Raw genomic sequence first — 51,876 nt, forward strand, 5'->3', positions numbered from 1 at the left:
GTAGAGTTGCGGGCCGGATGGGCCGCTGTGTTTGTCTTCCATGGTGTGCTCCACGCGCTTAGGTCACGCCGCGTATTGCGCGCGGCGTGAAGGGCTGCAGGAAAAATCCTGCATGGGTAGGCGGAATGTTCTGTATCCGTTTTCTACGTTTGCCCACTTGGGCCCGACGCCGCGCCGTGGGCGGGGCGGTGAAGTCGTATAAAGATCGGCGTGGCGGGGACACGCGGGGGCGTGCGTACCGTATGATCGGGAGTAACCATGGTCAACTCTTTCCTAGTTGGTTGTGGCCAGCGGATCGTTTGGGGTCCAGCCCAGGCGATCCGCGCAACTTCACTCATGTCGGGTGTGCCGAACTCATCAAAGGCGGATGGGCACACCCGACCCGAACACCATCGCACAGTTGCAGCGTGATATCTGTCAGTGCACGCAGATACGTTGTGACGGTAAAGCTGATGCGTGAGGTGACGTGTTCGCACGCACCACCCTCCGCCAGCCGGATGGAATCTGGAGCGGTGCGCAGGCAAGCCGTTGACCTGACTGCCAGCGCCATCCCCGAAAGCACTATTTGCCACTAGCGGCCGCTGAGCTGTTGTGGCCATGCAACGAGAGCGTTCGCGTTAGATACCTTCAACAATACGAACGTCACGCTCGGCTGTTCCAACAAGATGTTGCACTGCCGCCTGATACTCGGCACTGCGATATGCAACGTCAGCCGCTTTGAAACTATCGAATTCGACGATGGCTACGCGCTGGAGCAGCCCAGATTCATAGCAGGAAGCTGGCAAGCCCGCCGCCAGAACCCGCCCGCCATGCGCTTGGATTACCGGCATCGCGGCGGCCGCATATCTGTCGATGCCAGCCGGATCCGAAACTGACCGGAATGTCATGATCCAATATCCACTAGCCATTGTTCATCTCCGCTTGGCGAGATATCGCCTTGCACTCATTGATGGAAACAAAGCCAGCGCGGCAATCGTCCGCCGCACCGGCTGTACGCAAACACGTGGCTAGGCAATCGAGAGCTCGACATCGATGTTTCCGCGCGTAGCGTTCGAGTACGGGCACGCCTGGTGCGCCGCATCCACTAGCTGCTTCTTTTGTGCGCTATCGAGTCCCGGCAGGCTGATGGCGAGCTTGACCGCGATACCGTAGGACGCACCGCCTCCCGTCGAGCCGAGCGCGACTTGAGCGTCGATGGCCACATCATCCGGCACTTTCAGGTTCAGCTTCGATGATACCGCCCGCATCGCGCCGATGAAGCAGGCCGAATAGCCGATAGCAAATAGCTGCTCTGGGTTGGTTCCAGGTTTACCCGAGCCAGGCGAGCTAAGCACAACGTCGAGTGCACCGTCGCTGGTTTTTCCTGCGCCTTCGCGGCCACCGGTGGTATGCGCTTTCGCGGTGTACATTACTTTTTCAAGTTTCTGAATCATGGTGATTCCTTCAAATTGGTTGGGAGATAATGGGTTCGTTTCTTAGGAACTTTGAAAGGCGACGCCGTTTCGTTGCCGTATGGCATACGGTGCGTGTTCGATAGGCTGTCAAAAACGCTTGCGACACCATGCAACGACTTGCTCGATATACATCGCAATGATGGGTTCATTGGACAAAATAACCATTATCGCGGCGAGAATCACAGCAACAGCGATGGACCGATCGGGTGTCACTGGTGATCTCTCTTTTGTCGCGACCCGTTTCGCTTCGGAGGAATCGCAATGCCATTCGTTTTTCCGAACCAGGAGAATTGCCGCCACTGCCGCCACTGCGATCATGGATTCATCGACGAAAGGCGCATTTAGGCTTACCAGCACAGCCACTAAACCCAATACGAAGGTGACGAGCGTTCCACGCCAATACGGCACGTCGGGCTTCGTATAACTTCCTGTGCGGCACGCGTACCCGAGCATGTCGCTCTCAAAGTCATAACTATGCGTCGTTGAACTTGGCGGGAATGACATGTTCGTTGCCTTACGTGAGATGAATGTGTGTCGAATGCCTCCAGTCATTGACTGACGCAGCCGTGTAGCGCTCGCGCAGCCAAGCGGCGTACCTCTTCCTGACCTGCTGAACGCTCTTTTGCTCAGACTTGGGACGGGTAATCTGCCCGCCCCAACACATCGCTAGTGGCCTGCGCTCTGACCACCGTCGATATGGAGGATTTCACCGGTTACGAACGGCGCCGTATCGAGATAAATCGCGGCTTCGGCGATGTCCGAAATTTCGCCCATGCGACCGACTGGATGCAGGCCACCCAATGCTTCGTGCGTTTCGGGTGCGTGCATCGGCGTCTTGATGATGCCGGGCGCGACCGCGTTTACGCGGATCCCGCGCCTGGCGTACTCGATGGCCAGCGACTTGGTCGCGGCGTTCAGGCCACCCTTGGTTAGCGCAGCCAGCACCGACGGCACGCCGTCGATCGCATTGTCAACAAGACTTGCCGTGACATTGATCACGTGACCACTGCGCTGCTTTTCCATCTCGGCGATGGCGAGCTGGGTGATGTTGTAGAAACCGTCGAGATTGACCGACAAAACGTTGCCGTAATCTTCTTTTGTATAGGCGGTAAAGGGCTTGGCAACAAAGATGCCAGCGTTATTGACCAGCGTATCAATGCGACCGAAGCGCGACAGAGCCTCGGCGATGATGCGTTCTGCGACAGTTCGCTCGGCGATATCGCCGGGCACGACGGTCACGTCGGGATAGCTGGATGGCTTGATGGAACGCGAGTTGGCGACGACCCGGTAATTGCGGTCTACAAATGCCTTCACGAGACCTGCGCCGATACCTTGCGATGCACCGGTAATGACGACGACTTTCTGTTGATTGTGCATGCTCTTTCTCACTCGTAGATGAAGGGAACATTCGGCGTGGTGCAGGTGGACCTGCATTGCCGACGTGTTCAATTTACGAGTGCACTGCGACTAAGCGAATCCCTGCTATTCGGTAAACACTTTTGCGCGCCGCGTTATAGTCGCCTTGGTTGGCGGTGTCGCTACGTCCTTGGCCAGGGCCGCGAAGCGGGAGCGCAGGCGCGGGAGTGCAAAGTCGACAAACGCGCGCACCTTTGGCACGGCGAGGCGCCCATACGGCGAAATGATATGCACAGGCATGGGCAGCGGCTCTGCATCGGCCAACACGACTTGAAGCAAACCCTGCTTTATTTCCGGTGCCACGTGATAAGCAAGCAGACGGCTCACACCGTGGCCTTCAACCGTCGACGCAATGGCGGCCCGCACGCTATTGATGACCAGTCGAGGGGTGAAGGAAATGGATCGAGACACTGACGATCCTTCCACCGGTGGGAAACTCCATGAGGCCATGCCCATGTGGTCCATGGCGATAATCTGATGTTTACTCAGGTCGGCAGGCTCGACGATGCGCGGATGCGCCGCCAAATAACGCGGCGATGCCACGACCACTCTGCGTACTTCGCCGATCCTGTGCGCCACGAGTGTGGAGTCAGACAGGTGGTTGAGACGCAAGGCCAGGTCCATGCCCTCGTCGATCAAGTTTACCTGTCGATCCAGCAGGTACACCCTCACGTTGACGGTGGGATATTCGTCCATGAAGGCATCAACGATCGGCCGCAGTATCTCCTCGCCGGCGAATACCGTGGCGGAAATAGTCAGCGTGCCGCGCGGAACAGAGCGCTCACCGGCCGCGCTGCGCTCAGCCTCTTCCAGCTCCATCAGCAGCTTCCGGCAGGCGACGGCGTAGCGTTCCCCTGCCTCGCTTAACTTGATCGAACGCGTGGTCCGGTGCAGCAATGGCGCCCCCACTCGCGCCTCAAGAAACGCAATGGCGCGACTTACCGCGGCTATGGAACGGCCAGTCTTCCGACCGGCTCCAGTAAGACTCCCTTCGTCCAGCGTCGCGACGAAGACTTTCATGGCGTCCAAACGATCCATTGAAGTTGCCTCACCCACTCGCGCTGGAACAAGGGATAGCTATAGCTAAAGTATCCATGCAAGTCCACGACGCATGGTCGCCACCGCCCCCGCTCAACTCACTATGCGCGCAGGTCAGCCTAGTGACCAGGAAGCCCGTCGGATGGACGATGCTCGCTTGGACTTCGCATCGAACCTTTTACTGACTTGGCGTGACGTGGAGCGCAGCTTCTGACTTTGTGTAGAGGATCGAGCGCTGCGCAGAGGCTTACTCCACTGAACGCAACTCGCGTATGCCTTTGCCAAGCCGCCGGCGCAACAGCGTGCGTAGCGTCACGCCGTCGCCGTAACCCACCCGTTCTGCGATCTGATCGACGCTGTGCTTAGTGGTCTTGAGCAAATGAACGGCGCGCTCGATCCGTAGATCCTGAATAAATTCGAGCGGTGTCTTGCCTAATACGCTATCGAGACGTCGCGATAAGGTGCGCTTGCTGGCCCCCAGCGCTTCGGCAATCGAATCGAGTGTGAGCGGTGAGTCGAGGCGTTCACGCACCCAACGATCAAAGTGCTCGACCAGCGGATCGGAATGGACGAGCTGATCGGAAATCACGAAGCCGGTTTGAGATAGTCGCGAATCGAATACAAGATACTTGGCCACCAGGGCCGCAAGCTCGGGGCTGTTGCCGCGAATCAGCCAGAGCGCAAGATCGAGATGACTGAGCGCAGCACCGGCCGTCACCATGGCGCCACTTGGAACCACAATGCGGTGCGCATTCAAGCGCACATCCGGATAACGCTGTCGGAATATCGGTGAGAGCCACCAGGTTGTCGTAGCCTCGCTTCCCGCCAGCAAACCACTTTCAGCCAATACGAACGTTCCCGTACAGGCTGCCGCAAGACGGGCACCCGTGCTGTGCCAAGAACGCAGGGCGCCGAAAGCATCCATGACATCTTCTCGGCCAAGCGCTGGCAGGAGCGTCTCGGCCGTCATTTCGGCAATGGCAGGCACGATGACGCAATCGGGGTTGGGCGTGTCTGTAATTTTTCGTACAGGGACCTGCAGTCCTAGCCCCGTATGCACTTCGGGCCGCACTCCCACCAACGAGACGTCAAACCCTGGTGTAGAGATTCCGTTCCACTGCGCAAGTCGGTTCGCCATCGCGAGCGCATCGAGCACCGTCGTAAGACCGGTGTCGAACACGCCTTCGAGCGCAAGTACCGAAATTCGCATGGCTCAATCGATATCAAATATGTCAATCGTGCCAGTATCGGCACGGGTACCCCCTTTGTAAAGTCTCCTCCACTGCAGAGCTCCTTGCTCAAAAACGCAACGCGCCAAGACCCTAAGTCACATGGTCTTCCACACTGATAGAACGCTGGAGAAGAAAAATGATTAAACATGCTTTGTTCGTGCGGCTTGAGGCCAAGCCGGGCAAGGAGAAGGCGGTTGCGGACTTTCTTGCCGCGGGCGCTGCCATGGCAGATCAAGAAGCGACAACCCCCATCTGGTTTGCCCTGCAGCTGACGCCTACGACCTTCGGCATATTCGATGCCTTTGCGGATGAAGCAGGCCGCCAAGCCCACCTTAATGGCGATATCGCCAAGGCGCTCATGGCAAAGGCTGACGAGTTGCTCGCCAGCCCCTTCACTGTCGAGGCGATCGACGTCATTGCGATGAAGAACAAACCGGCTTAACTGCTTTGCGGCAGTAAAGCAGCGCTCGAAAACAACGTGCGGCGCCTGCACGCCGGAATGTGCTGCGCGTTATCGCCGACGGCAAGACATTCCCATCGAATTGGCATCGGTTGACGCGCGAGGACAACACGAAAGGATGGTGGCGCCGAGAGAAGCCCTGGCTCTCGCGTGCTCAGCTTTTCGCCAGATCACTGTTAGCTCTACCCGATCGAGACTCGCCCGTCACCACGTTGGTGTCGGCGAACGACGGCACATTGAAATGATTCTGGAGATTCCGATGTACTCAATACGAAATAAACTTGCTATTGCCCTCATGCTTGCCATGAGTGTCACCCTGGTTCACGCAGAGCCTGCCACGGGCGCGAAGGACATTGTCATTGTTCATGGTGCGTTGACGGATGGCTCCGGCTGGCGTGCCGTCTACGACATCCTGACCAAAGATGGCTTTCACGTAACGATCGTGCAGGAGCCACTGACGAGCCTCGCCCAGGACGTTGCGGCCACAACGCGCATCGTCGATCAGCAGAACGGCCCTGTTGTCCTGGTCGGCCACAGCTATGGCGGCTCTGTCATCACCGAGGCCGGCACCGACCCGAAGGTCAGCATGCTCGTCTACGTGTCTGCACTCCAACCCGATGCGGGGGAAGCCAGCGGTCAATTGATGTCGAAATTCGCCGCGCCCAACCATGCCATGGCAGCAACGCCGGACAACTATTTCTACATCCCTGCGGATAAATTCCGGGCCACCTATGCGCAGGATGTTTCGGCATCGGAGGCTCAATTCCTGGCGAGCTCCGAGGTGCAGCTTGCGCAAAAAGCGATGGCTGCGCCTCTTACTGCGGCGGCATGGAAAACAAAGCCCAGCTACGCCATCCTGACCACTCAGGACCATGTGATCAGCCCGGAGCTTCAGCGTTGGATGTATCAGCGTTCGGGCTCCAAGGTCACGGAAATTGCTGCGAGTCACGCTGTCTTTATCTCTCAGCCGACCAAAGTGGCGCACGTGATTGAGAAAGCCGCCAACAGCGTCACGTGATCGCTGATTGTGAAAATGGGGCGTGTTCGCTTTGAGGCGACGACTCACGTAACCGGCAACGGCACGCCCCACCTTGCATGTACGTATTGTGGCCGCCAGATTGAAACCGTCACGTCCACCTGGTCATCGGATGTATCGATGAATGCGCGCGCCGTGCGGCGCGCGGATCACCAAGGCGCCCCATCGCTGCGTGGCGTACGCAAGGACATAGTCCTCATCCGCCACGTGCAAACAGCATCACGAAGCCCCATCGGATATCGCCCCCATGCTCTTACTGATCCTTGCGTACTTCGGTGGTGTACTGACGATCCTCAGTCCATGCATCCTGCCGGTGCTTCCTTTCGTATTCGCGCGGGCAGACCGTCCGTTCACGCGCAATGGCCTCCCCATGCTGTTGGGCATGGCACTGACTTTCGCCGCGGTGGCCACCTTGGCGGCTGTGGGTGGCGGCTGGGCGGTCCACGCCAATCAGTTCGGCCGCTATATCGCGCTGGCGGTACTCGCGGTGCTGGGCCTTACGTTGGTTTCCGAACGCTTCGCCGAATGGATTAGCCGTCCATTCGTAGCACTCGGCGCCACGCTCACACAGCGTAGTGGCGATGGCGATTCGGTGTTTTCCGCCGCGGGCTTGGGTGTCGCCACCGGACTGCTATGGGCGCCATGCGCGGGTCCTATCCTGGGTCTTCTGCTGACGGGGGCGGCGCTTAAAGGGGCAAGCGTCCAAACCACCTTGTTGCTGCTCATCTACGGAGCTGGCGCTGCGACGTCACTCGCTCTTGCACTCGCTATCGGTGGGCGAGTCTTTGCCTTGATGAAGCGCTCGCTCGGCGCCGGCGAATGGGTCCGCCGTGCGCTTGGCGTGTTGGTGTTGGCCGGCGTCGCCACCATCGCGTTGGGCGTGGATACCGGATTGCTGACTCGCGTGTCACTGGCTAGCACCAGTGGCATCGAACAGAAGCTGCTCGACAGCGTGCGTCCCACCCTTCCCGCACAACCAACCATCAAGGCTGGCACACCGCTACCGGTGGAGGGCGACATGCCCTCACTCGATGGCGCCACCGCGTGGCTCAACAGCCCTCCCCTTACGACGCAGTCGCTGCGCGGCAAGGTGGTATTGATCGACTTCTGGACGTATTCCTGCATTAACTGTATTCGCGCGCTGCCCTATGTGCGTGGCTGGGCCGACAAATACAAAGATCACGGCCTGGTGGTCATTGGTGTGCACTCGCCCGAGTTTGCCTTCGAGAAAGATCCGAGCAACGTCACTAAGGCGGTGAAGGATATGGGCGTGGACTACCCGGTCGCGCTCGACGACGATTACGTCATTTGGAAAGCCTTCAATAACGAGTACTGGCCTGCCCATTACTTCATTGACGCGCAGGGACACGTGCGTCATCACCACTTCGGCGAGGGCGACTATCAGCACAGCGAAGACGTGATCCGTCAACTGCTCGCCGAAGGCGGGCAGAAAGACCTACCTGGCGGCTATGTGCAACCGAACGCGCAAGGTGCGGAAGCCGCCGCTTCGGACGATGCCACGACCTCGCCGGAGACCTACGTGGGATACACAAAAGCTCAAAACTTCGCAGGCGGCGATATAGCCGAGAACATTTCGTTCAACTATCACGCGCCTGCGGCGCTGCCGACCAACCAGTGGACGCTTGACGGTCAATGGACCGTAGGGAGCGAGTACGCGCATCTGGACAACCCCAACGGCCGTATCGTTTACCGCTTCCACGGCCGCGACCTTCACCTCGTACTCGGCCCAGCGCCCGATGGTGAACCTGTGCGTTTCCGCGTGTTGATTGACGGCAAAGCTCCTGGCGCAGATCACGGCACGGACATCGATGCACAGGGCAATGGCACCGTTACCGGGCAGCGCCTCTACCAGTTGGTGCGCCAGTCAAACGGGAACAGTGACCGCACCTTTGAAATCATCTTCCTCGACCCGGGAGTTTTGGCGTACTCCTTTACTTTCGGTTGATTTCGGCGATGGCGGCAATAGAGGGCCTTACGTCATGTGCGCGAGACGTCGCCGCCTCCAGCGCTGCCTGCTCTTCTACCGTTCGACGCTCGTCGCGGTAGTTCGGGCTATTGCTCTTCTTCAAGGTATTTTCGATTTCGGCGATGCGTTGCATTGGGCGGCTAAAACCAGGGTCGAAAGCCGCTAGCGAGGCGCGGCTATGTCAAGGAGACGATCCTTGGTTCCGACAATCCTTTCCAAGGCCGGATACTGTTCTCCACCGTGATACGCGAGAGTGAGCGTCGCGGCGGCACCGTCATTTTCAACTGCGAACTCAATGGAAGGGTGCGCTCCTTTGGCGTTGCGGATCGCGTGTTGTAGCTGATCGATCGAAAAGGGTTTTCCGTTGACGGAAACCATTTTCATACCCGACGCAAAGCCTGCCTTATCCGCGATGCCACCGATGAGCACATCGGTGATGACGCCATCCGACCGCACTTTCATGGCGATCGAATTTTCGAAATCCTTTTTCCCCGAAAGTGCGGTCCACGCATTCGGTGCGTCGCGGTAGACCAAACGATATCCACCGTGGGTAAAGCCTTCCAGCGGCGCCCCTGGAGTGAGCTCGTGGAGACGTTGTTGAAAAAAAGACGCCCAGTCGTGCGGATAAACGGTGTTGAGTGCGTTGACAAGGTTGTCGCGGGTGAAAGGACGCGTCGTGGGCCCGGAGTCGGTGCTCTGACCGTAAAAAAGTGCAAGGAAGTCATCGAGCGATTTCTTGCCTGCGGTTCCGTTGCGAATGGTGGTGTCGACGTCCAGCCACATCAGCGCGCCTTCACCGTAAAAATCGTAGCCGCCAAGCCGCCAGCTTTCGTAGGCGGAGCTGTCGGCGGCCCAGAGGATCGGCGCCATGGTTGCCGTGTCTTGCAGGTCGCGCCAGGTTTTTCCAGGGCGGCGGTCGAAATGGGCGGCCTTCTCACTCCATTGATCGAGATATTGTTGTTGCGTCCAGATGCCGGATCGAACGGTGAGGACGCCGGCAAGGTAATCGGTCAGCCCCTCGTAAATCCAAAGATCGGTGCCGATGATGGGCATCTGATAGTTGGCGGCCATCAGGCTCTGGGGGCGCCGATATTTTCCATTCCAGCTATGCACGAAGTCGTGCACGATGTAATCCCCATACAGCGTGAGTGACCGTTCGCTGGTCAGGAAATTGGCCGGTCTGCGATCGTCGAGCGATTGATGATGATCGAACGCGTCGCCGGCGATCTGATCAGACAGCGTGACCAGCATGTGGAACGAATCGTAGTGTCGACTGTGAAAGAGCACCCCGGCCTGACGAACCACTTCGCTGAATTTGTCGATGTGTGCTTGATCGATCTGGAGTGATGCCGGCGTGTCGGCTACCAAGTCGAGATAGTGCTTGGGCGTGATCTCTGGCGCCAAGGGAATTTCTCGAAAGTAGCATCCGGAAATGACCGGCGAATCGACGAGCTGCTCAAGCGAGACTGTGTGGAAGGTGACGGCATTTGAAGGCTCGGAAGGGGCCTTTGCCTGGTTGGATTGCAGGGCCGAAGCGAAGTGCCAATTCGGCGGCAGAACAATCGTCGGAGTGACCTCAATCGAAGCGACCTGCGTGGATGGCCCGTGATACGGATACATGAGAACCGTATTCCAATTGAGCGCCGCGATGTTTGCGTCGGTGGATCCCGGGGTTGTTGCATCGGCCGCGGTCATGAAGTCGAAGCTCACCTCAATGGAACTGGCGCCCTTCGGAACCACGATGTGATAAAGGTAAAGGTCCACCGGGTCGCGTTCCCAGCGAATCGGCGTGGCGGCTGCGGAACCCATGTGGTGAGCGGTAATAAACAAGCCCGCTTGTTGATCGATAGGGCCGGCCAGGTGAACGCTCGGAAGCCATTGAGGATAGGCGAGCGTCATCGGCCCAGGCTTGGCTGGAATGATCTCCGTCGTGTGGAGGAGTTTGCGCGGTGCATCGCGCACGTCGACCTTGAGAAGAATCGGAAGCTCCGCGCTTGAGGCAACGCTGCACATCGTGCCCATGGCCAATGCCAGCATTGCGGTGAGGGAGTAAGAAGCGATGCGTTGCATGTGTACGGGCCCGATAGAGGTCGAGATCAAACGATTCGCTGCGGGCCCATCAAAGGCACGATCCATTCAATCCCGCAGAGGACGTGGGACGCGGCGGTGAAACTCACTTTCGCGGCGCGCGCTTGACGCTACCTTGCTGCTGCAAGAGGGAGATCGCTCCTGCGATCGCGCGATGGAAGGGTTCGGCGGAATTCGCAGCGCGCGCCAGCACATAAGCACCCTGGAGAACGGCCAGAATGGTCGAGGCGGTATCTTCCGGATTCAGCTCCGCGCGAAATTCTCCCGCGCTTTGGCCTTCCACAATGAGCGCGGCCAGTTCCTGCGTCAGCTTCGCGAACATCTCCTGCACGGGCTGCCTGAGTTGCGGGTCGGCAATGATCTCTGGGTCTTGCGTCAACCTTCCAACGCGACAACCTCGCAGCGCCTCCCGCTCGCGATGGAGGTAGGCAATGATGCGATCGAGCGCGGAGCAAGGCTGCGTGAATTCCTGCTGGGCCGACGCATACAGTTGCTCGGCGCTGCGCGCGATGGCGGCTGAAGCGAGCGCGGCTTTGTTTTCGAAGTGGTGGTACATGCTGCCTTGCCCGGCGGCCGCTTTTTCCTGGATGGCTTTGGGGCTCATACCCACATAGCCGCGCTCCCATAACAGTGCCTGGGCGCTCTCGATCAGACGTTCTCTGGTATCCATACCCGCACTGTACCTACTAGTAGGTACAATTTGCAACACGGCGAAACGCCGTCATGGGCAGCCGGGCAGGCTCCACCTGCCCGGCCTCCTAATGTCGGCCGTTCGTTTATCGAACCGTGGCAATACCGAAGCGACTTGGAAACACCTTAACCAACCTTGCGCCAGACCGAGATCGGCACATCGCCATTAGGGCGCGGCTTCACCCGATAGCTAAGCACGCCGTCCTTGAGCTCGTACTGCCTATGTTGGTCTTGCCCTTCCCAATTGGGGAAGGATGCGCCCTGGATGTGGAACACCAGAACGTGGTGCTCCTGGTCGATACGGAGCATGCCGTAATGGGTGCTTGAGCCCTTCACGGCCGATGCGTATTCATCGGGCGTCCCCTTCGCTTTGTCCCCCATGCGAAAGGCTGGGCGCTCCGATTTGAAGATCTGCAATGAGTAATGGCCCATGTTGTCGACCATCAGCAGCCCTTTGGGCTGGGCGCCGAAGTCAGGGGCGCGCGAGCCATCAGGGTGTTGGACGTCGGCGGCGACCAGGGTCCAGGTGCCAGCCAGCGACGATATGGACATGGACATGTCGCGGGCCGAGCCGGCGATAGCAGTGGAACTCCAGAGTGCACATGCCCCGAGGAGCATGGCCATGATGCGACCGGTGTTTGCTTTACGAACGTTCATGCGGTGAGTCCCGAAGTTGGAGGGCGCGCGGGCCAATGGCCTGCGAGGGTTATTGGATGCTAGGCTTCGAACACACTTAAGAAAATCTGATAATTCGAAATCAACTCATCGTAAAAACGAAAGTAATGTCGCTACCGAACCTCGATATGGACGCCCTGCGAACCCTGCTTGCGATCCTGCAATGCGGCAGCCTGGGGCGCGCGGCGGAAAAGGTAGGCCGCTCGCAATCGGCGGCAAGCCAGCAGATCAAGAAACTGGAAACCCAGCTGGGCCAACCCTTGTTCCGCAAGCAGGGGCGAACCATGGTGCTCACGGATACGGGCGAGGTGGTGCACTCCTACGCGCGCCGCATCCTTGAGCTCAATGACGAAGCGGCCCGCAGTGTGGCCGGCATCTCGGTGCAAGGCGTCGTGCGCTTTGGCCTGTCCGGCGATTTTGCTGAGACATGGTTGCCCGCGACATTGGGGCAGTTCAAAAAGGCCCACCCCGCGGTTCGCGTGGATGTCGAAGTGGAGCGCAACGGGCGCTTGCTGGAACGTCTGGATCAGGGTGAATTCGACCTTGTTCTGGCCATGGGTTATGGCAGTCGTTTGGACGCCCGGCGTGTGGCCACGTTACCCATGACGTGGATCGGGCCGGTAGGGACGGAAGTAATCGTGAAACCCGACACCCCGCTCGACCTGGCGCTGTACAACTCGCCCTGTTTCTTCCGCCGCGCAGGCCTCGAGGCGCTCGACAAGACCGCCATCCCTTGGCGAGTGGCTTACGCCACGGCCAGTTTGCAGAGCTTGTGGGCGGGGGTGGCGGCCGGTCTCGGTATCACGCTGAGAACCACGGCGGGTATACCGCGGTCGCTCATGCGGCTGGATGAAAGGCACGGCCTTCCGCCCCTTCCCGAGGTTGAGCTGTGCTTGCACGCGGGGCAGGACACGGCGAATCCCGCGGTAAGCCAGCTTGAGCGCATGGTGATCGATCATGCTATTGGAAATCTGGGGTTGTAATAGAGCGCCAGCGCGTCGCCACGGATGTCGGGCCATTCGACTGGCCAGATCATGACGATTACTCGCTCGCCCAAAGAGATGGTTGACTAGGAAACCAATTCGGTATAGTTTACTAGTCAACCAAAAGCGGGCTGACCGGATGTCCAACATTTCAGATCTCACGACACACATGGGTTACTGGCTGCGCTTAGCCTCTAACGCCGTGTCGCAGGAATTCGCACGCAAAGTCACCGCTGAGGGCGTCACTGTGGCGGAATGGGCGTGCATGCGATCGATGTACGACGAGGATGCCATGTCGCCATCGGCGTTGGCCGAGAAGATGGGCATGACCAAGAGCGCCATCAGCAAGCTGGCTGACCGCCTGGTTGAAAAGAGCCTCATTGAACGCACCAGCAATCCAGACGACAAGCGCGGGCAGTCGCTTCGCCTCACCAAAGAAGGACGCCGGAAGATTCCTCGCCTGGCCAAGCTGGCCGACCAGAACGACGCCGAGAACTTCGCGGTTTTGACAGCGAAAGAGCGCGCATCGCTCGATCGCATTTTGCGAGCGTTTGCCGAAAGGCACGGCTTGACTGGTACACCCATCGATTGACGTCGAAAAAACGACCGACGCATCCTAAGGAGTCTGCCCATGAACGAAGAACAGGTTTCTTCTGCCCAAACATGCCTGCATGGCGCCCACGACGGCGCCCTCACTTTCCCTCAAATTCTCGGGCTTCTCCACACTGCTGGCTTCGAGGGCTATGCGGTCGACTATCGACGAAACGTCCAGACGTACTACCTCCCCGATGGGGACAGCGTGACGCTGGAGATGCCCAGCGAAAGCGGCGCCGTTGCGGCAGCGTTCGAAGCCGCCCAGATCGAGGCGCTGGTACGTTGGGCGCAGAAGAACGGCCCGGACTATAGCTACAAAGGTTTCTGCGAACGCGTGCGGGCAGCGGGGTGTGCGGGCTACCTCGTTTCGATACTCGGTCGACGCGCGGTCTACTTCGGGCGCACCGCTGAAACACATATCGAGCTATTCCCCAGCTGACGCGTGGCTCGCTGCTCATCGTTGCGAAATGCGATGCATATTGGCGCTTTCACGCTTAGTTCTTGATCGCCTTCTAACGATGGCCGACACGGGCGCTCCATAAGGTGTACTAGGACGACTTGCCCATGCTGGCGAACATCACAACGGCGGCGACGGCCATGATCAACATCGCAAGCCACCCGAGCCACCGTGTCCACCCTTTCACGCAAAATTCGCCCATGGCGTCTTTGTTGTTGGACAACAGGAGCATCAATACCATGATGGGCACGGCGGCAACGCCATTGATGACGGCGGTCCAATACAGCGCCTTGATGGGATCGATCGCCGTCATGTTGAGACCGGCACCGATGATCATGGCCACGATCAGCACACCGTAGAATGCCTTGGCTTTCATCGGCGTGCGTTCCAACCCATAAGGCTTATGCAGCGCCCCGGCAACGGCATAGGCGGTCGCACCCGCGAGCACCGGCAACGCGAGCAGGCCGGTTCCGATGATGCCGGCCGCAAACAGCCAGAACGCGAAACGCCCAGCGATCGGCCGCAAGGCCTCGGCAGCCTCGGCCGACGACTGAATATCCAGCTTGCCATGGGCATGCAACGTGACCGCGGCGGTAAGGATGATGAAGAACGCCACGATGTTGGAAAACATCATGCCAATAACGGTGTCTACCTGGATGCGCTGCAAGGCATCGTCGCCTTGATGGGGGCTGCTCTTTAGCGCCTTGCGCTCACTACTGGCACGTATCTCTTCCACCTCTTGTGCCGCCTGCCAGCTAAACAGGTAGGGGCTGATCGTGGTGCCGAACACCGCCACCACCGCCATGGCGTAGTCGCCAGTCCACTGGATCCTGGGGATGAGGGTGCCTTTGAGTACATCGCCCCACGGCACTTTGACGACAAACACGGTTGCCACATAGGCAAACAGGCTGATGGTCAACACTTTGAGGTAGGGTGAATACCTGGAAAACGGCACGAACACTTGTAGCAGCAGCGAAACCAAGGCAAAGGCCAGGGCATAGATAATGGCCGGCCCTCCAATCAGCAGCTTCAGTGCCGCGCCCATCGCACCAATATCGGCCCCCAGGTTGATCACATTGGCGATGATCAACAAACACGCGAGCCCACACACCAAGGGGTTGGAATAGTGTTTTTGCAGGTTATCGAACAAGCCAAAGCCGGAGACTCGCCCGATGCGCGCGGCCACCACCTGCACCGCGATCATCAAGGGCATGGTCAGGAAAATCGTCCACAACGTGGCGTATCCAAACTTGGCACCGACCTGCGCGTAGGTGGCAATGCCACTGGGGTCGTCGTCCGCCGCCCCCGTGATGAGGCCTGCGCTCAGTCGCTGCAAGAACGTCTGCGACGGTGAATATTTCGGAGCAGCGATAGGCCTTGCCATGGACGGACGCTATGGCCGAGGGGCGGACGGAAGCGTGAAGGCCGTTGCGTCAGCATCCCTGATTTGCGCCGACGATTCAGGGAAAGGGGCGGATTTCTATGGGGAAATCTTCGAATGCAGCGATCGCATGCAAGTTGGGGGTTATCTGCGGATTCCGGTGCAACTGGTCACTGATTCCGGTTTGGGGCTGGACAGGTCGCTGGTTGTGACGAGTGCTGAGTGATGCGCTACATGGCTGCCCGATCCTGTTGTTAGTCACCAGGTGCTGATGAGATGTATGGCTTATCAAGTCATGTCCGAATGTGGACGACTCCACGGTTCGGGCCGAATGTGTGGAAAGGGGATCGAAGGCATCTTCTTGCCCAGAAAGCGGCAAAGCGCTTCCCAGCCCTCGCATATGTCGATACATAGAAGCCGATGGGATTTCAACCGGAAGTGGTCCTTCACGGCTGCGGATTCCGGTAATCACTGACTACGCATCCGGAAATGGATGGCCACCGTGCCGTCATTGGCTGAACATCGTGCTGGTGTTGACCCGCCCGTTTGTCAGTACCAGCGGGCGGGTCAACACCGATCACGCTTGGCGAGGCTAGCTATACGCCATCCCCGAAGTGGGTACCAGTTCCCCGACTTGAGGTGAGGATTGCGCTTCGCTTCGCGACGCATCACGTCTCGTTGAAGTCGTCCGTTTCGCTATCCACGTCAACGGTGGCCGCCAACTGGTATGTGGAGGATGCCTGCATAAACGCAGCCCAGAACCTGGGTTCAAGGCACATATCTCCGCCCTTATAGAAATCCTCTCTCAACAGGATCCGATGCACCTGCGGCAGTCGCCAACAAGGCACCCGGGGATATAGGTGATGTTCGTTGTGGTAGTTGGATCCGGCCTGGAGTAGTGTCCAGAAGGCCGAGCTGTTTGTCCTGGAATCGTAACCTAACCCTAAACCAGTGCCCGCATGCATCTGATAGGGCGAGAGGCCACCAATGAAGATGATCCCGACCATGGGCACTGCCACGTATTGGAGGAACACATATGTGTGCGCCCAGGCCAACACCGCGAAGCAGGTAACCACAACGATTTGGCATCCCACATTAAACAGCGCGAACATCTGCATCTCGGAGCGGCTAAACGGCGGCTTGTATTTGAAGCCAAGGTCTCGGCCAGCGGCCATGGCGAGGGTATAACGCAGGTAATTTCTGTTGGCTGCTAGCCGGGCGAAGAATAGCCGCTGGAAGAAGGTACGGAACCTACTGAAGGTCTTGCAATCAGGATCTGACGGTTGGTTCGTATACCGATGATGCTCCCAATGTGAGGCGAAAAATCCAACCGCGAACGCACCTGGCACAAGGGAGCTGATCATGACGCCCAAGGCTCCGCTTACGTGTCGGTTTGGGTGTAGCGTGAAGTGAAAGCCTTCATGCCCCGCCACAGCCAGCATGAACCCGCCGTACCCAGCGACAACCATGCACGGTAACGAAAGCACGATTTTGAGCACCATCGGAATGCTGGTCTCGAACAGCAATCCAATCATGTAGCAAGGAATCAGAGACAGCGACAGGCCGTAGACCACATACAGCAGTGTTTGCCATGCGCTAGGCCGGTAAAAGTTCTCTGGGATGATAGGTTTGACAATTGTCATCACAATTCCTTTCCGCGTGGAACGTCCATCGACCTAACGCCCCATCGGATCGAGGTCAAATAGCTTCAGCCAATTTCTTCGCCGCGACTTCGGCCGCGCTCGGGTGGACAGCACTGCTAATCCAGCCGCACTTAGCGAAGAACCCATTGATCCACTGCATTGGGTCGGTTTCACCGTCAACCGCGGTACTTAGCGATTGCGGGAAAGCGTGGTGATTGTGGTGCAGCGTTGTTCCCATGCTAAGCATGGCGAGGGATGGGATATTCGTTGCAAGGCCCTTGGTCGCGAACTTGCGGGATCCAACGCAATGGCAGAACCCGTTGATCACAAGCTCGGTGAAGGCATACCCAACGAATACGCGAAACGCCCCGAAGTATGCGAACCCCTTGAGGCCGGCCTGCCACCCACCCAACGCGTAGCCCACTGCAAAAGGCACCACCAAACCCAGATACGAGACGACTACGAAGTGTTTGTCGAAGAATCGCAGGACGGGATCCTTGAGGAGCGAGCCTGCGTAGAAGGTCTTGGAAGTCGAACGGCGTGCATACTTCCAGCCCACAGACGCCCAGAGGAGTCCCACCGTATAGACGCGCCACTTACTTTCCCCAAACTGCCACGGCGTATGTGGATCTCGATCCGGCACGTCGACATGCCTGTGGTGTCGCTTATGGTTCGCGACCCACTGAATCAGGGAGTCCTGGCACAGAATGGTTCCGAATACCGCGAGGACGACTCGGAAGGGGGCTTTTGCCTGGAATGCCCCGTGCGTGAAATACATGTGATAGGCCGTGTTGACCCCGATAGCGTTCGCGATGAACGCGATAGGCACTACGTAAGCCAGGTTCCAAGGGGAGGCGAACATGAAACGAACAGCGAGTACGGTGCCCCAGATGACGACAACCGTCGTCACGATGAAATACGCGATGCGACGGCCGTATGCGCCGCGGCTCATTACCAGGATTTCGCCGGGATCAGCGAAGTTCATTGTCTCGTCCTTCCATGATTGGCAGTGGCGGGCGCCGTTGTTTTATCGTTTAAGCAGAGGCTGCAGTCAGAAACTCAACGGCACGCTCGACTACCGCATCATTGCGCACGATGCGGCGATGGCCGAACCCCTTCGTTGAGTAGAGTTCCGTCTTGCACGGGCTTTCCTTACGGAGAAGTTCAGCATTCCAATACGGGATCTCCTGATCGTCTTCGTCGTGAATGAGCAGCGTTGGTCTATTGAGACTGGCCAGCATCGCGCTGATAGAAAGCTTGTCCCAATAGAGTTTTCCCGGGTGCTCGGCTTCCAGGAGGGCACGCATGCGGGCTACGACGGCTTCCGGGATGCCCAGTAGCGTACCGAATGCCTCAGTAACCCAGATGGCGTTCGAGAAGCAGCCGATGAGAACCATCTTCGGTGCCTGCACGTCGAAATCGTGAGAGGCGTAAACGACATTGCCCGCTCCGAACGAGTGGCCTAGGATTCCCCATAGCGGTCCAAATTGATTGGCAATGGCTTTCACTGTGGAGGCGTACTCCACCATATCGGTGCGGTTCCCTGTGGATGCCCCATGAGCAGGTGCATCAAACGCGACAACGCGATAGTCACGCGCGATGAGCGGCGCCACAAACGCACCCAGTTGGCCACCCCTTCCACCCCAGGCATGGCAAAGGAGAATGAGCTTCTCACCAGCCCCCCATTCGTACACCGCCACATCTTTGCCAGCCACCATCAATCTGTGCGTCACGGCTTTTTCAATCAGCGACTGCTCTTTAGCCGATGGCCTATGCTTTGGTGGCGTCAGGAACAGCTTCAGCGCCAACTTGGCCGCAGCCTCGCTGGACACAGCGCGCACCACACGCAACGCCAATTTGACCGCCAACAAGGAGGCATTCTTCTGATATCCGACCCGGGCAGGAGCGGGTGGCTGCTGAATGGTTTCGTTACTCATATCGCCTCGATAGTGGCGTGGTGTTGTAGGGCGTAGCCTGTGGGTGTTCTGGGAACGTTCCCTATCGCGTCAACCAGAGGCGATGGAATCTTCCGTGGCCTATGGGATTCCGCGTCGATAAAGACCCCAACCTGGTGTGCAGTGATGGCTTTGACATCACGGTCAGCGAAACGAAATGTGAAATCGACGCGCCACTTCACGAGGCTAAGTAGTGCGATGCTAAGCTGTCCGACAATCACGTCAGTGTACGTGATGGGTCGGAGGTAATTGATATGCGCTTCTGCGATAACGGAAAGGTTCTCTCGTAGCTCATGGCCAAAGGATGCGAACGCGTCGCGCATCATGTCGACGCGCATATCCTCCATCCAGCGAAGCGCCACGGTGTTGCTAAGGAACCCCGTGAAGTCAACTTCGTATGGCTTTGGCCGGAAGATCCGTGAAACGCAAATCGTGTCGCTGGCACTCATCCCTGGCAAACTCTGGCAAGCCTGGCCTGAGCGGCGGGCTTCTTGCGCAAGGAGATCTGCAGAAGATCCACGAGACCGGAACTGAACCCGCGCTCTGCCGCATCGAAGTAGCGGTCATAGTGCATGAATAGATCCTCGCCATAGCGCTCAACGACGACGGTACGGTTTTCGATCAACCTGGCCTTCCACTCACGAAGTGTGCGTGCGTAATCCTTACCAATACGCCTAAGTTCAGTCGCTTCATAGATGCCGTTACAGGACATCAGGACGTCATCGACGCTCGGTAGCACCGAGCCCTTGAATACATCTTCAAGCAGGAAGCGCACATCACGGACTTCGCTCAAGTCGCGGGGCAGCCGGTTAGTGATGATCGTCTGAAGCCCGAGGCTAGCGTTGTCGACAGAGATGTCGGAGCACCACTGGAAGAACTTGCGATAAATCGTCCGGTGCTCATTTCGTGTGCGGTCTTCCATAGAGGCGAAATGCTCGAAGGCGCCAACAGACATCACTGCATCGAACTTCTCAGTGGGCACCGGATAATCGGCCCACGAACGAAGCTCAACCGCGATGTCTTCGCGGGCTCCCTGGGTGATGTAGTTGAACTGATCCGTGCTCAGAGTCAATCCGACGGCCGACGCGGCGCCACGCTGGTCGAGGGCGTAGCGGATCAATCCGCCCCAGCCGCATCCCACATCCATGACGCGGTGGGTCGCGCCGACGTTAGCGAAAGTAGCGATGCGGGCCAGCTTCTGTTGCTGGGCATGCTCAAGGTTAGTGGCTCCGTCCCAGACGCCGCAGCTGTAAGCCATATGTGCCTTGTCGAGAAAAAGCTCGTAGAAGGCGTTATCCACGTCGTAGTGGTAGGAGATATCCGATTGCGTGGCCATGGATTAGTGCCCCGCTTCCAGTTCTGAGGACTTCAGCTTCTTGTTGAAGCGGCGTAGATCGTGCGATGTCGTGAAGGTCTCGCCGAAGGCGGAAGACAGGTTCATGAGAATCGCGTCCTCAACCTTCGATTCCCAGGAGCGATCGAAGCAGATCTCATCGTTCAGCCAGATTTCCACCCATTCCGGATCGGGCATGCGGCCGTTGACCGTGTCGTTCGGATAGAGCGATCGATTGACGTGCAGATTTGTCGGGTGCATTGCGCGGTTCAAACGCGCGTTGGTCATCAGGACGCCGATCTTTGAGAAAGCACGGTAGGCGTCATCGCCCTGACGCGATATGGCTCGCCGCATATAGTCGTAGTAGACGCGTGCGTGACGGGCTTCGTCATTCGCCAGCACCGTGTAAATGTGCTTGATGACGGGTTCAGTGTGATATGCGGACGCACACCGGTACCAATGATTCAGGCGAATTTCACCGCAAAAATGAAGCGCCAAGCTTTCGAGCGCAGGTGCCGGCTCAAACTCAAACCGGACCGCCGCAAGCTCCTCCTCCGTCGGGGAGAACTCCGGCGCGAAGCGGCGCAGGTACTCGAGAAGCGTGAGGCTGTGCTTCTGCTCCTCGAAAAACCAGATCGACATGAACGCTGAAAAATCCACATCGTGCTGATTATCCCGCAGAAACATCTCTGCCGTTGGCATCGCCGACCACTCGGCAATGGCGTTCATCTTGATACCGTGCAACTGCCTTTCAGTTAGCTTGCTGCGGTCGAACTGGTTCCACGGAATGTCGGTATCCAAACTCCAACGAGCCCGCTCCAGACGATGGAAAATTTCCGGAAATAGCATGATGTTCCTCAAGATGGATTAGACAGCCACCGAGTCGGGCACGAGAATGCCCTCGCGGTCGAACAGGGCATAGATCTCGCTGATGCAGGAGCCACACCCGCCATTGCAGCCGGTGTACTGATCAATGGCCTGCTCAAATGGGAGCGCTTTCGCTTTCTGAGCGAGCACGATGTCGTCGAGCGACTTGTTTGAGCATATGCAATACATTGCAGCAATCCTCCTATTCTCCCTTTCGGGGCACGGCAAAGCAGCCGTGACGGACAAGTGTCACGGCTAGGGTTCTACGCTGCGCTCAAACCGATTGGGTTAGTAACCCGGACTGCATGGAGCTCAAGGCATCCCGCCGTCCCATCTCGAATGCGCGTGTGACATCTGTTTTAGCCGTGCAGTCCCACGTCGAAACGGGCACCTTCGCGCTCGGCTGCAAGTACGTCCTGCCGCCCAAGGTGAACAACGTTGGCAAGCCCGGGTAATGGCGCGTCAATAGCACCAGCGTTCTGCGACGCTGCTCAAGCGTTTGCTCTTCCACGGGCACACTGTCTACGAAACCACCGTCTAAGGCGAAAACTCCATTGACTCGTCGCGCCGGCATGAGTGGCGGCGCCGTAGCAGACGCCACTAGCAACGTCTGGGCGGCGTCCATCGATGTGTCGGCGCAGATCGTGAGGAAATCCTGGCGCAGCCCTAGCCGCCTGGGCAGCTTCGGGTGCAAGCTCTTGGACCAATACTTTTCTACAAGGTATGCAAGCGTTCCCGCGAGCACGCTGCCACCAACGCCAAGCAACTTGGTTGGCCGCGTCACCGCAACCGTAAGGGTTGTCGTGGAAGTGCGGAACTTGGAGAACGATTCAACGTTGAGGAAGGAAGCAATCCACGCAGGATAGATCGTCGTGTGCGCAAACCGTAGCTTGGGCCGCCGGGAAAAGTCGAAGATGCTCCGGTTGCCGGCATATGCCGCGATGCATGTGTCCAGCGCATGTTGCGCGCCATGCGTCAAAAGTGATGCAGCTACCGCCGCACCACCACTGGTTCCAACGAATCTTTGCGGTCGCTCGAAGCCTAATTCGAACAGCTGGGTTAGAAGTCCCCCCTGCCACCAGCAACGATTGCCGCCGCCAGCAAAGACCAAGGTCTCCACCTGATCAAATTTGTAGTTGGCTATACCTGCCACTGCGGACATCGTATCCATCCAATCGATCCGTCATTCCTTCAACTCTACGCGCCTGCTTTTGCATACGCCACTGTATGGTGCGCCGCATTGCGTGACGCGTTGCGCATGAAGGTGCCTAACCAGGAAATCGCCAGCAGCCGCTGGATCTTTGCGTCGCTGCAGGACTTGCAGGCATTGTCATGCAGGATCATCCGCGCATGGTCATCGTTGATTGCCGCTATGCGGTGCGTGCTGGCGTCTATCGCGCCACTGATGGCCTTCCTTATCGGTGCTTCGGTTGTCCCTGCCGCCCTAACGAGCGGCGATGGCGGCGAACAGGAGATAGGTTGCGTCATGCACGCCTGTGCCCGCGTCGTTGAACCTATGCCAGGCAACGATCGTGGTAAATCAGAAGAGTCCTAGCGGCTCGATTAGCAATCAGCCATGCCCTCGGTTCCCATTAACCGCGAGCTCTCCTGGGTTCGTAGTGAACATTGCCGGCACAAGGAAAGGTCATGCCGGCACCGCACTATGGATTAGATCTTTGATTGCTTTCGCATCGAATCACCCTTCAGCTCGATCCTATGAGCGTTATGTACGATGCGATCGAGAATGGCATCCGCAATCGTTGGCTCACCGATGTAAACGTGCCATTCGGTGACAGGCATTTGAGCGGTGATAACCACCGAAAGCATTCCAACGCGATCGTCGATGATTTCCAGCAGATCCTGACGTCCCCGCGCCGTCATTTTAGACACGCCCCAGTCATCCAAGATCAGCATGCGCGTTTTCTGCAACTGCGCGCGGAATCGCGGCAAGCTGCCATCCTCGCGTGCAATGTCCATGTCCTCGAGCAATCGGGGAAGTCGTCGGTACGCGACCGTCATACCGTGACGGGTTGCCTGGAGACCCAATGCACAGGCTAGCCATGTTTTTCCAGCACCGGTTGGACCCGTAATAATGATATTTTGTCCGCGCTGTATCCAATCGCCGGTGAGAAGTGACGCTATTTGGCGTTTATCAATGCCGCGGCTAGACCGGTAATCGATATCTTCCGGCGCAGCGCTTACTTTAAGGCGCGCCTGTTTTAGCAAGCGATCAATGCGACGGGTATCTCGCGCCTGGCATTCAATTTCTATAAGCATCCCCAGACGATCTTCGAAGGTGAGTTCGTGCAGCGCCGGACGATCACGCTGATGTTCCAAGGCTTCTGCCATGGCATTCAGGCGCAACATACGCAGCTGACTTAGGGTTTGTTGAATTAGCATGTCGAATCCTCCGATGTTTCGGCGTAATACGCTGAACCGCGCACGTTGTTATGCAGGGGCAGATCGCCCTGCAACGCATCATCGCGTCGAAGGCGGTGTCGTCGCGTACGCAATAACGAGCGCACACTCTTGACCGTGAGCGAGCCGATCTCCATGGCACGTGTCGCAGCCGCCTCGACCTCCTCCGGACCGTAGCTACGAACGAGTTTGCGAAGACCGTCGCATGCCGGCAACCCTAAGGCTGGAACGACGCGGTCAAATTGCGCGCGAACGATGGCTTCCGTGCTAGGTCCTATCTGCATGGCCCATGTAATGAAGTTGTCGGGAGTACGGGTGGCATAGGCCCGATGTGCCTCGGGCTGATGCTCCGGGATGGTAGTAAGACCACCCACGACGTCGCTATGTACATGGCTCGCGATGCGAATGCGGTTATGAAAAATCTCAACGGTGTTCGCCGTCGATCTCGCCCACGTGCTCGCCCACCAGGCGATGTGGTACGGAGTACCAATGGCCATGTACGAGGATGTGGTATCCATTATCCACCCGCATCAGACCGGTCCACTCACCCAGTTCGTAGGGATGCGTAGGGAGCGGCAGCATCGCTGAGCGCTCCATGTCTTCGTATCGGGAAGCGCGGCAACCCGGTAACCATTTAAAGGACCGATGGTTGAGTTCTTTGACGAGTACCGCAACGGCCGTATTAAGCTCGTCGAGCGAAAAGAAATTCTGGTGACGCAATCGAGCCAAGATCCAGCGCTGCACGATCAACACACCACCTTCAACCTTCGCTTTATCTCGGGGCTTATAGGTGCGCGTCGGCAGCAGCGCTGTCCCATAGCGTTCCGCCATCTCACGATAGGTGGGGTTGGTGATGAAATCCCGGCCAGGGCGGGATATCGCGGACTTCAAGTTGTCAGGCACTAATAGCCGCGGAACGCCACCGAAGAACGCAAACATGTTGATATGGCAGGCGATCCAATAAGGAAGACTTTGCTGCGGGACGCACCGCGCGTAAGTCAAATTGGAGGCCCCGAGCACACCAACGAATAATTCGACGGCGATCCACTCACCGGTTTTTATGTCTGTATAACCGGGTTTGCGGCCGGAGAAGTCAACAAACGCCTTTTCACCTGAAACATGAGTTTGCCGCATGATGCGATCGATCGTCTTTCGATAGCTACGGTAGTGCTCCGTGAATTGCGAATACGACAGTGCATTGGAAGGGTCTGCCAAGCTGTACTCCTCCCATAGGAGTTGTAGCGTGACGCTTGGATTCTGCAGTTCGTTATGAACCCATGCGAAATCCGGCATGCGCCGTCGAACCATGCGCCGAGGAATCTTGTTGAATCTGCGGTCGAGTTCATCGTCAGGCAGATCTTTCAGATCAGCCCAGAGGTACTTTTTCTCTATAGTGATCAGCCGATATCGCGTCACGGTGGTCCGAGACGCCGCTATCGACTGCGCAATGTCGCTGCTGTTCAGCTGCGTTGTAAGAATCAACTGAACGATCTGGGGTAGCTTAGTCATGGCAACACGCTCCCGTAGCCGGTCACTCAAGGACCGGTGCTTGGTTTCTGGAAGACATACACGCCCGTTGCCGCGAGCAGGCGGCTTGACAGGGCGCGGGGGAGAGGGCCAGACTAAATCACGCTACGTGGTACGTGTGATTCAATCTGGCTGATGCAATCTGACAGGGCTCGAAAGGTGATGACTTTCGGGCCTTTGTCGTTCTTGCGCCTCAAAAAATCACGTTAGTCGGTGTGGGATTAGGTCATGGGGCCTCTGACGTCATTTATGGCTTGGATGATTTAGCTACTTTACGGGCCGGCAACACGGCGCCTCGCCGCATCGAAGCGAGCCACATAGCCACATCCTTGACCAAGGCGTACTTTCCACGTCGATTTGGCAAAGCGAATACCGGTACTGGCAATTGGCGACGGGACAGCGCCTTCCTAAGCTTCCATCGAGGCGTAGCCCAATACCTGACGTAGCTCATCCTGGCCGATCATGGGTCCGTAACGTGAGAGCAAGTCACGCTCAAGCGCGGCTGCCAAGGAGGCGTTATGTTCGCCAGCTCTTCAGATGGGTCACGGACAGTCATAACCGCAGCGTAGTTAGCCAAGCCGCCATCGGCTAGAAGGGAACTTGGCCCTCCATGGTTACTCTATATTTTTGGTCATGCCATATCCTAAAGCGCTGAAATATATAAAGGATTACAGTCCGGCACGGCTACAAACACTAACGTGTTTGATGGAGTCTGAGAGCCCGCATGCGGTCCACGATGCGATCGATGTGCTGGCAGGCAGTCTTTGGTTCGAGACGCTACGTCATGATCTGCAGCAGACAACCGCTTATGGAGTGGGTAAGCGAGTTCAGCCGCACACGTACCAGTCGCGAGTACAGGGACGTTGGCCGCAGCACCACAATCTATGGGCGAAGTACGCACGGGCTCTGCATTTGCCCGGCGCCGATACCGTCATGGCCGCTAACCAAGTGGTTCCCAAATCAGGGGACATACTGACTGGGGCTGTGTGGACGGTCTTGGATACGAGCAAGCCGATGGGTGACAGTGGTGACGAGTTGCTGCGTGGCCTGCACCATGGTGTACAGCGGGCAGTCTTCAAGCCTGGTCCGTTGGAGTATGGACATTATGTCCGACGGTCCGCTCTCAACTTGCCGTTGAAGCTCCTGGAAAGTCGCCCCGACTTGGATGCTGTGGCTGCCACCGTTGTGCTGCTTCGGGAAGCTTATGAGCGTGGAAATCGCTCACGCGCCTTTGACATTGGGCGATCGCTCCATGCCACGCTATTGATGGTCGCAAGCTGCATGCCACTTTGCGACATCGCAACGGAGCTTATGGCGTTTTTATCTGGCAGATATTTCCTCTGGCGTCCGACGACGAAGTGGCATTCGATCTGGATGCCACTGAGTTTTATGCGCAGACGCGGTGCTTCAATCGCGTGCTGCTGAGCCTAGAAGACGATGGACAAATCAAAGCGGTCAACGCTGGCTCAGAGTGGCGCAAAGTCCTGTCATTCAAATTTGGCTTAGATCTTTTCTACGGATTGGGACCGCGCTTTAAGCTCGTCAAAGATCCCAAGTTAACGAGCGCCGCATCGAGACAGCTTGTAGGCGAGAACCGTATCGGACGCCATTGGGCCCTTCCTTCGCTACAAAGTGGCCGAGTCCAGCGACTGATTCCGGATGAGATTGCGGCCCAGATGGCATCCATAGGCTGACGGCAATGCTGTCCAGAACCAGCGCGGGTGCCAGCATTAACCGGAATACGTGACCAGCTCAAACCGGCACGGTGTTCATTCGTAACCAGCACCCGCAGTTATCTGCAATCTTTGGATAGATCGGGCTAAGAGGCCGACACCTTTGGCTGCGTTTTTTTGGCAGCGGCCTTGGTTGGCTTGCAAGACGTCGAACCCACCGCGCAATGTGCTTTGCTTTGACTACAGCAATTGTCAGTCAAATAACCGATCAGACCGTTCATCGCTTCGATCACCGGGGTGTAATAGATAAAGCGCCCATCCTGTTCACTGGTTACCAGGCCTGCGTGAGAGAGCTCTTTGAGGTGGAAAGAGAGCGTCGCGTTGGCAAGCCCCAGTTTTTCTGCGATCACGCTGGCGGCAAGACCCTCTGGGGCGTGCTCAATCAGCAGCCGATACACCGCCAATCGCGATTCTTGCGCGAGCGCTGAAAGGATCATGATGGCTTGTTTGGTCTGCATGATGGTGATTGAACTATTCGGATAAAAAATGTGAGGAGGCGCAAGCGCAGTGTAATACGTTGAATTGACCTTTCGCGCTCTCCACTTACGCCGTTCGCGTCTCGTACCAACCCTTGCTGACGGTGACGATACGGACCACCGAAAGCATCACCGGCACTTCAATCAGGACGCCCACGACGGTTGCCAATGCAGCGCCGGAATGCACGCCGAACAAACCGACAGCGGTGGCCACGGCCAATTCAAAGAAGTTGCTTGCACCAATCAGCGCCGAAGGGGCTGCCACACAGTGTGGGACTCGAAACATCCAATTGAGCACGTACGCCAACCCGGCATTGAAATACACCTGCATCAGGATCGGCACGGCCAATATCGCGATCACGAGTGGTTGAGCAAGAATCTGCTGACCTTGAAAACCGAAGAGCACCACCAGCGTCATCAGCAATGCCGTCAGGGAGATGGGGCCAAGGCGACCCAAAAGGTGTTGAAGCGCTTTTTGACCGCCGCGCGATAACACCACGTGGCGGAGTGCCACGCTGATCAATACCGGCACGACGATGTAGAGCATGACCGACAACATCAGCGTATTCCACGGCACCACGATGGCAGAGATTCCCAGCAGCAAGCCGACCAGCGGCGCAAAGGCAACGACCATGATGGCGTCGTTGACCGCTACTTGGCTCAGGGTGAAATGGGGCTCGCCGTTGCACAGATTGCTCCAGACGAAAACCATCGCCGTGCATGGTGCGGCGGCCAATAGAATCAGCCCGGCCACATACGAATCAAGTTGAGCGGCTGGCAGGTAAACGGCAAAAACATGCCGCACAAAAATCCAGCCCAATAGCGCCATCGAAAATGGTTTGACCGCCCAATTGATAAACAGCGTTACTCCAATGCCTTTCCACTGGCGACGGACATGTCCCATCGCGCCGAAGTCGATCTTCAGCAGCATGGGAATAATCATTAGCCAGATCAGCACGGCCACCGGCAAATTGACCTGAGCCACCTGCATGTGACCGATGGCTTCGAACGTACCGGGCAACAGATGACCGAGCAGCGTACCGGCCACAATGCACAACAGCACCCACAAGGTGAGGTAGTGCTCAAAAAAGCCGATTTCCGTGGGCTTTGACGCAAGCTGTGCCACTTCGGTACCTGCCGTGCTCATGTGAGGTCTCCTTCCTTATCGTCATCGTCGCCCATCGCACCGATGTGATCGAGCGCGTGTTGCAGTTCATCGCGTGTCATGGACTCGACCGGCAGATTCAGCAGCGCCATCAAGCGGTAGGTGATCAACGCATGCGCGTGCTGAAACGCTTGGCTGATGGCGATAGCGTTGCCCTGCACCGCCGCCGGATCGGAGAGGCCCCAGTGCGTGCGCACGAAATCCCCGAAGAGAACAGGGCATGGCTCTTTCGCCGCGCTGTCGCATACCGTGATCACGATATCGAGCGGCGGCACCCCTTCATCGACGAATCGATCCCAGGATTTGCTCGACAGGTCTTCCGTGGAGATACCTGCCCTGGCGAGCTCATCCAGGGCATAGGGATTCACCCGTCCCGCGGGCTGACTGCCCGCGCTGAACGCCTCAAACCGCCCGTTGCCCAGATGATTGAGCGTGGCTTCGGAGAGGATGCTGCGGGCGGAGTTGCCCGTACAAATGAAGAGAACACGACAGGGGTGCATGGAATCGTGGGTCCGAGGATGGATGTCAGGGTTTCCATTCTATATTTCCATAATGATAGAATTATGGAAGCGATGCAACCGGACCCAGGCCGCCTTATGTCCCTCCCCGATCTGCCGCACGTGAGCACTGAATTACTCGATAGCCCCAGCGCGGAAAAGCTGTCGCTGCCATCGAGTTCCACCCATGCGCCACGCATCCTGATCCTGTACGGCTCGTTGCGGCCCCAGTCCTTCAGCCGAAAACTGGCGCTTGAGGCTGAGCGCATTCTTCGACACTTCGGTGCGGAGACGCGTGTGTTCGACCCACACGAACTGCCGATGCTCGACAGCGTGCCAGCCAGCCATGCCAAGGTGCAGGAGTTGCGCGCGCTGTCGTTGTGGTCGGAAGGCCAGGTCTGGGTCAGCCCTGAACGCCATGGCTCCGTCACTGGCGTGTTCAAAAACCAGATCGACTGGTTGCCGCTTGAAGAAGGCAATGTTCGGCCCACGCAAGGGCGAACGCTGGCTGTGATGCAGGTCAGTGGCGGTTCGCAATCCTTCAATGTGGTCAATGCGCTGCGCGTGCTTGGCCGTTGGATGCGGAGGGTGACCATCCCGAATCAATCGTCGGTGGCCAAGGCCTGGCAGGAATTCGACGAGAACGGCCGGATGAAACCGTCGCCGTTCTACGATTTATCGCCTCACTGAGTGATTTGCTGACGTCTCGAATGTGCGCAGATGGTAAATCCGCCCGATGTGATGGGCGCCCACCCAGCCACCCAAGGTGGCAGCGATCAAGCCAAGCAGGACGCTGGCAAAACCGATCCACAGTGCAGTGGCGACGTTGTGGGCCATGCGATCGGCGCGACGCTTCATGTCCAGTTGGGCGGCCTGGGCATCCGCGGCGATGGATGCCACGATGCCTGCGCCATCAGCGGTGCTGGTTCGATTGGACGCTGCGAACAAAGTGGCGGCGGCAGCATTGTTGCCGCTGAGCAGCGCGGCAACGATGGAGTCGGCGGTCTGTCGGTCGCGTGTGGTGAGCCGGGCTTGAACATCCGCTTGCAGTACGGCGAGCGATGCACCGCCCGGTGCTCCCGCTGCACCCGCTGCGAGCCCTGCCGGCATGGGCATACCTTGGGGTGGCCCCATACCCGGTCCCATGGGTCTGCCTCCGCGATGCATGGCACCAAGCCCTAACGCCAGCCACAGGAACACGACCGTGACGGAAAGGCCCCACACGGTCACGCCGTGCAGGCTTCCGATCGTGCGGTCGTCATGCGCCGCAAACCAGCTGGCGAACATGCCGCCCAGCCATAGCGACACGATCCAGGTCAGTACCATCCAGATGGCTGTACCGATGCCGATGCCTCTGGCGCTTGCCGGCGCATTCCACGCATCGAACGCTGAAAATCCCATCGCGAGGCCGCCCACATAAAGCAACACCGCGATGCCCGTCGCCACCAGCCAACCGGCAAAAATGGCGCGAAAGCTCATCGCTGCCAGCGGGCTTCCTGCACGTTCTGTCTGAGCTACCAGCACATCGACCATGGTTATTCTCCTCGACCGTTCACAGGACGATGCATCAGGCGCATCCACGTATTAGCGCAATGACAATCAAGATAGGCAGCGGCACGCCCAACAGCCACAACAGTACGTAACCAATGCCACCTTTCTGGCGCCGCGCAACGCTGGTCGCTGGATCGGATTTGTCGTGCATGGAAGTGTCCTCTGCGAAGGGTCCTGCGCGAAATGCGTGGGCGCCGGCGGCCGTTGAGCTTGAGGACAACTATTTACGGCGCGCCGTTACCGGGCTGTGAGGCATTCCCCTCCGTGATGTGCATTGCCGCGCGCGTTCACGCACAGGCGACATATGCGTTGCGCGCCTTATGCCGATCTGATGAAGAAACAGTGTGGGCAGTCCACGGAGGAGCGTCCCTACTTGGTGGGCAATTGAATGCCATCGAGGTCAGGAAGCCGCATCATCAGGCCCCAGCCGAAATGCTGTGCGCCTGCGCCAAAGTTATCATCCAGCAGCACGTCGATCTCGTTCCGGCCTTTTTTCAAGGGCAAATCAAACGCTCCGTTGTCGAGCGATAGTCGACCATCTGGCGTCTTGCTTGCGGCCGGAATGCCGTAGAGATTCTTGTCGGCGTAGACCAGCTTGCCGTTTACGAAGACCCACGCTTCGCGTGTCCATCCGATCGAAACGTGTTTGACCTGTGCATGCTCGGACATCACCACTGTCTTGAGCCATGCCGCAATGATCGCGTTCCCTTTTTGCGACTCGCCCAGGGCTGCCGTCACGTTGACAAGGCCGGTTGGATCGGCATGCAACACGTGCTTGAACGCCTCCGCAGCGGGAAGGGATTCAATCGATGGGGCGATGCCTGTCTTCTCACTTAACCTCGCATCGAAGGTGGATGGCATCGTGAATGCGTTCGCCGCCAGCCAGCGCGTGATGAAGTGGGCGTCGCCTGAGGCGGCACTCGATGAACGCTCTGGCGTATCGGTAGGGGCGGCCGGGGTAATCGTCAGATGCGCGTAGGAGGCCGGTCCATGAAGCTTGATCGCGCCGCTGTCGAATGCGCCAGCGAGACGATGGCCGCGTGGCGCAGATACCGGCACGCCGTTAACCCAAACGTGCATGGATCGACCCTTCACGGATAGCTTGACGTGATTCCAGGTGTTGGCACTAAAAGGCGCTCGCGCCTGGTTGTCGCCAAATAAATCCCATTCAAAGATACCGTGGTCGATTCGCATGTACTGAACACAATCATCCGACGTTGCACAGTCGGCGGAAGGTCGGAAGTAAAGCGCATCCCCCGTATTACCTCGCATATGAAACGTCAGGCCGACGTTGCCGCCCGGCGACTTCATATCGAATTCGATCGTGCCGCTGGAAAAAGTCGTTGCGTTGAGCTCGGCACTGCCTCCCTGGGCGATAACGATGGCGCTTTTATCGGCCAGGAATGTAACGTTTCCTTTGGTCGTCCAGGCACTCGCGATCATGGGTGCTGTGCTCGCAGCACGGTCGGCGGCTTTCAGCGGCGCGGTCGAGGCAAGCGCAAGTACAGCAGCAATACTCAGCCTGAGAGGCCACGCTCGGAAAGAAATGCGCGGCGCAAATGGGACACGATGCATGATGATTTATGTGGCTGGCGGCGTATGCCGGAGTAGCCAACATAGGCATTGATGTGCCGAATGAACCCTGCAAATGTTGTCAACTGGACTGGCTACGTGGCGAAACGGCCAGACGTGCATCCCAGCGGCGGGTACCCGCTCGTGTCGGCGAGGCCAAACTACAACGACTGCCCGAGCCTGGCCTCAAGCAACGGCCGAAACGTGCGGCTGACATGCACGCGTTGACCACCACGCAAGAGCAGATCGAATTCTCCGTGCGTGGCCGGCTCCAGATGCACAATGCTATCGATGTTGACGACCGTGGAGCGATGCACGCGAACAAAGCGGTGCGGATCGAGCTGCCCGACCAGTTCGCCGAGCGCGGCACGATGAATGAGGCGTTCCTTCCCTACGTGCAAGGCAACGTAGACACCAGCGCTTTCGATGCAGTCGATCGATTCGACGCGAATCAGATGGGTCTTATCGCGTTCGCGGATAACGATGCGATCGAGAAATGGCCTGTCCACGCGGCGGCTGTCCAGCAGCGTGAGCACTGACTGACCGAACTCGCGCACGTGCCTGTCGTTCAGGCGTGTTTTTGCGCGGGAGAACGCCGCTTCCATGCGTTCATCGCCGTAGGGCTTGAGCACATAATCAATGGCCGCCGACTCGAATGCGCGCACGGCATGCTGATCGAAGGCTGTCACAAAGACCATCACAGGCATGCGCTCGACGCCGATCGTCTCGATCACGCCAAGGCCGTCGAGTCCTGGCATTTTGACGTCCAGAAAGGCGATGTCAGGCCGCTTCTGCAAGATGGCTTCGACGGCGTCGAGGCCGTTCTCCGCTTCCAGCACTTCGCCAACATCAGGATCGTTGTCCAGCAATTCGCGTAGACGCTGGCGAGCCGGCTGCTCGTCGTCGACGATAAGAACCCGATACGCCTGTCGCTCATTCATCGCTTGGCACCTCTGCTGCACGCGTGGGTATCGATACGCGAACACGCGTGCCGCCGCCGTCGCGCGGAGCAATCCGAAGACCCGCACCCTCCGTGGGATGGAGCATGGCAATGCGCTCGCGGGTAACGCCAAGACCCAAGCCCACCCGATCGTCCGTCCAGCCATCGCCAAGCCCGACGCCATCGTCTTCGACCGTAATGCATAACCAGGCATTGTCGATCGTCACCCGCACCCAGATGGTGCCGCCGCCCGGTCGCGGCGATAACCCGTGGCGAACCGCGTTCTCGACCAACGGTTGCAAGATCAGACTTGGCACCATGATGTCACGCGCGGCAGCGGGAACATCGAGGATGACGCGCATGCTGTCGCCGAAGCGCGTTTTCTGGATCGCGAGGTAATGGCCGAGAAATTCCATTTCTTCGCTCAGTCGTACTTGCTGCCGACCTCCCGATTCCAGCGAAAGACGCAGCAGATCGCCCAACTGTTCGATCATGCTACGCGCGAGCTTGGGTTGACTGACGACCAGTGACGATACGGTATTGAGCGCATTGAAAAGAAAGTGCGGATCGAGCTGCATGCGCAACGCGTTCAAACGCGCTTCGGAAAAATTACGCTCCAGCCGTTCGAGCCGCAGTTGCGAAGCAAGATAATGCTGGCTGTATTGCACCGCTTGCCAGCCGCCGACCACGAGCAGGTAGACCAGCAGGCTCCACAGGAATCCTCCTTTCAGCGTGTCATGCATTGGACCGTAGCTCATTGCGTCTGGCCACGCCATGACGCCGACGATGACCTGAAGCACCGCGGCCACGTAGCTTTGAATCAGGGTAAAGGGAAGGCCAATGACGATATGAATGGCGAGCCGCGTGCCCAGCTTGTTCACGGCGATCGGCAGGTGTCGATCTACCGCGATAATCGCCGGAACCAGCAACCCCCACGCCCACCACTGCGTCAACGAGGCGCGTAGCACGAACCACCCTGCTGCGTTCGGTGCAAAACGTGGTACCGCGAAAACGACGCCGACGGCCGTCCACGCCAGCAGGGAGATGAGCACCAAGCGCAGCCTGGAATAGGAACCGCTTGGCATACGCCGAGCATGATTCGAAATCGGGCGCACCATCATCCTTATCATTCTCGCAGAACGCACGTGCCATCCTACACGGACGCATCGACCACGCCCACCTACGCGACGCGCGCTCGATGGATTCACAACGGAAAAATATAGTTTTTCCAACGGGTATATCCGCGTAAATGTTACGAACTGGCCCAGGGACATCCTCAAACGGTCAAATGTCGACACCGAGCAGATGATGGGTGCCGCTCCTTATTTTAAGCGTAGTGACGATCGTCACCTTGGCTTCGAAAACCCAATCGGCGCGCGGATTTTCCATCTCGATACGCTCTCGATCCGCATCGCATCATCTCGCCGGACGTCAGCGGCATACGCCGCTAGGCTGTACGCACTCAACGTGTGGTGACTACCCGTGCAAAAGAGACTTATGTGTGCGGTCTGCGCGCTCAGTGTTTTCGGCGCCGCGTCGACCTTCGCTTCGACAGTCGCGCCCTTGCCGATTCCATTGGTGGCCAGCAGCTGGCAGGCAAGCGGCAATGCGACCTTCATCACCCGGGAAGCCTTCCCATACGGCATTCTTCAGGTGACCTCCGAGAGTGAGGCAGGCTTTGTCGCGCTGAAAGACAAGCACTTCGACAATGGCACCATCGAGTTCGATATCAAGCCCGTCGGGGAAGAAATGCCGGGCATTCGTTTTCATCAGCAAGACGGCGCCGATGCCGACATGCTTTATATCCGGGTGAGCCCTGACTGCCCCGCATCGCAGGACTGCCTGCAGTACGTCCCCATCATCAATGGCCGTGTGTTGTGGGACGTCTATCCGCAGTATCAAGCGTCGGCGCCTTTCCGCGAAGGCGAGTGGAATCACATACGCCTTGTCATTTCGGGCAAACGCATGAACGTGTACGTGAATGGACGAACCGAACCATCGCTACGCGTCACGCATCTGGAAGGCAACGTCAGCGCGGGAACGATCGCCTTCGAGGGTACCGCTTACTACGCCAACCTTACCCTTGCGCCCGGCGTAACGGATGGCCTTGACCCCAAAGCTCCGGTGGACCCCGCCGCGGGCGATCATCGCTATCTCGTCCGATGGCAAGGTACCGATCCCGTTTCGATGGACACGACGGACCATCTCAGCGTGTCGAACGTGCCGTCATCCCATGCCCACTGGTCACCGGTCAGGGCCGACTACGGCGGCCTCATCAACCTGAGCCGGTTTCACGCCCCAACAACCAAGCAGGCGCCGCCACAGGTGATCTGGCTGCGCACCACGGTGCAATCCGATCGCGAACAGGTACGGCACGTCGCGGTAGGCTGGCTGCGCGAGATTTGGGTCTTTGCAGACGGCAAGCCTGTATTTGCCGGCACAAACCTCTACAACGTTAAAGGTGGCCGCAGAGCACCCGATGGCCGTCTATCCCTGCAGAACGGCGGCTTCGATCTTCCTCTGCACAAAGGCGCGAACGACATCGTCGTCGCCATTGTTGGCAATACGCCTGACATGCGAGGACGTTATGGCTGGGGTTTCATCATGCGGATGGATCAAGCTGAGGGAATTACAGAGAAATAGCGCAGCGCGTCTCTAAGCACCCCGTGTCAGCGTCCGGTCATCTTCAACGCCGCTTCGGGCAGCCGTTCGCCTTCTACCTTGACCTTGGATACTTCCGTATCGATCTGCGCCAGATCTTCCGCACTCAGTTCACGACTGACAGCCCCGAGGTTCTCGTCAAGGCGATGCAATTTAGTGGTCCCCGGGATCGGAACGATCCATGGCTTTTGCGCCAGCAACCAGGCCAATGCGATCTGAGCGGATGTAGCGCCTTTGCGCTCGGCCACCGACTTGATTACATCCACCAGCGCCCTATTTGTCCGGCGTGCTTCGGGCGAGAAGCGAGGTACGATGTTGCGAAAATCGGTCGGGTCGAACGTGGTGTTTTCATCGATCTTGCCGGTCAGAAACCCGGCGCCCAGCGGACTGAACGGTACGAAGCCGATATCGAGTTCTTGCAGCAGCGGTAATAGCTCTGCTTCGGACCCGCGCCAAAAGAGCGAGTATTCGCTCTGCACGGCGGCCACCGGTTGCACCGCGTGCGCACGGCGAATTGTCTGGATGCCGGCTTCTGACAGCCCGAAGTGCTTCACCTTGCCCTCGGCGATCAGCTCCTTGACGACACCGGCCACGTCTTCGATCGGCACCTGCGGATCGACGCGGTGCTGGTACAGCAGATCGATGTGGTCGGTACGCAAACGCTTGAGACTGCCTTCGACCGCAACCCTGATGCGCTCGGGGTGGCTGTTGGTGCCACTGCCGCGTTCACCGGTCCGTGGATTGATATCGAAGCCGAACTTGGTGGCGATGATCACTTCGTCGCGAATGGGCGCAAGCGCCTCACCAACGAGATCTTCATTCGCGAAGGGTCCGTATGCTTCGGCCGTGTCGAACAGCGTGACACCGCGATCGTACGCAGCACGGATGAGCTTGATCATCGCTTGTCTGTCGGCAGGTGGGCCGTAGCCCGAACTCATGCTCATGCAGCCAAGGCCAAGGGCGGAGACGTCCAGATTACTGTTACCAAGTTTGCGATGCTTCATGGATTACTCCGTTTGTTGTTTCAGCCGGCCGGCGGCGACGCGTGTCTTTCCGTAGCGCGAGAAGTAAGCCACGAGCGTGCGCGAATCCGTTCGCTGCACGTCACCGCTGCTGCTCGTTTGCGCTGCAAGACCGATGCGTGGAAGGCTTGCGCGTGCTGTCATTACATCTCGCCGTGCAGGATCACGTGGGGATGTCATGTTCGCCTCCCGCGGATCAGCGCCCTACGCGTGCCTGCAACGCGGGCGGATAGCGGTCGCCTTCAACTTTGACGTTCTCCAGCAGCCTTGCGAGCTTGTGCCTGTCGTCGTCACTCAAGGTGAGAGCCACGGCACCGAGGTTCTCTTCCAGGCGGTGCAACTTGGTCGTACCCGGAATCGGCACGATCCACGGTTTCTGGGCGAGTAGCCAGGCAAGCGCGATCTGCGCCGGCGTCACACCCTTTTCCTTCGCAATCTGACCGAGCAGATCCACCAAAGCCTGGTTGGCTCGCAACGCTTCGGGCGAGAAGCGCGGCACAATGCTGCGGAAATCGTCGCTACCGAAGGTCGCGTCTGCACTGATCGCACCGGTGAGAAAGCCCCTGCCCAGCGGACTGAAAGGCACGAAGCCGATACCGAGCTCCTCCAGCGTTGGCAGGATTTGCTGCTCGGGCTCGCGCCACCACAACGAGTATTCACTCTGCAGAGCCGTCACCGGCTGCACCGCGTGCGCGCGACGTATCGTCTGCGCACCTGCCTCGGACAAACCAAGGTGCTTGACCTTGCCTTCGGCAATCAGATCCTTGACGGTGCCCGCCACGTCCTCGATCGGCACCTCCGGATCGACACGATGCTGGTACAGCAAATCGATCACGTCGGTACGCAGGCGCTTGAGCGAACCCTCCACGGCCACCCGGATGTGATCCGGCCGGCTATTGAGGTTCTGCTGCTTGCCATCCTCGCCGAAGGTGAAACCGAACTTGGTGGCGATCACCACCCTTCCGCGTACCGGAGCGAGTGCTTCGCCAACGACATCCTCATTGAGATAGGGGCCATAGACCTCGGCCGTATCGAAGAATGTTACGCCTCGATCCACGGCGGCACGGATCAGCGAAATCGCCGCCTGCCGCTCTGCGGGAGGCCCGTAACCATGGCTCAAGCCCATGCAGCCCAGGCCGACGGCAGATACTTCAAGTTGGCTATTGCCGAGTTTGCGCGTTTTCATAGTGTCCTCCATGCGAACAATGTAGAGCCCAGGGATTGCCAGCACTAGATGGCATAATCGGAAAGGGTTTATAACCGGAATGGATAAATGTCCACCGAAAGCTACGATCAGCTCGCGATTTTCTCGGTCGTGGCACGCGAGCGCAGCTTTACGCGTGCAGCGGCCCAGCTCGGCATATCACAGCCTGCGTTAAGCCGGGCCATGCGCCAGCTGGAAGAACGGCTGGGCGTTCGATTGCTAGCACGCACGACACGAAGTGTTTCGCCGACTGACGCGGGCGAGCGTCTGCTGCGAGTGATCACTCCTCGGTTCGAAGAGATCACTACCGAGTTGGCGTTACTCAGCGAATTCCGCGACAAGCCAGCAGGCAAGCTGCGCATTACGGCAGGCGAACACGCAGCGATCACCGTTCTGCAGCCTGCGCTCGCAAAGCTCCTGCCAGATCATCCGGACATCCAGGTCGAAGTCATCGTGGACTATGGCCTGACCGATATCGTGGCCGAGGGCTTCGATGCCGGCGTCAGGCTGGGCGAACAGATCGCCAAAGACATGATCGCCGTGCGCATCGGTCCCGACGTCCGGATGGCCGTGGTGGGATCGCCGAGCTACTTTGCCAAACACACGCGCCCCAAGACCCCGCACGATCTCATTCGGCACAACTGCATCACCATCCGCCTGCCGACCTATGGCGGCCTCTTCGCCTGGGAGTTCGAAAAGAAAGGCGAAGAGCTAAAAGTACGCGTCGAAGGCCAACTGATATTCAACAACATTGCCATGCGCCTGGACGCCGCCCTGAAGGGGCTAGGACTGGCATGCATGCCCGAAGACGTGGTGCAGGCACATGTCGCGAAGGGCCGGTTGATACGTGTGCTCTCTGACTGGTGCCCGTCGTTTCCGGGGTATCACCTTTACTATCCGAGCAGGCGTCAGAGTTCGCCGGCCTTTACGTTGTTTCGTGATGCCTTGCGTTACGCGGGGTGATAGCTCATTCGCTTGAGCGTCTGAGTTCATCCCTGTAATGCAGCGCCGAACAAATTTGATGATGACGACATATGCCCTCCCAATGGGCATCTAGGCGTCTATGGATGGACGACAAATCAGCTCGTCTTTAATGGGCGCAAGAATCTTGACGACAAGCAGCCTTGGCCATACAGCGTGAACAACAAACTTGCTTGTTGTTAATGATATGCCATGTCGTTAACAACAAGCCGCTTAAATATTCGCAGGTACTCAACAATGAGCCTAGACACCAGTCAAGCCGTCCGCTACCACCTCGGCAAGTTCCCCGCCCGTCCAGCCGGACCTGGCTCGTTTGATGCCGGGGCTGCTGAAGGCTACTGCCGCACTGGCCCGCTATGACCAGATGCTGGGCAGCCTGCACAACAGCGAACTCTTCCTCACTCCCTTGCGCGGCCAGGAAGCAGTGGTTTCCTCTCGCATGGAAAGCATTATCAGCACCCTGGACGAGATCCTCCAATTGGAGGCCGGGTATGACGACGACAATGCGAGCGCACCTCTGGAGTTCCGCTCTGACGCTATAGAAACCCTACTGTATCGGCGTGCACTGAACACCGCGCAATCTCGCTTGGAACAGGGGCAACCCTTATCCGAATCGCTGCTCAAAAGCATTCATCGGCAATTGCTTTCCTTCGGGCGTGGTGCCGACAAGTCGCCCGGTGCCTACAAACACGAACAGAACTACATCGGTGAACGCGGAAGCCGCAAAGTAAGCTTTGTGCCGGTAGCGCCCGAGCATCTCGCAGGTGGCATGGAGGCATTGTTCTGACTCATCGGTGACGACACCATGCCCGTGCTGCTTCGCACCGCGCTGGCCCATGCCGAGTTCGAAGCGTTGCATCCGTTTGAGGATGGCAATAGTCGCGTTGGCCGCATGCTGGTTACCCTGATGCTATGGAAGGGGAAAGCCATTGCGGCGCCGCACTTTTATATAAGCCGTTATTTTGAGGATCACAAAGACGAGTATCTGGATCGTCTGCGAGGAGTGTCTTACGAGAACGACTGGGATGGCTGGTGCGAGTTCTTCCTCGACGGCGTTGAACAGCAAGCAATCCGCAATCTGGAAGCTGCGCAGGGTATCAGCGACTTCTACGCGGAGATGAAGCCACGCTTTATCGACCTGTTAGCATCCAAGTTCGCTGTTGCTGCTTTGGACTATTTGTTTACGAACCCGGTGTTTAGCAACAGCCGCTTTACTCGAAGCGCCGGCATTCCGCCACAGACCGCAGCGCGCTTCACTCGCGTTTTGCTGAACGAAGGTTTGCTGCAAGTCGTGCGCGAAGCAGCGGGACGCCGTCCGGCGATACACCGCTTCGAACCATTGATGAAACGAGTCCGGGTGTAAGTCGGTCACTTGGTTAACCAGCTCAGATCACCAACGCATAACGCTCAACGCGCGTGTTGACACCGCCTCGCCGGGACCGATCGTACCCCACGCCACTTGGGGCCATGCACTCTCTAAGTAGGGTGATTCAAAGCGATGATGTCGGCGATGGATCGTTGGCGGAGATGCCGGTCGACTGGACATCTAAAGTCAACGTCGCTTGGGTAGCGCCGGGAGCGTTTGATTTCAGCTCCACCTTGAACAACCCCGCATGCGGGTCGCGTACGGTCGACAGGATGGTTGCACCGTTGGCGTGCGCAACCACATTGCCTCGCGCGTAACCTGCCACGGTGACTGTTTTATCGTTGGCCGCGAACACGAGTTTCAGCCGCGCGCCGTGGGTAATGTCTTCATACGAAGCGACGCGCTTGCGCCCCATCGTGACAAATTTGCCGATGTCGCCGATGACAGCGATACCCGATGCGGAGACCGGGGCAACAACGCGATAGGCGAACGCGTCAGGTCCGGTCAGTTTTCCGCTGATGGCCTGCTTGCTGTCCACCAGCGCAAGTGTTTCTGACATGGGATCGAACACGGCGACGGTTCCGCTGTAACCCAGCGCCATCGGTGTGACGGAAAAATCCATCGACGGCTTGGAGGGATCGGCGGCGAACGCCAGGAGGTAGGTGGTCGTATGCTGACCATGGCGCGTAACGGTCGCGGCGATGATCGGTGCACCTGTGTGCTGCGCCTCGCTCAGATAGCTCGCGTCGAGCGGCATGAGCGGTTCGTCAGGTTTGACGATCTGGCCATCGCCGCGCGCGACCTTGAAGATGTTGGTGCGATCGAGATCTTCGAAGGCATCACCCACGCCGACCGGACCGCCGGAGAGGGTCGCGAACAATATCGCGGCGGTATCTTTCGACGGCAGCACATCCGTCGCCGGCCACGCGCCCAGCTCACGGATAAACCGCGCGTTGAAGGCCAGCTGCGTCCATCGATCGCGGGTCAGGCCATCGCCAGCAGCGCGGATGGTCGTGAGATTCGGGTATTTCACGCCTTGCAGCATGTGCAGGGGATATGCCATGCAGTACTGCATGGTGATGCCGTGCGCGGCCATCGCCGATGCCATGCCATCCATGAAGCGCTCGCCCTCGCCCGGCACGTTGTGCAGTGCCGGCGAAAATTTGTAGGTCGCATCGAGCCAATCCTGGAGATAGACAGCGATGCCGCTTTGGGCGGCGTAGTCGGCAAGTTCCTTCCAATAGCGCGGGTCCACGGCGGCAGCGCCGGAGATTTCAAAGCGCTTTCGATACGGGCTGTCTTTGTCGATGAAGCGGTTGTGCGCGAGGAAGGGCAACTGAACGCGCGCATGGAATTCCGCCAGCCCCTTGGGGAATACGCCAGGCTGCGCTTTCCATTCGAGCAGGCCGCCGTAGCGATTCCAATCCTCGTCGGGCAACGCGGGGTTCTTGATCCGGCCGACCCTCTGCTCCGGGTTCCACGAACTCTTGGCATACCACCAGCTGTCGAGCTGCAGATAGCCGAACGGGTACCCGGCCTTGCGCGTGCGTTCGATGAATCGCACCAGCGATTCTTCGTAATTGAGGCCTTCGGCATAGTCGTAGTTGTAGTAGTAGTGGCCGCCTGCGTTATCGGTGAGTACACCGATAGAGCGCAGGATGGGATCGGCCTGCGCGGAGGCGGGGCGGCGATGGTAGAACCCGCGCAACGCGCTACCCCAGGCATCGTAGGTCGTGGCGATATCCGGCCCCGCCGCCACGAGTGCCGTCGACGTGAAGCCGGTAGGCAGGCGTTGCACTTCCGCGTTGAATCCGACCGCGACACGCGTCCTGGCGTCGCCGAGCATGCTCGCGAGGAAGAAATGCGATGCCGGCGAGAGGATGAGTGCGTGGCCGCTTTGGTCAAAAAGAACCCAGGGTGTCGACACATCCTGTGGCTGGTCGAACACCGCTGGCGCGAAATTCACTTGCCGATGCGAAAGCGAATGCAATCCGGCAGGCACTACGTTGAAATCCGGAAATGCTGGCGGCGCTACGGCGTGACTTCCCACCGCTTTCCACGAAAACAGCAGGGCACCCGATGTGCCCGGCGCAGGAGAGACGGTCGCTTCGATGCCCTCGGCGAGCGTGAAGCGCAGGTCCGTGGCGGAGGTGACCACGCGCGACGCACCGCCCGGTAATGTGCCCGCAAAATGCAACGCACCGTCATCGAGCGTGTAGGCACCGGTTGCATCGTCGATCGCGAAGATCAGGCCGCCGCTCTTGATCTCATGTTGCGTGGCCAGACTTGTTTTCGGCAAAGCGAGGCATGCCAGGAACAGGAACACGACGGGGAAACCAAGGCGGCTTTTCATGGTGGCGATGCCCGAAGAAGTCGCCGAATGATTGTTCTTCCCGTGGGATCGCGTCAATGAAACCGCGGCGCCGTTGGCGATGCAGCGCCACTATGACGCACCCTGGTCCGGGATCGGCCATCGACACCGATTGTCCACGCTTCTTGTGCAATTTTGCGGCGCCCCTAATCACCGACCTTGGGAGCGCGCTTGTCCGCGCCATTTTGATGCAGGATCAACGCATCGACATGGCCATGCGCATCGCGCTCAAAATCGATTTTTGCATCGACCACCCGATAAAAGAATTTATCGCGTGCACTGGCGTAGACCGGGAAAGCCGGTTGCTCGCCAAGCTTCACCATCAGTTGGCCATTCTGCACCGTGACAACAAAGAGGGCATTGGGCGCCAATTGGTAGCGCCCCGTGTAGTTGCCAAGCGTGCCCGGATCGATGGCTACTTGCTTGTTTCCGCGCAGGGCATCGGCCTCTTGAGCACTTAATTTCGGCGCGAGGTGATCGCCATGCTGGTGCAGCATCAGGCTGTCCACCTTGCCTTGTGCATCGCGTTTGAAGCTGATGCGGATGTCGCCCACGCTGGCGAAAAATTCGTCCTTGGCACTGGCATAGAACGGCAACGCGATTTGTCCCGTTGCTTGCAATACCAACTCGTTATTCAGGCGGAACACATTAAGCACCATGGTGGGGGTAAGTCGATACGCCCCTTGATACTCGTCAAGCACCTGCGTGGGTAACGCAATGTTCTTGTGTGCGGCAGCGAGCGGCCAACCGGCGCGCAGGGTCGCAAAACCTAAATCATCCACCACCGTTGCCGTATTGGTAAGGATAACGACGCCATGTCGGCGGTCGGCCGTGAATCCGATAAAGCTTGCGTAACCGCCTGTCATGCCGTTGTGCCAGATGACGTCGCCATCGGGGCCATGCTGCGTCATCCAGATCAAGCCGATCTTGTTCTCCGGTCCAGGGCCAGAGGTTCGCGCGGTCTGCGCCAATTGCATCGCGGGATATAACGCTGAAGGCGTTAATCCCATGTTCGCCTTCAAATAACGCAACATGTCGTTAGCCGTGCTGCGAATGCCGCCTGCAGCCGCGAACAGCTTTAGGTTCCAACTGCTGACGGGCTTGCCTATTGCGTCGTGTCCCTGTGCGAGACGGCTTTGCATCGCGGCGTCGTTGGTGATGGCAGTGCTGTTCATGCCCAGGGGAGTGAAGATTTGTTCTTGCACGAGTGTGTCGTAACGGGTTCCTGCATGGCGCCCCAATGCATAGCCGAGCAGCGCCCCACCAAGGTTGGAGTACTCGTATTTCGCGCCTGGATCGCGCGGTAACGCGTATGTCGCGAGAAAGGTTTTTAGCTGGTCCAGGCCGTAGTCGGCATAGGGGTCGTCCATATTCGCGGGATGGAAGTTCGTGGGCATGCGCGGAAGCCCCGAGTTCTGCATCGCCAACTCGCCTAGCGTGATCGGCTTTCCGTCACGCGCAGGTAGCTTGAAGTCCGGCAATAAGCTTGCAACCGGTTGATCCAGGCGCAGCTCGTTTTTCGTGACGGCCTCGGCGAGCAGCGTTGCGGTAAAGGTCTTCGTGACCGAGCCGATCTCAAACACAGTATCGCCCGTCGGGGCCTTGCCATCGGCCAGTTTGCCGTAGGTGTAGATACCACTCCGATCGCCATCGACCACGGCAATCACCAGGGCCGGATATTCGCCGTCGTTGACGCGCTGCTGCGCGGCGGCATCGACACGTGGAGGAAGCGCTGGCGATGCCGCGCCAGCGGAGCCTGCGGCGGCAAGCAAGACAGTCGCGATCAGCTTACGGTTCATCATGGTTTCCCTTGGCAGGATGAGTGGTTTCGTCGGTGGCCTCCAATGCGGCCAGTTCGCGGCTGGTTGCCTCGATCTCAGCCACGCGGCGGCGAAAATTGTGCTTGGCAGCGCGTTTGTTCAGGCGTTCGATGGCGACGTAAACCACAAACACGACGCCCAGGTAGATCAGCGCGCCCCGCGTCCATCCGCGCTTGCCAATGGTCAGCCCGGCAATGCCCAGCATGCAGGGCGCGAGGTACCACCACGCGACCTGCTCGAGCATGCGCGCCTGCGCCAGCAGGGCTTGCTTCTGGCGTTCCAGATAGCGCTGCGGGGCCAAACCGGGATCGTTGCGCGGCAACAGGCGCCGCGCACGCCACAACCGCCATGGCACGTAGAACAACCATGCAAAGAGCAGTGCCGCCGATGCTTCCATCAACACCACGCCCGCATGCACGGCATCGCGTAGCCAGCCGAAGACGACCGGCATCAGCGCAAGCGCGACGACGGTCTCGATGCCGTCGCGCCACAGGATGCGTCGCCGCAACCGCTGCACGCGGCGAAGGGTGTCCTCGACAGTGGAGGCGGATAGCGGCGTCACCGCGGTGCGCTGCCACTGACCTTGAAGATCTTTCCAGCTCATGGGTTAGGGCTCCAGGTAGCGCTGGCTGAATTGCTGTTTCAGGCGAGTCATGCGCACGGCCACCGCGCCGACACTCAGGGCCAACACTTCGGCGATCTGCTCGCGCGTCATGTCTTCCAGATCCATCAGCAACAGCGCGCGATCGATGCCGCCCAGCGATGCGAGAAACTCGCGCAGCACATCCAGCGAATCATGCGTTGCACCGCTATCGCCAAGACTGTCGGGAACCTCGCCGCCCGATGGCATGCGGGGCTTGCGCCGATGGCTGATGGCGGTGTTCAAGGCCACCCGGTAAACCCAAGTAGATAACTGCGCGCGGCCGTCGAAACTGTCCAGGCTCAGCCATAGCTGCACTTGGATGTCTTGCAACAGATCCTGCCAGTCGGCCGGATCGGCATATTGGCGGGCCAGCCGTTCAAGACGTCCTTGATTGTCGTCCAGCAGGCGCTGGAAGCGTACGTCGCTTGTGGGCATGTTCCAGGATCCGTGGGCTTGCTATCAGGTGAGTCGCAATCGGATGGGATTTTTTACAAGCGGGAGGGCGGGTATACGAGTACCGCCGGGACGGACGCCAAAGCACGGGGGCTTGCAATGGGCTGGCCCGATGCCATCACTGCGTACGAATGGATCGTCGCTAAGGTCACGCACAAGGTCGATGGCAACGGCGGCTACCTCACTTCGCTGGAATTGGAAAACAAGGCGGCGGCGGCCGACCATGCCGCCGTAGACGATGATGTGATGTAAGCAACCGTTCTGATCATGCCGCCTGTGTCGACATCTGCGACCAAAATACTGCACATTCAAATAAGTAACGATCAAAAGTGCGTCCAGATTTCTCGTCAGTAGTAGGAGCTATTCTTGAATGCTGCACGGGTTGCCTGGATGCCGCGACGACATGATTCCGCCATCGTCTGTTCCCGTTTCCCGTTTGCTTTGCCAAGTGCACGTTCCAAACGGTTTAAATACGCATTAATACCCCCGTCAGGAATTTTCACCTCAAAGGTAAACGTGCATAGTCGCTCAACTGTGTACTTTCCATTATTGCTGAGCACTGGCAACACCTTAAAGGGACGCACAGGGAGAGCGTCGGAGAGGGCTACCCCTAAATCTTCCCCAGCCTCTCCATCTGTCACTGGATCAAGCGAGGCATAGACCTTCAACCAACCGTCACTTCCTGACGCTACGCCTTGCTGAATTACTTTCCAACGAGGCTTGGCGTAGTAGTCTTTCAACGCCTGCTTGGAACCTACCGATGAAATATGAGCCAGTACCATATCTGATGTCAGTCGACCTTGTGCTACCGCCACAGCGGTTAAGGTGGCGATTAGAAGTGCAATCGAAATTACATATTTCATATCGTCTCCTATTGGCCCCTTCCAAGATCAAGCTTCCCCTCAGCACTTCCGAGTTGAATATGCAGTTCAAACCAAACGTTTAGCCTGCAAGATTTACTACAGAAACGACCTGGCATGCCCCGCAAGCGAAATACACAAGCTGCACGAAATCATCCCCAAAAAAGCCTCCATCGTTAGAAAAACATTTGTTGCCTATTGACGCAATAAGGGGCATTTCTTGGCTGCATACCGCGCAGCGCTTGCCGTTAATGTCCGGCCGCAAAAGAAAAGGCAGTCCTCCAAACTGGTGCGTTGGTACTGACAACTCAGAAGCCCTGTTGCTTTCGAACTTGAAACCAGCATCCCCTTCGGGGTCATTTAAAATAGATATGAGAAGCCTATCGCCATCCTGGATCGGGCTAAGTCCAAACGGCACGGCTGAAAAAACTATCGGATAGCTGTCGTACGGAAAGCCCTCGAAGTCGTCAACACCTGCAACAAAATCGATTATTTTCACGCGATTTCCAACGTATTGATACGAGAGATCGCCCTTGGAGATATTGCACTTCCATGAGTACAAGAAGTGCAACACAGGCACATCAAAGCCAGGGACGAAGAATCCTCCCGCTTCGAGTCGAATTGCGGCATGCTGAGTCAGAGGAAGGCCATTGTTGGGTGATATCGCACCGCCTATATCGCATAACCCGCCGATGGTCACTGGACCTTCTTGAGTGATATCACCCAAGAAATAGCCGTTGTCCGCTAGAGTTTTGAGCATCAAAGTCTCTTTTTAAATCCGATCACGGCTCAATGATGACTGGAAGTTCAACTGGTTCGACAGGTTGGACAGTAGGCGGAACTGGTGTCGCAGATGGTTGCGCAGCCGTTGGCACCTCCGGAAGTGGCGCCTGTTCATTCGGCGTTGTCAATTGTCCACCAGAAGCTATCTCTTGGTTGAAACGGGCAATTTCAGGATGGCTCCGAAGGTAGTCAAGGAAATTTTGAGCCACGTCCTTGGAAACCTGCTGCTCATTGGCTTTCGTCGCTTCACAAAACCTATTCCACGCCTGTCTCGCTATGCGATTGTAAGCAGCGTGCGGCTTACTCCAGCCATGCGGATCCGCGGGCTTAATAACTGCGTCATCAAAGAGCTGCGAGGCATCGCGAGATAGATTGCGTAATCCACGCCATATCGATTGGGGAAATTCGTGATGCCCCGGAGCAAGCCCAAGCAAATCATAGTTATCCAGTGGACCTGATCGCGGGCGAGCATGACCTCACGCCGCACGTGTCGGATGCGCTAGCCCGCGAGCCGGTATCGCAACTCGATCAAACCGAAAGCGACATGGCGCTGTTGAAACGCCTAGGTAAACACTGGGATGCGGTCGCCACCGTCAAGAAGGGATATCTGCTTTTTGCACCCATCGGTCACGGTAAAACAACCAGCGGCACGGATTTGCCAACGGTGACATTGCAGCGCGCAAGCGGTGACCGTCATCACTTCCAGGAGATCGACCGGAGCGCATATACCGGCGTGCGAGCGCGCTGGTATGACATGGATGGTGCACGCGGCCATCTGGCGCTGGCCGGCACGAATGGACACGTGAAGATCCTGCGCGGCGATTACCCCACCGAAGCGGACGCCAAGCGCGCCGCCGAGGCTGAACTGGCGCGGGTGAAGCGTGGCGCCGCCACCTTCACGCTGGATCTGGCCATCGGTCGTCCGGATATCTTTCCGGAGATGCCGGCGAAGCTCATGGGCTGGCCCGACGCTATCACCGCCTACGAGTGGATCGTAGCCAAGGCGACGCACAAGCTCGATGGCAGCGGCGGCTATCTCACGTCACTCGAACTGGAAAACAGGGTGGCAGTTGCCGATCATGCCGCCGTAGACGACGGCGACGACAATACCATGGACAGTTCCGACGATTCCCTGGCGTCACTCCTGCGTACGCCGCAAGGTCGCGATTGACGCAGTGGTTTTCCAGACACCATTTGCCTGTAGCCACTCACTCCTCGTTTTTTAGATGATCAATCGCTGGTACCGCTCTCGGGAAGCACGAGGGTCACACTGTTCTTGACGTGAACTTACCAGCACGCAACCCAAGCGGATCACTTTCTATATACCGACCTGTAGTCCAGTCGTAGTCACGATGGACGTTGTAGTTGAGCCCGGTCTCCGTGTCGAAGTATTGCCCGGGGAACCGTACCCTTGACGCACCCCTGCGCCGACGCCGGTGGCTTTCCTAGATACGGCGCGGGTTGGCGAGCACGGTGAGCATAGGCTGAGACGCATTCCTGATGATTTTTCCTTGAGACGGTTTTGTACGCACTCGCTCTCGCACAGGCAAGAGCAAGCAGAATTTCAGTACCTCGCCCGCCTAGTGTCAATGTTGCGATGACTTAATCTCACCAATAAAGTCGTCAATAGCTTTCAGTGCGGCGGACTTTCGAATTACCAGATCTGAGCGCGTGACCTTGTTAACTTTGCTTCTTCGGGCTTGCATCGCAGATAGTTGAGCCGCCTGATTGTCGCTCATCGATAACGGAAGCATGGTCAAAGCGTCCGTTAGCTCATGCGGGCTAATGAGCCCTTTGTTTGCAAAAGCCAACAAGTCGGTCATGCGAGTATCAGAGAAGTCGCCCAATGCCACGAGGGAGTCCTCCAAGTTTCCACCATCGAGCGACTTGAGATTTTTTGCAAGATAGCTAGCAGCTGAGTAATTTCCGCTGCTTACGCTGTCGAGTAGTTTTTTAAGATTTGAGTTGGACTTCCCAATGATCTGCCAGCACTGATCACCGACATTTGGACCAAGTGCCGCCAGGGTTCTTTCATCAGGATTAGCTAAAAATGCACTTGCATTTGCCTGGCAGGCCCGCGTACTTGGAGCGGCGCACACAACACCTGCATTCACCAGCAGCGCCACGAGAAGCCAGTTAATTTCCTTTTTCATGATTCGCATATCCCAATTACAAGGGTGGGCCGGGCAAGCTGTTATCAAAAGGAACATAACTTGGTGTCGATGGCGGAAGAACGTTTACAGATATGTTACCCGTGCCATCCTCACTGACGATGTTCAGGATTGACCTCAATGCATTTTGACTGTCACCTATAAAATCCGTTCTATGCGTATTTCCCACACCAAAGCAGCCCTTGAAATCGCGTGGATAGTTGCCGTTGTGAATCTGGATGTTTTGGTAGCCCGGAACATTCTCCAGTTCCAATCTATTTGGGTTGTGGTCTGCTCTTAGAAATGCATCGTACGTGCCCGCCGGTATTGGCCCCTTGTCACCGTTGTCGCCCGCGTGAGCATTCTCCATCGTGTAACCTGAATAGGTGTCCGATGTTTGATCGCTCGTCACAGTAATTGTGCCTTGCATACTATTTCCGGTTGAGGAGTAGCCTTGGCGTTGAATAGTGATCGTGACATCAAGTCCTGAAGGGTCTATCCAATACAGCGGATTGTTTCGAGCGTAGTCGTACGTGCTTATTTGATTGCCGAATAAGCCCATCGGATCGCTCTCGATTTCCCGCCCACTCGCCGAGTCGTAGTCGCGATGTCCGTTGTAAAACAGGCCAGTTTCTTGATCGAAGTATTGCCCCGGGAATCGCAGGTTGTAGGTGTACCCATTGGTCGTCGGCGCTTGCTCGTTCCACGCATTGCCCTGATACGCCAGCTGCCACTCCGTATTGCCATTGCTGTCCGCAATCGCTCGTGGCGTGCCCAGCTGATCGGCCGTGACGTAAGCGACCGTGCTGGTTGTCCCAGTGGTATCCACATTCGCCACCGGGATACCGCCCATCCAGATGTAATCCCGGCTGGTCGCGCCGTACTCGGCCAGCAGCTGACTGCCTTCGTTGTAGTCGTAGCGTTCGGTCACGGTGCCAGTGACTTTCTGGATGCGCTGGTTGAGCGCGTTGTAGGTGTAGTTGGCAATGGTGCTGCCGGCGAGCTGGGCCACCGTGAGGCGATTGCGGTCGCTGTAGCCAAACCCGTAGGTGCTGCCGGCTTGGGATATCGCCGTGGTGTTGCCATTGGCATCGACCGTGCGCGCGGCATTGCCGGTGGCGATCAGCTGATGCGTGTTGGGGTTGTAGCTGTAGGTACCGGTGGCCAGGCCGCTGCCGGTCTTGCTGGTGCGGTCACCGGTTGGATTGTAGGTGACGCTCTCCAGCACGCTGCCATTGGCTTCGGTGATTTGGGTCAGGCGGTACAGGGGGTCGTAGCTGTAGGTTTCGGTGGCCGGGTTGGCGCCTGCGGCATTGCCGATGGCGGTGATGTCGCCCATGGCATCGCGGGCCACGTGCAGGCTGAAGGCGGGACTGGTGAGGTCGGTCAGCCGGTAGTTGGCATCGTAGCTGCGTGTGATGGTTTGGCCGTTGCCCAGGGTGTAGCCGCTGACCGGGCCGAACGGTTGGTAGGTGACGCTGCTGACCGCTGTGCTGGCGGTGCCGCCAGCGGGGGTGATGGTGACGGTCTGGATGCGGCCATCGCCGTCGCGGGTATAGGTGACTTGCGTGCCGCTGGGGTAGGTAATGCCGCTTAGGCGCTCGGCGGCGCTGTAGCTGTAGGCGGTGGTGTCGGTGCCGGCGGCGGTGATCTGTTGTTTCTGGATCACCTGGCCCTGGGCGTCGTAGCAGTACACGGTGGTGACGCTGGCTTCGACGATGCGGGTCAGGTGACCGATCGGGTAGGAGGTGCCGCAGCCGGTGACGCTGTTGGCCTCGTCGTAGTGGTAGGTGATGTTCTGGGTGGTATCGGCGTAGCTGGCACCGAGGCGGCGGTTGTCGGCATCGTAGGTGTAGGTGACCGTGTTGCCGTTGGCATCGGTGCCGGTGAGCACGTTGCCGGCGGCATCGAAGGTGCGGGCGGTGACGCCGGTGTCGGGACTGCTAGTAGCGGTGGGATCGGAGAGGCCGTCGTACTGGTAGGTGGTGGTAAGGCCGCTGGGATCGGTGACGCCGGTCAGGCGATCCAAGGCGTCGTAAGTGTAGGTGGTCGTGGTGTTGGCGGTTTGCGCCATCGCCGGTGCGATACAGGCGGCGATCACCGCCGCCACCGCTACCTTGGCGAACACGCGCATGCGGCGTCGAGCCGTCGTCACCCCGTTGTGTCGACCTCGTGTTCCCATCATGGCCATCGCTCCGTGCTCTTTCCCTGTGAGTGGCGCTACCGGTGTCCTTGTGTGCGACGTGACGGACGAAGCCTTTACTGTCTGTATGTGATCCATAGCCGCGTCCTTGTCAGTTCGTGCCGTTGTAGTTGTCGATCGTCTGCACCAGACGATTGAGCGCGTCGTAGCCGAGCTGGCGTTGAATGCCCAGGCCGTCGCTGCTCTGGACC

The 51,876-nt window shown here is 58.2% G+C and carries 55 protein-coding genes and 2 pseudogenes; 15 read left to right on the forward strand and 42 right to left on the reverse strand.

The window, feature by feature from the left end:
• Positions 1-617: 617 nt before the first annotated feature.
• The 6 genes from DWU98_RS09690 to DWU98_RS09715 all read right to left on the reverse strand — a co-directional run bounded on the left by DWU98_RS09690 (position 618) and on the right by DWU98_RS09715 (position 5,118).
• Positions 618-908, reverse strand: coding sequence for a DUF1330 domain-containing protein (locus tag DWU98_RS09690; RefSeq protein WP_115495340.1), 291 nt, complete (start codon positions 906-908; stop codon positions 618-620).
• 99 nt (positions 909-1,007) lie between these two features.
• Positions 1,008-1,433, reverse strand: coding sequence for an organic hydroperoxide resistance protein (locus tag DWU98_RS09695; protein WP_115495341.1), 426 nt, complete (start codon positions 1,431-1,433; stop codon positions 1,008-1,010).
• Positions 1,434-1,541: 108 nt separating this feature from the next.
• Positions 1,542-1,958: a hypothetical protein gene (locus tag DWU98_RS09700; RefSeq protein ID WP_115495342.1), complete on the reverse strand. Its 417-nt coding sequence runs from the start codon at positions 1,956-1,958 to the stop codon at positions 1,542-1,544.
• A 162-nt stretch (positions 1,959-2,120) separates the two neighbouring features.
• A complete protein-coding gene (locus tag DWU98_RS09705) occupies positions 2,121-2,888 on the reverse strand; it encodes an SDR family NAD(P)-dependent oxidoreductase (protein WP_230474779.1) in 768 nt (255 codons plus the stop codon).
• Between the two features lie 48 nt (positions 2,889-2,936).
• Complete coding sequence (locus DWU98_RS09710; RefSeq protein ID WP_230474780.1) at positions 2,937-3,890, reverse strand: LysR family transcriptional regulator; 954 nt, start codon at positions 3,888-3,890, stop codon at positions 2,937-2,939.
• 265 nt (positions 3,891-4,155) lie between these two features.
• On the reverse strand, positions 4,156-5,118 hold the full coding sequence (locus DWU98_RS09715; protein WP_115495345.1) for a GlxA family transcriptional regulator: 963 nt from the start codon (positions 5,116-5,118) through the stop codon (positions 4,156-4,158).
• A 158-nt stretch (positions 5,119-5,276) separates the two neighbouring features.
• Here DWU98_RS09715 and DWU98_RS09720 point away from each other — a divergent pair, with 158 nt between their 5' ends.
• The 3 genes from DWU98_RS09720 (at position 5,277) to DWU98_RS09730 (ending at position 8,602) form a co-directional block, all read left to right on the forward strand.
• Positions 5,277-5,582, forward strand: coding sequence for a putative quinol monooxygenase (locus tag DWU98_RS09720; RefSeq protein ID WP_115495346.1), 306 nt, complete (start codon positions 5,277-5,279; stop codon positions 5,580-5,582).
• Positions 5,583-5,841: 259 nt separating this feature from the next.
• Positions 5,842-6,618: an alpha/beta fold hydrolase gene (locus DWU98_RS09725; RefSeq protein WP_230474781.1), complete on the forward strand. Its 777-nt coding sequence runs from the start codon at positions 5,842-5,844 to the stop codon at positions 6,616-6,618.
• Positions 6,619-6,883: 265 nt separating this feature from the next.
• Positions 6,884-8,602 carry a cytochrome c biogenesis protein DipZ gene (locus DWU98_RS09730; RefSeq protein ID WP_115495347.1) on the forward strand — a complete coding sequence of 573 codons (1,719 nt, stop codon included), beginning with the start codon at positions 6,884-6,886 and terminating at the stop codon, positions 8,600-8,602.
• Here DWU98_RS09730 and DWU98_RS21940 read toward each other — a convergent pair.
• The 4 genes from DWU98_RS21940 to DWU98_RS09745 all read right to left on the reverse strand — a co-directional run bounded on the left by DWU98_RS21940 (position 8,589) and on the right by DWU98_RS09745 (position 12,058).
• Positions 8,589-8,756, reverse strand: a complete 168-nt coding sequence (locus DWU98_RS21940; protein ID WP_158545020.1) for a hypothetical protein — start codon at positions 8,754-8,756, stop codon at positions 8,589-8,591. The genes DWU98_RS09730 and DWU98_RS21940 overlap by 14 nt on opposite strands.
• Positions 8,757-8,785: 29 nt before the next feature.
• Positions 8,786-10,693 carry a M61 family metallopeptidase gene (locus DWU98_RS09735; protein WP_115495413.1) on the reverse strand — a complete coding sequence of 636 codons (1,908 nt, stop codon included), beginning with the start codon at positions 10,691-10,693 and terminating at the stop codon, positions 8,786-8,788.
• Positions 10,694-10,796: 103 nt separating this feature from the next.
• Entirely contained in the window at positions 10,797-11,381 is a 585-nt protein-coding gene (locus tag DWU98_RS09740; RefSeq protein WP_115495348.1) for a TetR/AcrR family transcriptional regulator, read from the reverse strand.
• A gap of 146 nt (positions 11,382-11,527) precedes the next feature.
• Positions 11,528-12,058: a lipocalin-like domain-containing protein gene (locus tag DWU98_RS09745; RefSeq protein WP_115495349.1), complete on the reverse strand. Its 531-nt coding sequence runs from the start codon at positions 12,056-12,058 to the stop codon at positions 11,528-11,530.
• A gap of 125 nt (positions 12,059-12,183) precedes the next feature.
• Between DWU98_RS09745 and DWU98_RS09750 the strand changes: the two genes are divergently transcribed.
• The 3 genes from DWU98_RS09750 to DWU98_RS09760 all read left to right on the forward strand — a co-directional run bounded on the left by DWU98_RS09750 (position 12,184) and on the right by DWU98_RS09760 (position 14,092).
• Positions 12,184-13,059 (forward strand): LysR substrate-binding domain-containing protein, encoded by an 876-nt coding sequence (locus DWU98_RS09750; protein WP_115495350.1) that lies wholly within the window; start codon positions 12,184-12,186, stop codon positions 13,057-13,059.
• 139 nt (positions 13,060-13,198) lie between these two features.
• The gene (locus DWU98_RS09755; protein ID WP_115495351.1) at positions 13,199-13,651 is read left to right on the forward strand and encodes a MarR family winged helix-turn-helix transcriptional regulator; all 453 of its coding nucleotides are present in this window, start codon (positions 13,199-13,201) and stop codon (positions 13,649-13,651) included.
• 39 nt (positions 13,652-13,690) lie between these two features.
• Positions 13,691-14,092: a DUF1398 domain-containing protein gene (locus DWU98_RS09760; protein ID WP_115495352.1), complete on the forward strand. Its 402-nt coding sequence runs from the start codon at positions 13,691-13,693 to the stop codon at positions 14,090-14,092.
• Between the two features lie 109 nt (positions 14,093-14,201).
• On the opposite strand, the gene DWU98_RS09765 is transcribed toward DWU98_RS09760, so the two are convergent.
• The 10 genes from DWU98_RS09765 to DWU98_RS09810 form a co-directional block, all read right to left on the reverse strand.
• Entirely contained in the window at positions 14,202-15,494 is a 1,293-nt protein-coding gene (locus tag DWU98_RS09765) for an NRAMP family divalent metal transporter (RefSeq protein ID WP_115495353.1), read from the reverse strand.
• Between the two features lie 285 nt (positions 15,495-15,779).
• The gene (locus DWU98_RS22550) at positions 15,780-15,941 is read right to left on the reverse strand and encodes a sulfotransferase (protein WP_158545021.1); all 162 of its coding nucleotides are present in this window, start codon (positions 15,939-15,941) and stop codon (positions 15,780-15,782) included.
• A 218-nt stretch (positions 15,942-16,159) separates the two neighbouring features.
• Positions 16,160-17,134, reverse strand: a complete 975-nt coding sequence (locus DWU98_RS09775; RefSeq protein WP_115495355.1) for a fatty acid desaturase family protein — start codon at positions 17,132-17,134, stop codon at positions 16,160-16,162.
• A 55-nt stretch (positions 17,135-17,189) separates the two neighbouring features.
• The gene (locus tag DWU98_RS09780) at positions 17,190-18,119 is read right to left on the reverse strand and encodes a fatty acid desaturase (RefSeq protein WP_115495356.1); all 930 of its coding nucleotides are present in this window, start codon (positions 18,117-18,119) and stop codon (positions 17,190-17,192) included.
• 49 nt (positions 18,120-18,168) lie between these two features.
• Entirely contained in the window at positions 18,169-19,071 is a 903-nt protein-coding gene (locus DWU98_RS09785; RefSeq protein WP_115495357.1) for an alpha/beta fold hydrolase, read from the reverse strand.
• Positions 19,068-19,538, reverse strand: coding sequence for an acyl-CoA thioesterase (locus tag DWU98_RS22555; RefSeq protein WP_115495358.1), 471 nt, complete (start codon positions 19,536-19,538; stop codon positions 19,068-19,070). Before DWU98_RS22555 ends, DWU98_RS09785 begins: the two co-directional genes overlap by 4 nt.
• Positions 19,535-20,425, reverse strand: coding sequence for an SAM-dependent methyltransferase (locus DWU98_RS09795; RefSeq protein ID WP_115495359.1), 891 nt, complete (start codon positions 20,423-20,425; stop codon positions 19,535-19,537). The genes DWU98_RS22555 and DWU98_RS09795 overlap by 4 nt, the downstream gene beginning before the upstream one ends.
• Before the next feature lie 3 nt (positions 20,426-20,428).
• A complete protein-coding gene (locus DWU98_RS09800; protein ID WP_115495360.1) occupies positions 20,429-21,271 on the reverse strand; it encodes a ferritin family protein in 843 nt (280 codons plus the stop codon).
• A gap of 18 nt (positions 21,272-21,289) precedes the next feature.
• Positions 21,290-21,478, reverse strand: a complete 189-nt coding sequence (locus tag DWU98_RS09805; RefSeq protein WP_115495361.1) for a (2Fe-2S)-binding protein — start codon at positions 21,476-21,478, stop codon at positions 21,290-21,292.
• Between the two features lie 85 nt (positions 21,479-21,563).
• Positions 21,564-22,460, reverse strand: a complete 897-nt coding sequence (locus DWU98_RS09810; protein ID WP_230474782.1) for a patatin-like phospholipase family protein — start codon at positions 22,458-22,460, stop codon at positions 21,564-21,566.
• Positions 22,461-22,547: 87 nt separating this feature from the next.
• Between DWU98_RS09810 and DWU98_RS21680 the strand changes: the two genes are divergently transcribed.
• The gene (locus DWU98_RS21680; protein ID WP_147293279.1) at positions 22,548-22,844 is read left to right on the forward strand and encodes a hypothetical protein; all 297 of its coding nucleotides are present in this window, start codon (positions 22,548-22,550) and stop codon (positions 22,842-22,844) included.
• Positions 22,845-22,957: 113 nt separating this feature from the next.
• On the opposite strand, the gene istB is transcribed toward DWU98_RS21680, so the two are convergent.
• Positions 22,958-23,689 carry an IS21-like element helper ATPase IstB gene (gene istB / locus DWU98_RS09815; protein WP_115495362.1) on the reverse strand — a complete coding sequence of 244 codons (732 nt, stop codon included), beginning with the start codon at positions 23,687-23,689 and terminating at the stop codon, positions 22,958-22,960.
• Positions 23,690-24,130: 441 nt separating this feature from the next.
• Entirely contained in the window at positions 24,131-25,216 is a 1,086-nt protein-coding gene (istA, locus tag DWU98_RS09825; RefSeq protein ID WP_115495364.1) for an IS21 family transposase, read from the reverse strand.
• 1,307 nt (positions 25,217-26,523) lie between these two features.
• Between istA and DWU98_RS09840 the strand changes: the two genes are divergently transcribed.
• Complete coding sequence (locus DWU98_RS09840) at positions 26,524-26,928, forward strand: hypothetical protein (RefSeq protein ID WP_147293280.1); 405 nt, start codon at positions 26,524-26,526, stop codon at positions 26,926-26,928.
• A 125-nt stretch (positions 26,929-27,053) separates the two neighbouring features.
• Here DWU98_RS09840 and DWU98_RS09845 read toward each other — a convergent pair whose 3' ends face one another.
• The 3 genes from DWU98_RS09845 to DWU98_RS09855 form a co-directional block, all read right to left on the reverse strand.
• The gene (locus DWU98_RS09845; protein WP_115495367.1) at positions 27,054-27,425 is read right to left on the reverse strand and encodes an ArsR/SmtB family transcription factor; all 372 of its coding nucleotides are present in this window, start codon (positions 27,423-27,425) and stop codon (positions 27,054-27,056) included.
• Positions 27,426-27,510: 85 nt separating this feature from the next.
• Positions 27,511-28,590 (reverse strand): ACR3 family arsenite efflux transporter, encoded by a 1,080-nt coding sequence (gene arsB, locus DWU98_RS09850; protein WP_115495368.1) that lies wholly within the window; start codon positions 28,588-28,590, stop codon positions 27,511-27,513.
• The gene (locus DWU98_RS09855) at positions 28,587-29,108 is read right to left on the reverse strand and encodes an arsenate reductase ArsC (protein WP_115495369.1); all 522 of its coding nucleotides are present in this window, start codon (positions 29,106-29,108) and stop codon (positions 28,587-28,589) included. Before DWU98_RS09855 ends, arsB begins: the two co-directional genes overlap by 4 nt.
• A 96-nt stretch (positions 29,109-29,204) precedes the next feature.
• On the opposite strand from DWU98_RS09855, the pseudogene arsH reads away from it, so the two are divergent.
• Positions 29,205-29,780: pseudogene (gene arsH, locus DWU98_RS09860) on the forward strand (arsenical resistance protein ArsH); the annotation flags it as partial.
• Here the strand turns inward: arsH and DWU98_RS09865 are convergent.
• The 5 genes from DWU98_RS09865 to DWU98_RS09880 form a co-directional block, all read right to left on the reverse strand.
• Positions 29,781-30,638: a hypothetical protein gene (locus DWU98_RS09865; RefSeq protein WP_115495370.1), complete on the reverse strand. Its 858-nt coding sequence runs from the start codon at positions 30,636-30,638 to the stop codon at positions 29,781-29,783.
• A 34-nt stretch (positions 30,639-30,672) separates the two neighbouring features.
• The gene (locus tag DWU98_RS22420) at positions 30,673-30,807 is read right to left on the reverse strand and encodes a hypothetical protein (protein WP_268990236.1); all 135 of its coding nucleotides are present in this window, start codon (positions 30,805-30,807) and stop codon (positions 30,673-30,675) included.
• A 218-nt stretch (positions 30,808-31,025) separates the two neighbouring features.
• Positions 31,026-32,099: a 3-keto-alpha-glucoside-1,2-lyase-like domain-containing protein gene (locus DWU98_RS09870; protein WP_158545022.1), complete on the reverse strand. Its 1,074-nt coding sequence runs from the start codon at positions 32,097-32,099 to the stop codon at positions 31,026-31,028.
• Positions 32,100-32,389: 290 nt separating this feature from the next.
• Complete coding sequence (locus DWU98_RS09875) at positions 32,390-33,169, reverse strand: LytR/AlgR family response regulator transcription factor (RefSeq protein WP_115495372.1); 780 nt, start codon at positions 33,167-33,169, stop codon at positions 32,390-32,392.
• Positions 33,162-34,220 carry a sensor histidine kinase gene (locus tag DWU98_RS09880; RefSeq protein ID WP_158545023.1) on the reverse strand — a complete coding sequence of 353 codons (1,059 nt, stop codon included), beginning with the start codon at positions 34,218-34,220 and terminating at the stop codon, positions 33,162-33,164. The genes DWU98_RS09875 and DWU98_RS09880 overlap by 8 nt, the downstream gene beginning before the upstream one ends.
• 430 nt (positions 34,221-34,650) lie before the next feature.
• Between DWU98_RS09880 and DWU98_RS09885 the strand changes: the two genes are divergently transcribed.
• Complete coding sequence (locus tag DWU98_RS09885; protein ID WP_147293281.1) at positions 34,651-35,811, forward strand: 3-keto-alpha-glucoside-1,2-lyase-like domain-containing protein; 1,161 nt, start codon at positions 34,651-34,653, stop codon at positions 35,809-35,811.
• Positions 35,812-35,837: 26 nt separating this feature from the next.
• On the opposite strand, the gene DWU98_RS09890 is transcribed toward DWU98_RS09885, so the two are convergent.
• The 3 genes from DWU98_RS09890 to DWU98_RS09895 are packed head-to-tail and all read right to left on the reverse strand — an operon-like array spanning position 35,838 to position 38,037.
• Positions 35,838-36,833, reverse strand: a complete 996-nt coding sequence (locus DWU98_RS09890; RefSeq protein WP_115495375.1) for an aldo/keto reductase — start codon at positions 36,831-36,833, stop codon at positions 35,838-35,840.
• A gap of 3 nt (positions 36,834-36,836) precedes the next feature.
• A complete protein-coding gene (locus tag DWU98_RS21685; protein ID WP_147293282.1) occupies positions 36,837-37,031 on the reverse strand; it encodes a hypothetical protein in 195 nt (64 codons plus the stop codon).
• Positions 37,032-37,047: 16 nt separating this feature from the next.
• Positions 37,048-38,037, reverse strand: a complete 990-nt coding sequence (locus DWU98_RS09895) for an aldo/keto reductase (RefSeq protein WP_115495376.1) — start codon at positions 38,035-38,037, stop codon at positions 37,048-37,050.
• An 87-nt stretch (positions 38,038-38,124) separates the two neighbouring features.
• Between DWU98_RS09895 and DWU98_RS09900 the strand changes: the two genes are divergently transcribed.
• The 3 genes from DWU98_RS09900 (at position 38,125) to DWU98_RS22220 (ending at position 40,399) form a co-directional block, all read left to right on the forward strand.
• On the forward strand, positions 38,125-39,018 hold the full coding sequence (locus tag DWU98_RS09900) for a LysR family transcriptional regulator (protein ID WP_115495377.1): 894 nt from the start codon (positions 38,125-38,127) through the stop codon (positions 39,016-39,018).
• 334 nt (positions 39,019-39,352) lie between these two features.
• Positions 39,353-39,823: a Fic family protein gene (locus tag DWU98_RS22215; RefSeq protein ID WP_230474783.1), complete on the forward strand. Its 471-nt coding sequence runs from the start codon at positions 39,353-39,355 to the stop codon at positions 39,821-39,823.
• 18 nt (positions 39,824-39,841) lie between these two features.
• Positions 39,842-40,399 (forward strand): Fic family protein, encoded by a 558-nt coding sequence (locus tag DWU98_RS22220; RefSeq protein ID WP_230474784.1) that lies wholly within the window; start codon positions 39,842-39,844, stop codon positions 40,397-40,399.
• A 127-nt stretch (positions 40,400-40,526) separates the two neighbouring features.
• Here the strand turns inward: DWU98_RS22220 and DWU98_RS09910 are convergent, their stop codons facing one another.
• From DWU98_RS09910 to DWU98_RS09925, 4 genes are all read right to left on the reverse strand, one after another.
• Positions 40,527-42,755 (reverse strand): hypothetical protein, encoded by a 2,229-nt coding sequence (locus tag DWU98_RS09910; RefSeq protein ID WP_115495378.1) that lies wholly within the window; start codon positions 42,753-42,755, stop codon positions 40,527-40,529.
• 164 nt (positions 42,756-42,919) lie between these two features.
• On the reverse strand, positions 42,920-44,572 hold the full coding sequence (locus DWU98_RS09915) for a serine hydrolase (RefSeq protein WP_158545024.1): 1,653 nt from the start codon (positions 44,570-44,572) through the stop codon (positions 42,920-42,922).
• Positions 44,562-45,197 carry a hypothetical protein gene (locus tag DWU98_RS09920; RefSeq protein ID WP_115495380.1) on the reverse strand — a complete coding sequence of 212 codons (636 nt, stop codon included), beginning with the start codon at positions 45,195-45,197 and terminating at the stop codon, positions 44,562-44,564. The genes DWU98_RS09915 and DWU98_RS09920 overlap by 11 nt, the downstream gene beginning before the upstream one ends.
• A 3-nt stretch (positions 45,198-45,200) precedes the next feature.
• Positions 45,201-45,671: an RNA polymerase sigma factor gene (locus tag DWU98_RS09925; RefSeq protein ID WP_115495381.1), complete on the reverse strand. Its 471-nt coding sequence runs from the start codon at positions 45,669-45,671 to the stop codon at positions 45,201-45,203.
• Positions 45,672-45,788: 117 nt separating this feature from the next.
• On the opposite strand from DWU98_RS09925, the gene DWU98_RS21950 reads away from it, so the two are divergent.
• Positions 45,789-45,941 (forward strand): hypothetical protein, encoded by a 153-nt coding sequence (locus tag DWU98_RS21950; RefSeq protein WP_158545025.1) that lies wholly within the window; start codon positions 45,789-45,791, stop codon positions 45,939-45,941.
• A gap of 95 nt (positions 45,942-46,036) precedes the next feature.
• On the opposite strand, the gene DWU98_RS09930 is transcribed toward DWU98_RS21950, so the two are convergent.
• Together DWU98_RS09930 and DWU98_RS09935 are read right to left on the reverse strand one after the other, a co-directional pair.
• Positions 46,037-46,552, reverse strand: coding sequence for a hypothetical protein (locus tag DWU98_RS09930; RefSeq protein WP_196239491.1), 516 nt, complete (start codon positions 46,550-46,552; stop codon positions 46,037-46,039).
• Between the two features lie 79 nt (positions 46,553-46,631).
• Positions 46,632-47,309, reverse strand: coding sequence for a hypothetical protein (locus DWU98_RS09935; protein ID WP_115495382.1), 678 nt, complete (start codon positions 47,307-47,309; stop codon positions 46,632-46,634).
• Between the two features lie 471 nt (positions 47,310-47,780).
• On the opposite strand from DWU98_RS09935, the gene DWU98_RS09940 reads away from it, so the two are divergent.
• Complete coding sequence (locus DWU98_RS09940) at positions 47,781-48,503, forward strand: contractile injection system protein, VgrG/Pvc8 family (protein WP_158545026.1); 723 nt, start codon at positions 47,781-47,783, stop codon at positions 48,501-48,503.
• Positions 48,504-48,597: 94 nt separating this feature from the next.
• Here DWU98_RS09940 and DWU98_RS09945 read toward each other — a convergent pair.
• From DWU98_RS09945 to DWU98_RS09955, 3 genes and pseudogenes are all read right to left on the reverse strand, one after another.
• Positions 48,598-48,741: pseudogene (locus tag DWU98_RS09945) on the reverse strand (RHS repeat-associated core domain-containing protein); the annotation flags it as partial.
• Between the two features lie 177 nt (positions 48,742-48,918).
• The gene (locus DWU98_RS09950) at positions 48,919-49,485 is read right to left on the reverse strand and encodes a hypothetical protein (protein ID WP_147293283.1); all 567 of its coding nucleotides are present in this window, start codon (positions 49,483-49,485) and stop codon (positions 48,919-48,921) included.
• A 16-nt stretch (positions 49,486-49,501) separates the two neighbouring features.
• On the reverse strand, positions 49,502-51,667 hold the full coding sequence (locus tag DWU98_RS09955) for a DUF5675 family protein (RefSeq protein ID WP_158545027.1): 2,166 nt from the start codon (positions 51,665-51,667) through the stop codon (positions 49,502-49,504).
• Between the last annotated feature and the right edge of the window lie 209 nt (positions 51,668-51,876).

The sequence above is a fragment of the Dyella monticola genome (genome assembly GCF_003363155.1).
In the GTDB taxonomy this organism is placed as follows: domain Bacteria; phylum Pseudomonadota; class Gammaproteobacteria; order Xanthomonadales; family Rhodanobacteraceae; genus Dyella_B; species Dyella_B monticola.

What these genes read in the sequence shown, in the direction of transcription:
- DWU98_RS09690 (WP_115495340.1), bottom strand. Translation starts at nt 908, where the DNA reads ATGGCTAGTGGATATTGGATCATGACATTCCGGTCAGTTTCGGATCCG.
- DWU98_RS09695 (WP_115495341.1), bottom strand. Translation starts at nt 1,433, where the DNA reads ATGATTCAGAAACTTGAAAAAGTAATGTACACCGCGAAAGCGCATACC.
- DWU98_RS09700 (WP_115495342.1), bottom strand. Translation starts at nt 1,958, where the DNA reads ATGTCATTCCCGCCAAGTTCAACGACGCATAGTTATGACTTTGAGAGC.
- DWU98_RS09705 (WP_230474779.1), bottom strand. Translation starts at nt 2,888, where the DNA reads ATGCAGGTCCACCTGCACCACGCCGAATGTTCCCTTCATCTACGAGTG.
- DWU98_RS09710 (WP_230474780.1), bottom strand. Translation starts at nt 3,890, where the DNA reads ATGAAAGTCTTCGTCGCGACGCTGGACGAAGGGAGTCTTACTGGAGCC.
- DWU98_RS09715 (WP_115495345.1), bottom strand. Translation starts at nt 5,118, where the DNA reads ATGCGAATTTCGGTACTTGCGCTCGAAGGCGTGTTCGACACCGGTCTT.
- DWU98_RS09720 (WP_115495346.1), top strand. Translation starts at nt 5,277, where the DNA reads ATGATTAAACATGCTTTGTTCGTGCGGCTTGAGGCCAAGCCGGGCAAG.
- DWU98_RS09725 (WP_230474781.1), top strand. Translation starts at nt 5,842, where the DNA reads ATGATTCTGGAGATTCCGATGTACTCAATACGAAATAAACTTGCTATT.
- DWU98_RS09730 (WP_115495347.1), top strand. Translation starts at nt 6,884, where the DNA reads ATGCTCTTACTGATCCTTGCGTACTTCGGTGGTGTACTGACGATCCTC.
- DWU98_RS21940 (WP_158545020.1), bottom strand. Translation starts at nt 8,756, where the DNA reads ATGCAACGCATCGCCGAAATCGAAAATACCTTGAAGAAGAGCAATAGC.
- DWU98_RS09735 (WP_115495413.1), bottom strand. Translation starts at nt 10,693, where the DNA reads ATGCAACGCATCGCTTCTTACTCCCTCACCGCAATGCTGGCATTGGCC.
- DWU98_RS09740 (WP_115495348.1), bottom strand. Translation starts at nt 11,381, where the DNA reads ATGGATACCAGAGAACGTCTGATCGAGAGCGCCCAGGCACTGTTATGG.
- DWU98_RS09745 (WP_115495349.1), bottom strand. Translation starts at nt 12,058, where the DNA reads ATGAACGTTCGTAAAGCAAACACCGGTCGCATCATGGCCATGCTCCTC.
- DWU98_RS09750 (WP_115495350.1), top strand. Translation starts at nt 12,184, where the DNA reads ATGTCGCTACCGAACCTCGATATGGACGCCCTGCGAACCCTGCTTGCG.
- DWU98_RS09755 (WP_115495351.1), top strand. Translation starts at nt 13,199, where the DNA reads ATGTCCAACATTTCAGATCTCACGACACACATGGGTTACTGGCTGCGC.
- DWU98_RS09760 (WP_115495352.1), top strand. Translation starts at nt 13,691, where the DNA reads ATGAACGAAGAACAGGTTTCTTCTGCCCAAACATGCCTGCATGGCGCC.
- DWU98_RS09765 (WP_115495353.1), bottom strand. Translation starts at nt 15,494, where the DNA reads ATGGCAAGGCCTATCGCTGCTCCGAAATATTCACCGTCGCAGACGTTC.
- DWU98_RS09775 (WP_115495355.1), bottom strand. Translation starts at nt 17,134, where the DNA reads ATGACAATTGTCAAACCTATCATCCCAGAGAACTTTTACCGGCCTAGC.
- DWU98_RS09780 (WP_115495356.1), bottom strand. Translation starts at nt 18,119, where the DNA reads ATGAACTTCGCTGATCCCGGCGAAATCCTGGTAATGAGCCGCGGCGCA.
- DWU98_RS09785 (WP_115495357.1), bottom strand. Translation starts at nt 19,071, where the DNA reads ATGAGTAACGAAACCATTCAGCAGCCACCCGCTCCTGCCCGGGTCGGA.
- DWU98_RS22555 (WP_115495358.1), bottom strand. Translation starts at nt 19,538, where the DNA reads ATGAGTGCCAGCGACACGATTTGCGTTTCACGGATCTTCCGGCCAAAG.
- DWU98_RS09795 (WP_115495359.1), bottom strand. Translation starts at nt 20,425, where the DNA reads ATGGCCACGCAATCGGATATCTCCTACCACTACGACGTGGATAACGCC.
- DWU98_RS09800 (WP_115495360.1), bottom strand. Translation starts at nt 21,271, where the DNA reads ATGCTATTTCCGGAAATTTTCCATCGTCTGGAGCGGGCTCGTTGGAGT.
- DWU98_RS09805 (WP_115495361.1), bottom strand. Translation starts at nt 21,478, where the DNA reads ATGTATTGCATATGCTCAAACAAGTCGCTCGACGACATCGTGCTCGCT.
- DWU98_RS09810 (WP_230474782.1), bottom strand. Translation starts at nt 22,460, where the DNA reads ATGGATACGATGTCCGCAGTGGCAGGTATAGCCAACTACAAATTTGAT.
- DWU98_RS21680 (WP_147293279.1), top strand. Translation starts at nt 22,548, where the DNA reads ATGAAGGTGCCTAACCAGGAAATCGCCAGCAGCCGCTGGATCTTTGCG.
- istB (WP_115495362.1), bottom strand. Translation starts at nt 23,689, where the DNA reads ATGCTAATTCAACAAACCCTAAGTCAGCTGCGTATGTTGCGCCTGAAT.
- istA (WP_115495364.1), bottom strand. Translation starts at nt 25,216, where the DNA reads ATGACTAAGCTACCCCAGATCGTTCAGTTGATTCTTACAACGCAGCTG.
- DWU98_RS09845 (WP_115495367.1), bottom strand. Translation starts at nt 27,425, where the DNA reads ATGCAGACCAAACAAGCCATCATGATCCTTTCAGCGCTCGCGCAAGAA.
- arsB (WP_115495368.1), bottom strand. Translation starts at nt 28,590, where the DNA reads ATGAGCACGGCAGGTACCGAAGTGGCACAGCTTGCGTCAAAGCCCACG.
- DWU98_RS09855 (WP_115495369.1), bottom strand. Translation starts at nt 29,108, where the DNA reads ATGCACCCCTGTCGTGTTCTCTTCATTTGTACGGGCAACTCCGCCCGC.
- DWU98_RS09865 (WP_115495370.1), bottom strand. Translation starts at nt 30,638, where the DNA reads ATGGTCGATGTGCTGGTAGCTCAGACAGAACGTGCAGGAAGCCCGCTG.
- DWU98_RS22420 (WP_268990236.1), bottom strand. Translation starts at nt 30,807, where the DNA reads ATGCACGACAAATCCGATCCAGCGACCAGCGTTGCGCGGCGCCAGAAA.
- DWU98_RS09870 (WP_158545022.1), bottom strand. Translation starts at nt 32,099, where the DNA reads ATGATCGCGAGTGCCTGGACGACCAAAGGAAACGTTACATTCCTGGCC.
- DWU98_RS09875 (WP_115495372.1), bottom strand. Translation starts at nt 33,169, where the DNA reads ATGAATGAGCGACAGGCGTATCGGGTTCTTATCGTCGACGACGAGCAG.
- DWU98_RS09890 (WP_115495375.1), bottom strand. Translation starts at nt 36,833, where the DNA reads ATGAAGCATCGCAAACTTGGTAACAGTAATCTGGACGTCTCCGCCCTT.
- DWU98_RS21685 (WP_147293282.1), bottom strand. Translation starts at nt 37,031, where the DNA reads ATGACATCCCCACGTGATCCTGCACGGCGAGATGTAATGACAGCACGC.
- DWU98_RS09895 (WP_115495376.1), bottom strand. Translation starts at nt 38,037, where the DNA reads ATGAAAACGCGCAAACTCGGCAATAGCCAACTTGAAGTATCTGCCGTC.
- DWU98_RS09900 (WP_115495377.1), top strand. Translation starts at nt 38,125, where the DNA reads ATGTCCACCGAAAGCTACGATCAGCTCGCGATTTTCTCGGTCGTGGCA.
- DWU98_RS22215 (WP_230474783.1), top strand. Translation starts at nt 39,353, where the DNA reads ATGCCGGGGCTGCTGAAGGCTACTGCCGCACTGGCCCGCTATGACCAG.
- DWU98_RS22220 (WP_230474784.1), top strand. Translation starts at nt 39,842, where the DNA reads ATGCCCGTGCTGCTTCGCACCGCGCTGGCCCATGCCGAGTTCGAAGCG.
- DWU98_RS09910 (WP_115495378.1), bottom strand. Translation starts at nt 42,755, where the DNA reads ATGAAAAGCCGCCTTGGTTTCCCCGTCGTGTTCCTGTTCCTGGCATGC.
- DWU98_RS09915 (WP_158545024.1), bottom strand. Translation starts at nt 44,572, where the DNA reads ATGAACCGTAAGCTGATCGCGACTGTCTTGCTTGCCGCCGCAGGCTCC.
- DWU98_RS09920 (WP_115495380.1), bottom strand. Translation starts at nt 45,197, where the DNA reads ATGAGCTGGAAAGATCTTCAAGGTCAGTGGCAGCGCACCGCGGTGACG.
- DWU98_RS09925 (WP_115495381.1), bottom strand. Translation starts at nt 45,671, where the DNA reads ATGCCCACAAGCGACGTACGCTTCCAGCGCCTGCTGGACGACAATCAA.
- DWU98_RS21950 (WP_158545025.1), top strand. Translation starts at nt 45,789, where the DNA reads ATGGGCTGGCCCGATGCCATCACTGCGTACGAATGGATCGTCGCTAAG.
- DWU98_RS09930 (WP_196239491.1), bottom strand. Translation starts at nt 46,552, where the DNA reads ATGAAATATGTAATTTCGATTGCACTTCTAATCGCCACCTTAACCGCT.
- DWU98_RS09935 (WP_115495382.1), bottom strand. Translation starts at nt 47,309, where the DNA reads ATGCTCAAAACTCTAGCGGACAACGGCTATTTCTTGGGTGATATCACT.
- DWU98_RS09950 (WP_147293283.1), bottom strand. Translation starts at nt 49,485, where the DNA reads ATGAAAAAGGAAATTAACTGGCTTCTCGTGGCGCTGCTGGTGAATGCA.
- DWU98_RS09955 (WP_158545027.1), bottom strand. Translation starts at nt 51,667, where the DNA reads ATGATGGGAACACGAGGTCGACACAACGGGGTGACGACGGCTCGACGC.